Raw genomic sequence first — 55,083 nt, 5'->3', positions numbered from 1 at the left:
GCCAGTCACCCGATGCATATCTGACCCCCCGCATTCGCGAGCAAGCCCGCTCCCACACTGACTGCAATACTGCCCAAAGACCGCGCCGCATCCTGAATCGAGGCATCCAATGACCTGGCAACCCCACATCACCGTCGCCACTATCGTCGAAGACAACGGCCGCTTCCTGATGGTCGAGGAACTCAAGGGCGGCCGCGCCGTGCTCAATCAGCCGGCCGGCCATCTGGACCCGCATGAAACCCTCACCGAAGCCGCCGTGCGCGAAACCCTGGAAGAAACCGGCTGGGACGTCGAAGCCACCGGCATTGTCGGCATCTACCTGTACACCGCACCCAGCAATGGCGTGACGTACCAACGGGTCTGCTTTACCGCCAAGGCGCTGAAACACCACCCGGACTACCAGCTCGATGAAGGCATCGTCCGCGCCCGCTGGCTGACCCGTGAGGAGCTGATGGCCTTGCGCGACGACTGGCGCAGCGAGTTGATCATCCGTTGTATTGATGATTATCTGGCCGGCCAGCGCCATAGCCTCGAATTGATCCGCCCTTCTCTTTAGCCTTGCGGGCGTGAGCCTGTTAGAATCGCGTCCTTTTTCAAGACACCCGTTGAAACCCTATGCGTGATCCAGCCCCTTCTGACACACAAAAGAAGCGCGTCATCGTCGGCATGTCCGGCGGCGTGGATTCTTCCGTTTCCGCCGTTCTGCTCATGGAGCAGGGTTATGAGGTGGAAGGCCTGTTCATGAAGAACTGGGAAGAAGACGATGGAACGGAATATTGCACCGCCATGGACGACCTGGCCGACGCCCAGGCCGTGTGTGACAAGATCGGCATCAAGCTGCACACCGCCAATTTCGCCGCCGAGTACTGGGACAATGTGTTCGAGCACTTCCTGGCCGAATACAAGGCCGGCCGCACGCCGAACCCGGACATCCTGTGTAACCGCGAAATCAAGTTCAAGGCGTTCCTCGACTACGCCATGATCCTCGGCGCCGACCTGATTGCCACTGGCCACTATGTGCGCCGTCGCGATATCGAAGGCCGCACCGAACTACTCAAGGGCCTGGACCCGAACAAGGACCAGAGCTACTTCCTGCACGCCGTGGGCGGCGAACAGATCGCCAAGACCCTGTTCCCGGTCGGCGAGCTGGAAAAACCCGAAGTGCGCAAGATCGCCGAAAAACACGGCCTGGCCACTGCCAAGAAGAAGGACTCCACCGGGATCTGCTTTATCGGCGAGCGCCGCTTCAGCGACTTCCTCAAGCAATACCTGCCGGCACAACCGGGCGAGATCAAAACCACCGACGGTGAAGTGATCGGCCGTCACCATGGCTTGATGTACCACACCATTGGCCAGCGTCAGGGCTTGGGCATCGGCGGCCTTAAAGACGCTGGCGAAGAGCCGTGGTATGTGCTGGTCAAGGACCTGGAAAACAATGTGCTGGTCGTCGGCCAGGGCAACGAACACCCGCTGCTGTTCTCGGGCGCGTTGCTGGCTTCGGAGATCTATTGGGTCAACCCGATCGACCTGAGCACGCCACGCCGCCTGACCGCCAAAGTGCGCTATCGCCAGAGCGACCAGCCCTGCACCCTGGAAAAAACCGCTACCGGCTACCGCGCCACCTTCGATGACCCGCAACGCGCGGTCACACCTGGCCAATCGGTGGTGTTCTATGACGGCGAAATTTGCCTGGGCGGCGGCGTGATTGAAGTCGCCGAAGCCTGGAGCAACCCGGCATGAGCCCGACCCAGGAGCAAGTAACGGCACTCGGCGGGGTTTTCCTCGCCGCCGTGCTGGTCGACAAGATCGCCAAGACCGGCCAGGTGACCGAGGCAGGCCTGACCTGCATGCTCGGCAGCCTGCTGATCCGCGACCCCAAGGACACCCTGGAAGTGTACGGCGGCGACGACCTGGCGCTGCGTGAAGGCTACCGCGCGCTGATCGGCGCCCTGGAACGCGACCCGAGCACCTTGCAACGCGAGCCGTTGCGCTATGCCCTGTCGATGCTCGGCCTTGAGCGGCAACTGGCCAAGCGCGACGACCTGCTCGAAACCATCGGCAAACGCCTGCCGCAGATTCAGTCCCAGGTGGAACACTTCGGCCCGGCCCACGAAAACGTGATTGCCGCCTGTGGTGCGCTGTACCAGGACACCTTGAGCACCTTGCGCCAGCGCATCCAGGTGCACGGCGACATGCGCAACCTGCAGCAACCGAACAACGCCTCGAAAATCCGCGCCCTGCTGCTGGCCGGTATTCGTTCGGCGCGGTTGTGGCGCCAGTTGGGCGGCCATCGCTGGCAGTTGGTAATCAGCCGACGCAAATTGCTCAAAGAGCTTTACCCGTTGATGCGCAACGAATAAGTCGCAGCAACCCGCTTTTTTATAGCCCCACGCGTAATACGCCGGTCAGTTGGCGACGGACCGGCGGAATTTTTCATGTATGATACGCGCCCCATTTCGTTGCCCGACTGTCCGAGAACACCCCATGCAGCTCTCTTCGCTCACTGCGGTTTCCCCTGTTGACGGCCGCTACGCCGGCAAAACCCAGGCCCTGCGCCCTATTTTCAGCGAATACGGCCTGATCCGTGCTCGTGTTCTGGTTGAAGTGCGCTGGCTCCAGCGCCTGGCCGCTCACCCTGCCATCAGCGAAGTGCCGGCGTTTTCCGCCGAAGCCAACGCTGTATTGAATACCCTGGCGGAAAACTTCTCCCTGGAGCACGCCGAGCGTGTGAAAGAGATCGAGCGCACCACCAACCACGACGTCAAAGCCATCGAATACCTGCTCAAAGAGCAAGCGGCCAAGCTGCCGGAACTGGCCCAGGTCAGCGAGTTCATCCACTTTGCCTGCACCAGCGAGGACATCAACAACCTGTCCCACGCCCTGATGCTGCGCGAAGGCCGTGATGATGTGATGCTGCCGCTGATGCGCCAGACCGCCAACGCCATCCGCGAACTGGCGATCCGTTTCGCCGACGTGCCGATGCTGTCGCGCACCCACGGCCAACCGGCCTCGCCGACCACGCTGGGCAAAGAACTGGCCAACGTGGTGTATCGCCTGGAGCGCCAGATCGCTCAAGTCGCGGCCGTACCACTGCTGGGCAAGATCAACGGCGCCGTGGGCAACTACAACGCCCACCTGTCGGCCTACCCGGAAATCGACTGGGAAGAAAACGCCCGCGCCTTCATCGAAGACGAGCTGGGCCTGGGGTTCAATCCCTACACCACGCAGATCGAACCGCACGACTACATCGCCGAGCTGTTCGACGCGATTGCGCGCTTCAACACCATCCTGATCGACTTTGATCGCGATATCTGGGGCTACATTTCCCTGGGCTACTTCAAGCAGCGCACCATCGCCGGTGAAATCGGTTCGTCGACCATGCCGCACAAGGTCAACCCGATCGACTTCGAAAACTCCGAAGGCAACCTCGGTATCGCCAACGCCCTGTTCCAGCACCTGGCCAGCAAGTTGCCGATCTCGCGCTGGCAGCGTGACCTGACCGACTCCACCGTACTGCGCAACCTCGGCGTGGGTTTTGCGCACAGCGTGATCGCGTACGAAGCCAGCCTCAAAGGCATCAGCAAGCTTGAGCTCAACGCGCAAAAAATCGCCGCTGACCTGGATGCCTGCTGGGAAGTGCTGGCTGAGCCGATCCAGACCGTGATGCGTCGCTACAACATCGAAAACCCGTACGAGAAGCTGAAAGAGTTGACGCGCGGCAAGGGCATCAGCCCTGAGGCGCTGCAAACTTTCATCGATGGCCTGGACATGCCAGCCGCTGCCAAGGCCGAGTTGAAACTGCTCACCCCGGCCAACTACATCGGCAACGCGGTAGAGCAAGCCAAGCGCATCTGATCAACGCGCGACCCTTTGAGACGCCCGGCCGCGCCGGGCGTTTTTATTCCTGTCTTAAAAGTGCTTTCTTTCAATAGGTTACACATGAATCCTGATATTCCTCTTCAACTTCTGGGCGGCATCACGGCACGGGAATTCCTGCGCGACTACTGGCAGAAAAAACCGCTGCTGATCCGCCAGGCCATTCCTGATTTCGAAAGCCCGATCGACGCCGACGAACTGGCCGGCCTGGCCCTGGAAGAAGAAGTTGAATCGCGCCTGGTAATCGAGCACGGCGAGCGCCCATGGGAACTGCGCCGCGGCCCGTTTGCCGAAGACGCGTTCAGCACGCTGCCGGAGCGTGAGTGGACCCTGCTGGTGCAGGCCGTCGACCAATTCGTACCCGAAGTCGCCGAATTGCTCGGGCACTTCCGCTTTCTGCCGAGCTGGCGCATCGACGACGTGATGATCAGCTTCGCCGCACCCGGCGGCAGTGTTGGCCCGCACTTCGACAACTACGACGTGTTCCTGCTGCAGGCCCAAGGCAAGCGCAACTGGAAAATCGGCCAGATGTGCAATTCCGAAAGCCCGCTGCTGCAACACGCCGACCTGCGCATCCTGGCGGAATTCGAACAGAGCGAAGAATGGGTGCTGGAACCGGGCGACATGCTTTACCTGCCGCCGCGCCTGGCGCACTTCGGCATTGCCGAAGACGACTGCATGACCTATTCGGTGGGCTTCCGCGCACCAAGCGCTGCCGAAGTGCTGACCCACTTCACTGACTTCCTCAGCCAGTACCTGACCGATGAAGAGCGTTACACCGACGCCGACGCCCAACCGGTCAGCGACCCGCACCAGATTCAAGCGGATGCACTTGACCGCCTCAAAGGCCTGCTGGCCGAGCACATGAGCGACGAGCGCATGCTGCTGACCTGGTTCGGCCAGTTCATGACCGAGCCGCGCTACCCGGAACTGGTCGCCGGCGAAGAATTGGGTGAAGAAGACTTTATCAGTAGCCTGGAAAACGGCGCGATTCTGGTGCGCAACCCGAGCGCGCGCATGGCGTGGTCGGAAGTGGACGACGATGTGCTGCTATTCGCCAGCGGCCAGAGCCGTTACCTGCCAGGCAAACTGCGCGAACTGCTGAAGCTGGTGTGCTCGGCCGACGCCCTGCACAGCGAAAACCTCGGCACCTGGCTGGCCGACGAAGACGGTCGTGACCTGCTGTGCGAACTGGTCAAGCAAGGAAGCCTGGGATTTGCCGATGAATAAGATTCACGTAAGTGTCGCGGACTGGCAAAAGGATATCGCCGAGATACGGCGCATTCGTGAGGCGGTGTTTATCGCTGAACAATCGGTTCCACCAGAGCTGGAGTGGGATGCGGATGACGCCAACGCAATGCATTTTCTTGCATTCGAAGGTGATTTTCCGATTGGCACCGCTCGCCTGCTGCCCAGCGGCGAGATTGGTCGCGTGTCGGTACTCAAGGACTGGCGCGGGCTGAAGGTTGGCGACAAGCTGATGGAAGCCGTGATCGGCGAGGCCGAGAAACGTGGCCAGACCAGGCAGTTCCTGAGTGCGCAGGTGTATGCGGCGCGATTTTATGAGCGACTGGGTTTCAAGATCGTCAGTGACGAGTTCCTGGAGGTCGGGATTCCGCACGTTGATATGGTGCGCGAGGGCTGAGCCGAGACCGAGTCGCTCCCTTCGCGAGCAAGCCCGCTCCCACACTTGACCGAGTAGACCCTTTGGAGCGCGGTCGAATGTGGGAGCGGGCTTGCTCGCGAAGGCAATTTCAGCAACACCCAAAAATGCCCTGCCATGCCAGGGCATTTTGCCGTCTACGATTCAACTTGCGACCTGCCAGGCCGACAAACTGGCACTATCACGCCTAATTGACTCGCAGAGATAACGGACATGTCCCTACGCACCCTGCTCACCGCCCTCCTCTTCACTGCCAGCGCCTGCGCCATGGCCGACACCGAAGTCGTCAACTTGAGCAACCGTACCAGCGCCGACCTGCTGCCCGTCGCGCAAAACTTTATCGGCAAGGACGGCACCGTCAGCGCCTACGGCAACCAACTTATCGTGAACGCCGACCCCGGCAAGATCCAGGACCTGCGTGCGTTGCTGTCGCAACTGGACACACCTGCCAAACGCCTGTTGATCACCGTCGACAGCAACGAAAACAACCAGCAGAACACTGGCGACAGCCAAACCCGCATCATCAGCTACGGCACCGCCAGCCGCGACGGGGGCATCCAGCAGATCCAGGCCAGTGAAGGCGTGCCCGCGCTGATCCAGGTCGGCCAAAGCGTGCCATTGACCACCACGCAGCCTGACGCCTACGGCCGCCCGCAGAACCAGACCCAGTATCGCAACGTCACCCAGGGGTTTTACGTGACTGCCAGCGTCACGGGCGAGACCGTACACCTGGCCATCAGTACTAACCGTGACCGTATGAGCCAGGAACGTCCCGATGTAGTGAATGTGCAAAGTACCGACACAACTGTCAGCGGGCGCCTGGGCGAATGGATCCCACTGGCGGGCATCAATCGCGAAACCCAGGCCGATAAATCCTCTACAACCCGCAGCTACTCTACTCAGGGCCGCGATGACCTGACTTTGCGGGTCAAGGTCGACACCCTGAACTAAAGCACCAAAATCTGACTGGCGAGTCGCATTAGACTAAAGATGTAGTGCTTTAAAAAAAGCACTACAAAACATTTGACGAGCCAAAAAAGCCTGTGCATGATGGCCTCGCTCCCGCTAATCAGGGGCCCTGGCAAGGGCCTTCGGATCGCCGCTCCAAGCTACCCACCTGAGCCGATTCGTGTCTGTACCGCCCACAAGGTGTGTTTGACTTTGGTTGCGACTGGAACGAAGTTGTCCCGAGGGACGGAAGCTAACCAGGTAACCCGGCTACACACTGATGGATCGTACCAAGGCCCACGATGCCCGAAGACCGTTCGCAGTTTGCCCCTACCTGCTCCACTCCTCCTCTCGCAACGCGTTCATCCCGTCGCCTTCCCCGTCGAACCTGACTTGGCCGCCTAAGCTTCTGGTCAGCGAGCAGCCACAACCACGCAGTTAATACGTGGCTGGCAAATGGAATTCTCCACCTAGACCTATGCGACGAGGTTTTTCCCCATGGCACTGACACGCGAACAGCAAATTGCAGCCCTTGAAAAAGACTGGGCTGAAAACCCACGCTGGAAAGGCGTGACCCGCGCTTATTCCGCTGCTGACGTCGTCCGCCTGCGTGGCTCGGTTCAACCTGAGCACACCTTTGCAAAACTCGGCGCCGAGAAGCTGTGGAAGCTGGTCACCCAGGGTGCCAAGCCGTCCTTCCGTCCCGAAAAAGATTTTGTCAACTGCATGGGCGCCCTCACTGGCGGCCAGGCAGTTCAACAGGTAAAAGCCGGCATCCAGGCGATCTACCTGTCCGGCTGGCAAGTGGCTGCGGACAACAACTCTGCAGAATCCATGTACCCCGACCAATCGCTGTACCCGGTGGACTCCGTGCCAACCGTGGTCAAGCGCATCAACAACTCGTTCCGCCGCGCCGACCAGATCCAGTGGAAAGCCGGTAAAGGCCCGGGCGACGAAGGCTACATCGACTACTTCGCACCCATCGTGGCTGACGCCGAAGCGGGTTTCGGCGGCGTACTCAACGCCTACGAACTGATGAAGAGCATGATCGAGGCAGGCGCTGCCGGCGTGCACTTCGAAGACCAGCTTGCGTCAGTGAAAAAATGCGGCCACATGGGCGGCAAGGTACTGGTTCCAACCCAGGAAGCCGTACAAAAGCTGACCGCAGCACGCTTGGCCGCTGACGTTGCCGGCACGCCGACCATCATCCTGGCGCGTACCGATGCCAACGCGGCGGACTTGCTGACCTCGGATTGCGACCCGTACGACCAGCCGTTCGTGACTGGCGAACGTACCCAGGAAGGTTTCTATAAAGTGCGCGCCGGTCTCGACCAGGCGATCGCCCGTGGCCTGGCCTACGCGCCGTACGCTGACCTGATCTGGTGCGAAACCGCCAAGCCGGACCTGGACGAAGCGCGCCGCTTTGCTGAGGCGATCAAGAAGGAATACCCGGACCAACTGCTGTCCTACAACTGCTCGCCTTCTTTCAACTGGAAGAAGAACCTGGACGACGCGACCATCGCCAAGTTCCAGCGCGAACTGTCGGCCATGGGCTACAAGCACCAGTTCATCACCCTGGCCGGCATTCACAACATGTGGCACAGCATGTTCAACCTGGCGCACGACTACGCCCGCAACGACATGACCGCCTACGTGAAACTGCAGGAGCAAGAGTTCGCTGACGCCGCCAAGGGTTACACCTTTGTGGCGCACCAGCAGGAAGTGGGCACCGGCTACTTCGACGACATGACCACCGTGATCCAGGGCGGCACCTCGTCCGTGACCGCACTGACCGGCTCGACCGAAGAAGAGCAGTTTCACTAAGTAGCGAGTACACGGCCAGTGCGGCCCCACGGAAGACCTAACCGCACTGCCGCTTGATCTGACGCCCCGACTGGTTCGGGGCGTTTTTTTGCCCGAAAGAAAATCTCCCTGACACAAAGGAGATCAAAAATGTGGAATCGTCGCACCGCCGCTCCCACAGGGGAATGCATATAGCCTCAGCAGTTTTTTTGCGCAAAACATTGACCTGGAGCGGTATTTGCCGGAATCAAATCGGTTAAAAGATCCCCTCCAGCAACTAGCAGCAACCCAGCAAGTAACAACAACTTCCCGCGCCACACGAGAAACATTCGCTTAAACCCCGCGCAAACAATATTCATTATCATTTAGCCCATGAAAACTTCTTTACAGCTTAAACAAAACACATTTGATTAAATGCCCGCTAATGCCCGGCCCACAAGGGCTACAGCCCCAAGAAGGTGCACTATGTGCTTATTCCATCGAATAATTTCGCTATCGGAATTTTACTTGCCCGGTGTTTAGCCATAAAATCACCGCGATTGATTGCGCTGCGACATATCGTCACTGCATCGTTACTTTTTCGAGCTCAGAGACCTTTGCTCTCTGTTAAGGATTTCCAGCATGACCGAAGCGACAGGACTCATGGCCCACAACTGGGGCTTTGCCATTTTCCTCCTCGGTGTTGTCGGCCTTTGTGCCTTCATGCTCGGCGTCTCCAGCCTCCTCGGGTCAAAAGCCTGGGGCCGCAGCAAAAATGAACCGTTCGAGTCCGGCATGCTGCCTACAGGTGGCGCCCGCTTGCGGCTCTCAGCCAAATTCTATCTGGTCGCGATGCTGTTCGTGATCTTCGATATCGAAGCCCTCTTTCTCTTTGCCTGGTCTGTGTCCGTCCGCGAAAGCGGCTGGACCGGATTCGTCGAAGCCCTCGTTTTCATAGCAATTCTGTTGGCAGGCCTTGTCTACCTATTCCGAGTGGGCGCCCTTGACTGGGCTCCGGAAGCTCGTCGTAAGCGGCAAGCGAAGCTGAAACAATGAGGCTTTGGCGATGCAATACAATCTCACCAGGATCGACCCGGATGCTCCTAACGATCAGTACCCTATCGGCGAACGGGAAACCGTTTCCGATCCGTTAGAAGATCAAGTCCACAAAAACATCTACATGGGCAAACTCGAAGACGTGCTGAGTGGCGCGGTCAACTGGGGGCGTAAAAACTCCCTGTGGCCGTACAACTTCGGCCTTTCGTGCTGCTACGTGGAAATGACCACCGCCTTCACGGCGCCCCACGACATCGCGCGCTTTGGCGCCGAAGTTATCCGGGCATCACCACGCCAGGCGGATTTCATGGTTATCGCCGGCACCTGCTTTATCAAGATGGCGCCGATCATTCAGCGTCTCTACGAGCAAATGCTCGAGCCAAAGTGGGTTATCTCCATGGGTTCGTGCGCCAACTCCGGTGGCATGTACGACATCTACTCCGTCGTTCAAGGGGTGGACAAGTTCCTGCCCGTGGACGTCTACGTGCCTGGCTGCCCGCCCCGCCCTGAAGCTTTTCTGCAAGGCTTGATGCTGTTGCAGGAGTCGATTGGCAAGGAGCGTCGTCCGCTTTCCTGGGTTGTCGGTGATCAAGGCGTTTATCGCGCCGAGATGCCGTCACAAAAGGAACAGCGCCGCGAACAGCGAATTGCAGTCACCAACCTGCGCAGCCCCGACGAAGTCTGATCCAGCCCGCTTCTTTTATAGAACGAACACCTGGCTTCATTCTTTACGTTGACCGAAAGCGATAAAAAACCATGACTACAGGCAGTGCTCGACGCATCCCGCCTTATAAGGCAGACGACCAGGATGTGGTTGTCGAACTCAATAACCGTTTTGGCCCTGACGCCTTCACCGCCCAGGCCACACGCACCGGTATGCCGGTGCTGTGGGTGGCGCGCGCCAAGCTCGTCGAAGTCCTGAGCTTCCTGCGCAACCTGCCCAAGCCGTACGTCATGCTCTATGACCTGCATGGCGTGGACGAGCGTCTGCGCACCAAGCGTCAAGGCTTGCCGAGCGGTGCCGATTTCACCGTGTTCTACCACTTGATGTCGCTGGAACGTAACAGCGACGTGATGATCAAGGTCGCCCTCTCTGAAAGCGACCTGAGCGTCCCGACCGTTACCGGTATCTGGCCGAATGCCAGCTGGTACGAGCGTGAAGTCTGGGACATGTTCGGTATCGACTTCCCGGGCCACCCGCACCTGACGCGCATCATGATGCCGCCGACCTGGGAAGGTCACCCGCTGCGCAAGGACTTCCCGGCGCGCGCCACCGAATTCGACCCGTTCAGCCTCAACCTCGCCAAGCAACAGCTTGAAGAAGAGGCTGCACGCTTCCGTCCGGAAGACTGGGGCATGAAGCGCTCCGGCACCAACGAGGACTACATGTTCCTCAACCTGGGCCCGAACCACCCTTCGGCTCACGGTGCCTTCCGTATCATCCTGCAACTGGACGGCGAAGAAATCGTCGACTGCGTGCCGGACATCGGCTACCACCACCGTGGTGCCGAGAAGATGGCCGAGCGTCAGTCCTGGCACAGCTTCATCCCGTACACCGACCGTATCGACTACCTCGGCGGCGTGATGAACAACCTGCCGTACGTGCTCTCGGTCGAGAAGCTGGCCGGTATCAAGGTGCCGGACCGCGTCGACACCATCCGCATCATGATGGCCGAGTTCTTCCGGATCACCAGCCACCTGCTGTTCCTGGGTACTTATATCCAGGACGTTGGCGCCATGACCCCGGTGTTCTTCACCTTCACCGACCGTCAGCGCGCCTACAAGGTTATCGAAGCCATTACCGGTTTCCGTCTGCACCCGGCCTGGTATCGCATCGGCGGCGTGGCCCACGACCTGCCGAACGGCTGGGAGCGGCTGGTCAAGGAATTCATCGACTGGATGCCCAAGCGTCTGGACGAGTATCAAAAGGCTGCGCTGGACAACAGCATCCTCAAGGGCCGTACCATTGGCGTCGCCGCCTACAACACCAAAGAGGCCCTGGAATGGGGCGTCACCGGTGCCGGCCTGCGTTCGACCGGTTGCGATTTCGACCTGCGTAAAGCACGTCCGTATTCCGGCTACGAGAACTTCGAATTCGAGATTCCGACGGCCGCGAATGGCGATGCCTATGACCGCTGCATCGTGCGTGTCGAAGAAATGCGCCAGAGCCTGAAGATCATCGAGCAGTGCATGCGCAACATGCCGGCCGGCCCGTACAAGGCGGATCACCCGCTGACCACGCCGCCGCCTAAAGAGCGCACGCTGCAGCACATCGAAACCCTGATCACGCACTTCCTGCAAGTTTCGTGGGGCCCGGTGATGCCGGCCAACGAATCCTTCCAGATGATTGAAGCGACCAAGGGTATCAACAGTTATTACCTGACGAGCGATGGCGGCACCATGAGCTACCGCACCCGTATTCGCACCCCAAGCTTCCCGCACTTGCAGCAGATCCCTTCGGTGATCAAAGGCGAGATGGTCGCGGACTTGATTGCGTACCTGGGTAGTATCGATTTCGTTATGGCCGACGTGGACCGCTAAGCATGAACAGCACGCTTATCCAAACAGATCGTTTCACCTTGAGTGAAACCGAGCGCTCGGCCATCGAGCACGAGCTGCATCACTACGAAGACCCGCGCGCGGCGTCGATCGAAGCCTTGAAGATCGTCCAGAAGGAACGTGGCTGGGTGCCGGACGGCGCCCTCTACGCCATCGGCGAACTGCTCGGCATCCCCGCCAGCGACGTTGAAGGCGTGGCGACGTTCTACAGCCAGATCTTCCGTCAGCCGGTCGGCCGCCACATCATTCGCGTGTGCGACAGCATGGTCTGCTACATCGGTGGCCACGAGTCGGTGGTCAGCGAGATCCAGAACAAGCTGGGCATTGGCCTGGGCCAAACCACTGCGGACGGGCGCTTCACGCTGCTGCCGGTGTGCTGCCTGGGCAACTGCGACAAGGCGCCGGCGTTGATGATCGACGACGACACATTCGGTGACGTGCAGCCTGCTGGCGTCACCCAATTGCTTGAGGGCTACCCATGACCCTTACATCTTTCGGCCCGGCCAACCTGATCAAGCGTTCGCCTGAAACTCATCCACTGACCTGGCGTCTGCGTGACGATGGCGAGGCGGTATGGCTTGACGAGTACCAGGCCAAGAACGGTTACGCGGCGGCGCGCAAAGCCTTCGCCGACATGGCCCAGGACGATATCGTCCAGACCGTCAAAGACGCCGGCCTTAAAGGCCGCGGCGGCGCAGGCTTCCCCACCGGTGTTAAGTGGGGCCTGATGCCCAAAGACGAATCCATCAACATCCGTTACCTGCTGTGCAACGCGGACGAGATGGAGCCGAACACCTGGAAAGACCGCATGCTGATGGAGCAACTGCCCCATCTGCTGATCGAAGGCATGCTGATCAGCGCCCGTGCGCTGAAAACCTACCGGGGCTACATCTTCCTGCGTGGCGAATACACCACCGCCGCCAAGCACCTCAACCGTGCCGTGGAAGAAGCCAAGGCCGCAGGCCTGTTGGGCAAGAACATCCTCGGTTCGGGTTTTGACTTCGAACTGTTCGTACACACCGGCGCCGGGCGTTATATCTGCGGTGAAGAAACCGCACTGATCAACTCCCTCGAAGGCCGCCGTGCCAACCCACGCTCCAAGCCGCCCTTCCCTGCCGCCGTGGGCGTGTGGGGCAAGCCGACTTGCGTGAACAACGTTGAAACCCTGTGCAACGTGCCGGCGATCATCGCCGACGGCGTTGACTGGTACAAATCGTTGGCCCGTGAAGGCAGTGAAGACATGGGCACCAAGCTCATGGGCTTCTCCGGCAAGGTCAAGAACCCTGGCCTGTGGGAGCTGCCGTTCGGCGTCACCGCACGCGAGCTGTTCGAGGATTACGCCGGCGGCATGCGCGACGGCTACACCTTGAAAGCCTGGCAGCCAGGCGGTGCCGGTACCGGCTTCCTGCTCCCTGAGCACCTCGACGCACAAATGTATGCCGGCGGCATCGGCAAAGTCGGCACCCGTATGGGCACTGGCCTGGCGATGGCGGTCGACAACACGGTGAACATGGTCTCGCTGCTGCGCAACATGGAGCAGTTCTTCTCCCGCGAATCCTGCGGTTTCTGTACCCCGTGCCGTGATGGTTTGCCATGGAGCGTCAAGCTCTTGATGGCGATCGAGAAAGGTGAAGGCCAGCCAGGCGACATCGAGACCCTGCTGGGTCTGGTCGGTTTCCTCGGCCCAGGCAAGACCTTCTGTGCTCACGCACCGGGCGCCGTGGAGCCATTGGGCAGCGCCATCAAATACTTCCGTTCGGAGTTCGAAGCCGGCATCGCGCCTACCAGCGCCGCCGTCCCGCCTCTGGCAAGGCCGATCGTAGTCGGCGCATAACGCTTTAAAGGGCGAAGGGTCCGTGCCCTTCGCCTTCTCATGGGCTGACGCCGTAAAGGCTGTGTTGATGCCCATGAATAACAAGATTCCATTAGCCACGCCCGCTGACAACGGGCCAACGAAGAACTTTGAACCATGGCCACTATCCACGTAGACGGCAAAGCGCTCGAAGTCGATGGGGCAGACAACCTGTTACAGGCATGTCTCTCACTAGGCCTCGACATCCCGTATTTCTGCTGGCACCCCGCGCTCGGTAGCGTCGGTGCCTGTCGCCAGTGTGCGGTCAAGCAGTACACCGACGAGAACGACACCCGTGGTCGTATCGTCATGTCCTGCATGACCCCAGCCACCGACAACACCTGGATTTCCATCGAAGATGAAGAATCCAAGGCGTTCCGCGCCAGTGTGGTCGAATGGCTGATGACCAACCACCCGCACGACTGCCCGGTCTGTGAGGAAGGCGGTCACTGCCACCTGCAAGACATGACGGTGATGACCGGCCACAACGAGCGCCGTTATCGCTTCACCAAACGTACCCACCAGAATCAGGACCTCGGCCCGTTCATTTCCCACGAAATGAACCGCTGCATCGCCTGCTACCGTTGCGTGCGTTTCTATAAAGACTACGCCGGCGGCACCGACCTGGGCGTCTTCGGCGCCCACGACAACGTGTACTTCGGTCGCGTTGAAGACGGCGTGCTCGAAAGCGAGTTCTCCGGCAACCTCACCGAGGTCTGTCCGACCGGTGTGTTCACCGACAAGACCCACTCCGAGCGCTACAACCGTAAGTGGGACATGCAGTTCTCGCCGAGCATCTGCCATGGCTGCTCCAGCGGTTGCAACATCTCCCCGGGCGAGCGCTACGGTGAGCTGCGTCGGATCGAAAACCGCTTCAACGGTTCGGTCAACCAGTACTTCCTGTGCGACCGTGGCCGTTTCGGCTACGGCTACGTCAACCGCGAAGACCGCCCACGCCAGCCGCTGTTGGCCGGTGGCGCCAAGCTGAGCCTGGACGACGCGCTGGATAAAGCCGCCGACCTGCTGCGCGGCCGCAACATCGTCGGTATCGGTTCGCCGCGTGCCAGCCTCGAAAGCAACTACGCGTTGCGCGAACTGGTGGGTGCCGAGCACTTCTACTCCGGTATCGAAGCCGGTGAATTGGAGCGCATCCGCCTGGTCCTGCAAGTGCTGAACGACAGCCCGCTGCCAGTTCCGAACATGCGCGACATCGAAGACCACGACGCGATCTTCGTCCTCGGTGAAGACCTGACCCAGACCGCCGCGCGTATTGCGCTGTCGTTGCGCCAGTCGGTCAAAGGCAAGGCTGAAGACATGGCCGACGCCATGCGCGTTCAGCCTTGGCTCGACGCCGCGGTAAAAAACATCGGCCAGCACGCGCTGAACCCGCTGTTTATCGCGAGCCTGGCTGAAACCAAGCTCGACGATATTGCCGAAGAATGCGTTCACGCAGCGCCGGATGATCTGGCCCGCATCGGATTCGCCGTAGCCCACGCCCTCGACGCCAGCGCGCCTGCCGTCGAAGGCCTGGACGCTGAAGCCGTTGAACTGGCCCAGCGCATCGCCGACGCCCTGCTCGCGGCCAAGCGCCCATTGATCATTGCCGGCACCTCGTTGGGTTCCAAGGCACTGATTGAGGCTGCTGCGAATATCGCGAAGGCCTTGAAGCTGCGCGACAAGAACGGTTCCATCAGCCTGGTCGTGCCGGAAGCCAACAGCCTCGGCCTGGCCATGCTCGGTGGCGAGTCTCTGGACGCTGCCCTGCAAGCCGTGATCGACGGCAATGCTGACGCCATCGTGGTACTGGAAAACGACCTGTACACCCGCACCGATGCTGCCAAGGTTGACGCAGCATTGGACGCTGCCAAGGTCCTGATCGTGGCCGACCACCAGAAGACCGCCACCAGCGAGCGTGCGAACCTGGTATTGCCAGCCGCCACCTTCGCCGAAGGCGACGGTACCCTGGTCAGCCAGGAAGGCCGCGCCCAGCGCTTCTTCCAGGTGTTCGATCCGAAGTACATGGACGCCAGCATCCTGGTTCACGAAGGCTGGCGCTGGCTGCATGCCCTGCGCGCGACCTTGCTGAACCAGCCGATCGACTGGACCCAGCTCGACCACGTAACGGCTGCCGCCGCCGCAAGCGCGCCGCAATTGGCCCGTATCGTCGACGCTGCACCGTCCGCCTCGTTCCGCATCAAGGGCATGAAGCTGGCCCGTGAACCGCTGCGTTACTCCGGCCGTACGGCCATGCGCGCCGACATCAGCGTGCACGAGCCGCGTACCCCACAAGACCCGGATACCGCGTTTGCCTTCTCCATGGAAGGTTACTCGGGCTCGGTCGAGCCACGTCAGCAGGTGCCATTTGCCTGGTCGCCGGGCTGGAACTCGCCGCAAGCCTGGAACAAATTCCAGGACGAAGTCGGTGGTCACATCCGCGCTGGCGACCCAGGCACCCGCCTGATCGAAAGCACCGGTGACGCGCTGAACTGGTTCGCTGCCGTACCGCGTCCATTCAACCCGGCTCAGGGTACCTGGCAGGTTGTGCCGTTCTTCCACCTGTTCGGCAGCGAAGAGACCTCTTCCAAAGCCGCGCCGGTGCAAAGTCGCATTCCTGAAGCCTACGTGTCGGTAGCCAAGTCCGAAGCCGACCGCCTGGGCGTCAACGACGGTGCCCTGCTCAGCCTGAACGTGGCCGGCAAGACCCTGCGTCTGCCGCTGCGTATCAACGATGAGTTGGGTGCCGGCCTGGTTGCACTGCCTAAAGGCCTTGCCGGTATTCCACCTGCGATCTTTGGCAAAACCGTTGACGGTCTGCAGGAGGCAGCGCAATGACTTGGTTCACGCCGGAAGTAATTGACGTGATCATTTCGGTGGTCAAGGCCATCGTGATCCTGTTGGCCGTGGTCGTGGCGGGCGCCCTGCTCAGCTTCGTCGAACGTCGCCTGCTGGGCTGGTGGCAGGACCGTTACGGTCCGAACCGCGTTGGCCCATTCGGCATGTTCCAGATCGCCGCCGACATGCTGAAAATGTTCTTCAAGGAAGACTGGACCCCGCCGTTTGCCGACAAGGTGATCTTCACCCTGGCACCGGTCGTGGCCATGAGCGCCTTGCTGATCGCTTTCGCGATCATCCCGATCACCCCGACCTGGGGCGTGGCGGACCTGAACATCGGCTTGCTGTTCTTCTTCGCCATGGCCGGCTTGTCGGTTTACGCGGTGCTGTTCGCCGGTTGGTCGAGTAACAACAAGTTCGCCCTGTTGGGCAGCTTGCGGGCCTCGGCCCAGACCGTATCCTACGAAGTGTTCATGGGCCTCGCGCTGATGGGCATCGTGGTGCAGGTCGGCTCATTCAACATGCGCGACATCGTCGAGTACCAGGCGCAGAACCTGTGGTTCATCATTCCGCAGTTCTTCGGCTTCTGCACCTTCTTCATTGCTGGCGTCGCCGTGACTCACCGTCACCCGTTCGACCAGCCGGAAGCGGAACAGGAACTGGCTGACGGTTACCACATTGAATACGCCGGCATGAAATGGGGCATGTTCTTCGTTGGTGAGTACATCGGCATCATCTTGATCTCGGCCCTGCTGGTCACGCTGTTCTTCGGCGGCTGGCACGGTCCGTTCGGCATCCTGCCGCAGTTGGCGTTCTTCTGGTTCTTCCTGAAGACCGCGTTCTTCATCATGTTGTTTATCCTGCTGCGCGCTTCCATTCCGCGTCCACGATACGACCAGGTGATGGATTTCAGCTGGCGCTTCTGCCTGCCGCTGACCCTGATCAATTTGCTGGTGACGGCTGCCGTTGTGTTGTTGAACACGCCAGCCGGCGCGGTTCAGTGAGGATTTGACCCATGTTCAAATATATTGGCGACATCGTTAAGGGTACCGGTACCCAGTTGCGAAGCCTGGTGATGGTGTTCGGTCACGGCTTTCGCAAACGCGACACCCTGCAATACCCGGAAGAAGCGGTGTACCTGCCGCCGCGCTATCGCGGCCGTATCGTACTGACCCGCGACCCCGATGGCGAAGAGCGTTGCGTAGCCTGCAACCTGTGCGCCGTGGCGTGCCCGGTAGGTTGCATCTCCCTGCAGAAAGCTGAAACCGAAGACGGTCGCTGGTACCCGGACTTCTTCCGCATCAACTTCTCGCGCTGCATTTTCTGTGGCCTCTGCGAGGAAGCTTGCCCGACCACCGCGATCCAGCTGACACCGGATTTCGAGATGGCCGAGTTCAAACGTCAGGACCTGGTGTACGAGAAAGAAGATCTGCTGATCGCAGGTACCGGTAAAAACCCTGATTACAACTTCTATCGTGTTGCAGGTATGGCCGTTGCCGGTAAGCCCAAGGGCGCCGCACAAAACGAAGCCGAGCCGATCAACGTGAAGAGCTTGCTGCCTTAAGGAAGAAAGATGGAATTCGCTTTCTATTTCGCGTCCGGTATTGCAGTGGTGTCCACGCTTCGCGTGATCACCAACACCAATCCTGTGCACGCCCTGCTCTACCTGATCATTTCGTTGATCGCCGTGGCCATGACCTTTTTCAGCCTCGGCGCACCGTTCGCCGGTGTGCTGGAAGTGATCGCCTACGCCGGCGCCATCATGGTGCTGTTCGTGTTTGTGGTGATGATGCTCAACCTCGGGCCGGCCTCGGTCGCCCAGGAACGCGTCTGGCTCAAGCCCGGCATCTGGCTCGGCCCGGTCATCCTGGCAGCCCTGCTGCTGGGTGAACTGCTGTATGTGCTGTTCGCTCACCAGAGCGGCCAGGCCATCGGCCATACCACCGTAGACGCGAAAGCCGTGGGCGTCAGCCTGTTTGGCCCGTACCTGTTGGTGGTCGAACTGGCTTCGATGCTGCTGCTCGCGGCAGCCATCACCGCCTTCCACTTGGGCCGCAACGAAGCCAAGGAGCAATGACGATGCCTGCTATCCCTTTGGAGCATGGTCTGGCGGTCGCCGGCATCCTGTTCTGCCTTGGCCTGGTCGGCCTGATGGTTCGCCGTAACATTCTGTTCGTGTTGATGAGCCTGGAAATCATGATGAACGCCGCCGCACTGGCGTTCGTTGTTGCAGGTAGCCGATGGGCGCAGCCGGATGGGCAAGTCATGTTCATCCTGGTGATCAGCCTGGCAGCCGCCGAGGCCAGTATTGGCCTGGCGATCCTGCTGCAACTGTATCGTCGCTTCCACACGCTTGATATCGACGCTGCCAGTGAGATGCGCGGATGAACATGATCTTTCTGACTTTCGTATTTCCCCTGATCGGTTTCCTGCTGCTGTCGTTCTCCCGTGGACGCTGGTCGGAAAACCTGTCTGCCCTGATCGGCGTGGGTTCCATTGGCTTGTCGGCGATCGTGGCTGCCTACGTCATCTGGCAATTCAACGTGGCGCCGCCGGAAGGCGGCCACTACACCCTGGTGCTGTGGCAGTGGATGTCGGTGGACGGCTTCAAGCCCAACTTCGCCCTCTATGTCGACGGCCTGTCGATCACCATGCTCGGCGTGGTGGTGGGTGTAGGCTTCCTGATCCACCTGTTCGCGTCCTGGTACATGCGCGGTGAGGCCGGTTACTCGCGCTTCTTCGCCTACACCAACCTGTTTATCGCCAGCATGCTGTTTCTGGTACTCGGCGATAACCTGTTGTTCCTGTACTTCGGCTGGGAAGGCGTGGGCCTGTGCTCGTACCTGTTGATCGGTTTCTACTACAGCAACCGCAACAACGGTAACGCGGCACTCAAGGCGTTTATCGTTACCCGCATCGGCGACGTGTTCATGGCCATCGGCCTGTTCATCCTGTTCCAACAAGTGGGCACGCTGAACATCCAGGAACTGCTGGTGCTGGCACCGCAGAAATTCCAGGTTGGTGACTTCTGGATCACCCTGGCGACCCTGATGCTGCTGGGTGGCGCTGTGGGTAAATCCGCACAACTGCCGCTGCAAACCTGGCTGGCGGACGCGATGGCCGGCCCTACGCCGGTGTCGGCGCTGATCCACGCGGCAACCATGGTAACTGCGGGTGTCTACCTGATCGCGCGTACCCACGGCCTGTTCACCCTGGCGCCGGAAATCCTGCATCTTGTAGGGCTGGTCGGTGGTGTGACCCTGGTTCTGGCGGGTTTTGCCGCGCTGGTTCAGACCGACATCAAGCGTATCCTCGCCTACTCGACCATGAGCCAGATCGGCTATATGTTCCTGGCCCTGGGCGTAGGTGCCTGGGACGGCGCGATCTTCCACCTGATGACCCACGCCTTCTTCAAGGCCCTGCTGTTCCTCGCTTCCGGTGCGGTGATCGTTGCCTGCCACCACGAGCAGAACATCTTCAAGATGGGCGGCCTGTGGAAGAAACTGCCGTTGGCCTACGCCAGCTTCATCGTCGGCGGCGCGGCCTTGTCGGCCCTGCCACTGGTGACCGCAGGTTTCTACTCCAAGGACGAAATCCTCTGGGAAGCCTTTGCCAGCGGTAACCACGGTTTGCTGTATGCAGGCCTGGTCGGTGCGTTCATGACCTCGCTATACACCTTCCGCCTGATCTTCATCACCTTCCACGGTGAAGCCAAGACCGAAGCGCACGCAGGCCATGGCATTTCCCACTGGCTGCCGCTGTCGGTGCTGATCATCCTGTCGACTTTCATCGGCGCCATGATCACCCCGCCTCTGGCCGGAGTACTGCCGGAAAGCGCCGGGCATGCCGGTGGCGCCGCCAAGCACAGCCTGGAAATCGCCTCGGGCGCCATCGCCATCGCCGGTATCCTGCTGGCCGCGCTGCTGTTCCTCGGCAAGCGCCGCTTCGTCACCGCCATCGCCAACAGTGGCATTGGCCGTTTCCTTTCGGCCTGGTGGTTCGCCGCGTGGGGCTTCGACTGGATCTACGACAAACTGTTCGTCAAGCCTTACCTGGCCATCAGCCACGTACTGCGCAAAGACCCGCTCGACCAGACCATTGGTTTGATCCCGCGCGCCGCCAAGGCCGGTCACACCGCCCTGAGCCGCAGCGAGACCGGTCAACTGCGTTGGTATGCAGCCTCCATGGCCATCGGTGCCGTGCTGGTGATCGGCGCCATCGTTGTGGTAGCGGTCTGACTATGAACCTTTTGAACTTTGCGAACCTGCGAAAGGAAACGAGCCTGTCATGATTCTGCCCTGGCTAATCCTGATCCCCTTTATCGGCGGCCTGCTCTGCTGGATGGGTGAACGCTTCGGCGCCACCCTCCCCCGCTGGATTGCGTTGCTGACCATGTCCCTGGAACTCGCGCTCGGCCTCTGGCTGTGGGCCCACGGTGACTATTCATTCGCTCCGGCACCGGGTGTCGATCCAACCTTCGCGCTTGAATTCAAGCACGTGTGGATCCAGCGCTTCGGCATCAACGTGCACCTGGCCCTCGACGGCCTGTCGCTGTTGATGATTTTGCTGACCGGCTTGCTGGGTATCCTCTCGGTACTCTGCTCCTGGAAAGAAATTCAGCGTCACGTGGGCTTCTTCCACCTGAACCTGATGTGGATTTTGGGCGGCGTTGTCGGCGTGTTCCTGGCGCTGGACCTGTTCATGTTCTTCTTCTTCTGGGAAATGATGCTGGTGCCGATGTACTTCCTCATCGCGCTCTGGGGTCACAGTTCTTCGGACGGCAAGAAAACCCGGATCTACGCGGCGACCAAGTTCTTTATCTTCACCCAGGCTTCCGGCCTGATCATGTTGGTGGCGATCCTGGGTCTGGTACTGGTCAACTTCAACAACACTGGCGTGATTACCTTCAACTACGCCGACCTGTTGAAAACCAAGATGTCGCTGACCACCGAGTACATTCTGATGCTGGGCTTCTTCATCGCCTTCGCGGTGAAGCTGCCGGTGGTGCCGTTCCACTCCTGGTTGCCTGACGCTCACGCCCAGGCACCGACCGCAGGTTCCGTCGACCTCGCCGGTATCCTGCTTAAGACTGCTGCTTATGGTCTGCTGCGTTTCGCCCTGCCGCTGTTCCCGAATGCCTCGGCCGAGTTCGCGCCGATCGCCATGACCCTGGGTCTGATCGGGATCTTCTACGGTGCGTTCCTGGCTTTTGCGCAAACCGACATCAAGCGTCTGATTGCCTTCTCGTCCGTTTCCCACATGGGTTTCGTACTGATCGGCATCTACTCCGGCAGCCAACTGGCGCTGCAAGGCGCGGTGATCCAGATGTTGGCCCACGGTGTCTCGGCCGCCGCACTGTTTATCCTCAGTGGTCAGCTGTACGAGCGCTTGCACACCCGTGACATGCGTGAAATGGGTGGCGTGTGGTCGCGCATCGCGTACCTGCCGGCCATCAGCCTGTTCTTCGCCGCCGCATCCCTGGGCTTGCCGGGCACCGGTAACTTCATCGGCGAGTTCCTGATCCTGATGGGTTCGTTCGTACACACGCCGTGGATCAGCGCTATTGCTACCTCGGGCCTGGTGTTTGGTTCGGTTTACTCGCTGATCATGATCCACCGCGCCTACTTCGGCCCGGCCAAGTCCGACACCGTCCTGCAAGGGATGGATGCTCGCGAACTGATCATGGTGCTCGGCCTTGCGGTGCTGCTGATCTACATCGGTGTGTACCCGCAACCGTTCCTGGACACTTCTGCCGCGACGATGCATGGCGTGCAGCAGTGGATCGGCACCGCCTTCTCTCAACTCGCTTCGGCCCGGTAAGAGCGCTATGGAATTCACGATCCAACACTTTATCGCGCTTGCGCCGCTGCTGATTACCAGCCTCACCGTTGTGGCGGTGATGCTGGCAATCGCCTGGCGCCGCAATCACTCGCAAACGTTCCTGCTGTCGTGTGCCGGTCTTAACCTGGCCCTGCTGTCGATCATCCCGGCACTCAAGGTTGCGCCATTGGCCGTGACCCCGCTGATGATGGTCGATGACTTCGCGCTGCTGTACATCGCGTTGATCCTCGTTGCCACCCTGGCCTGCGTCACCCTTGCCCACGCCTACCTCGGCGAAGGCGGCACCGGCTACCCAGGCAACAAGGAAGAGCTGTACCTGCTGATTCTGCTGGCTGCGGCCGGTGGCATCGTGCTGGTCAGCGCTCAGCACCTGGCCGGCTTGTTCATCGGCCTGGAACTGCTGTCGATCCCGACCTACGGCCTGGTGGCTTATGCCTTCTTCAACAAGCGCTCGCTGGAAGCCGGCATCAAGTACATGGTGCTGTCGGCGGCCGGTTCCGCGTTCCTGTTGTTCGGTATGGCGCTGCTCTACGCAGAGGCCGGCAACCTGAGCTTCACCGGTATCGGTCACGCCCTGGCGGCCACCAACATGCCTGCGCCGATTGCCCAACTGGGCCTGGCGATGATGCTGATCGGCCTGGCGTTCAAGCTGTCCCTGGTGCCGTTCCACTTGTGGACCCCGGACGTGTACGAAGGCGCCCCGGCGCCGGTGGCCGCGTTTTTGGCCACGGCGTCGAAGGTTGCCGTGTTTGCGGTGATGGTGCGTCTGTTCCAGATCTCGCCTGCGGCCAACACCGGCGTGCTGAGCACCGTGCTGACCGTGATCGCCATTGCGTCGATCCTGTTCGGTAACCTGCTGGCCCTGACCCAGAACAACCTCAAGCGTCTGCTCGGTTATTCTTCCATCGCGCACTTCGGCTACCTGCTGATCGCCCTGGTGGCGAGCAAAGGCCTGGCCGTGGAAGCCATGGGCGTGTACCTGGTCACCTACGTGATCACCAGCCTGGGTGCATTCGGCGTAATCACGCTGATGTCCTCGCCGTTCAAAGGCCGTGACGCCGACGCCCTGTACGAATACCGCGGCCTGTTCTGGCGCCGTCCGTACCTGACCGCCGTGCTCACCGTGATGATGCTGTCCCTGGCCGGTATCCCGCTGACCGCAGGCTTTATCGGCAAGTTCTACATCGTGGCTACCGGTGTTGAAGCCCACGAATGGTGGCTGGTTGCCTCGTTGGTACTGGGCAGCGCCATCGGCGTGTTCTACTACCTGCGCGTGATGGTCACTCTGTACCTGATCGAGCCAAACCTGCGCCGCGTAGACGCCGAGCTGCACTGGGAACAGAAGGCAGGTGGCGTGATGCTGCTGGCCATCGCCCTGCTTGCGTTCTTCCTGGGCGTGTACCCACAACCGTTGCTCACCCTGGTGCAGCACGCGGTACTGGGCGTTTGATCGCTTAGCTTGATGCAGTAAACGAAACGGCGCCTTCGGGCGCCGTTTTGCGTTTCTGAGGGTCAGTTCTTTTACCTGCTCTTACTGTAGAAATTTCCTTCCTCCTCTACCTATTCGTCTGGCATCTACTCGCTGAAGGCGGCCTTATGGTGGTTGCGTTTTAGGAAAGTTCCCACAGCCCGGTCACTTGACCCAAGGCGCGTGGGCCACCACACTATACGCAGGCTACGTACAGAACATGGATGCTCTATTTATCGAGTTGCCGGCCTTTGAACGGCATCGCAGGGACTATCTGAGTGACGAGCTATTCCAGGGCTTTCAACAGGAGTTGATGAAGCACCCGCAAGCGGGCGACGTGATCGAGGGCACCGGCGGGTTGCGCAAGGTCCGTTTCGTCGATGAGCGACGCAACAAAGGCAAACGCGGGGGCTTGCGGGTCATTTACTACTGGTGGTCGGGCGGCACGCAGTTCTGGTTGTTCACCCTGTACGGCAAACACGAACAGGACGACCTTACGCCCAACCACAAGAAAGCCCTAAAACACATGCTGGACAGGGAAATCAAAGCGAGAACACATGATGAAACGTGAAATCTTTTCCGAACTGGTCGAAGGCTTCGACGCCCTGGCCGAAGAACGCCAAGGCAAAGTCACCCTGCGGACCCACAAGGTCCATCTCAACAACCTGGCCCCCCTGAGCGCCGAAGAAGTGGTCGCCGTGCGCCAACAGCTCAACCTCTCGCGCTCGGTGTTCGCCATGTACCTGCGCACCAACGTACGCACCCTGGAAAACTGGGAACAAGGCCGGGCCAAGCCCAACGCCCAGGCCACCACCTTGATTCGGCTGGTGGCACGCTTTCCGGAAACCGTGGCGCAGCTCGCGGCGCTAGGCTGAAGATTCACCTTATGGCGAGCGGGCTTTTTGTGGCTTGCCCGCTCGCCACAACAAGCCCACTCACCACATGAAACCCGCTCACCACAAAAAAGCGTTACCGTCCAAAAACTTACTGCACACCAAATCCACCGAGCATATCGGCAAACGTGTCGCTGTCTGGCAACCCCTCGCCCACCCAAAGTGACGGCGCTACGCGTGGCGAGCCCTCGGTCCAGAACAGCGAATGGCGCGCCAGTGGTTCGATCCGGGCACTAAGTTGCGGCATGCCGTCGCCGATACGCTCAGGGTCGGGCAAAGCAAACCATCGCGCCGGCGGTGCCACGCTGTTGGCGTAGCTCGCCGGCGACCAGCGTTCTGGTAGTGGCATCCCCAGCAGCGCCTCGTCGAAAGCCTCCAGGGAAAAGCCTTCTTTCAATGCCGACAATGCCAGGCACTCCAACTGGCCATACCAAAAAGCGTCGCCTTCCAGCCGAGCAAGCAGCGGCACATCCTCCCCGGCGCAGGCCAGGGTCAACGGAAAATAACGCCCCACCCGATCCACACTGGGAATCATCACGCCCGCCCATCCCTGCTCACCACAGACACCCGCCGCCAAGGCAAAGCGCCAGATCGGGCTGCACAGGTAAACCTGGAGCCACTGTGACCCCAGCCGCTCGCGACTGCGCTGCAAACCGCCCTGTAGCCATGCATCCCAAGGCTGCAAAAACGTTGAGGACAAGCGGCGACTGACAAAGTCCCCATGGCTTGCGACCTTGCCGAAAAATCCATGCATGAATGATCCTTAAAAGCTCGAAGGGCAATGGAATTGCTCGGCGCCATCACGGCGAAACGGATTGATCACACTGCTGGCTCGCAACAGGTACGTGACTCGATGGCCTTCCAGGTTGAAGGTCAGTTGCAGTTGTTCGCCCTGGGCGCTGACCGCGGCCTTGTCCATCATCCGCAACCAACCCCAAGGGCCATCGCTGCGCAACGGGCTGACCAATGCCGGCGTGGCGTCCAGGCGCACCAGGCCGCCGGACTTGCCGCTCGGCAGCGACAGGCTGGTGAAATCCGCCACGCTGCCCGCGTCGTACACCACCGGCTGGCCATCGATATCCAGTGTGACCCTGGTCAACGCCGGGTCGGCACTCAGGGTTTTCAGGTCAAAACGCATTGATGGCTGACGCGCACCGGCGACGAAAAACATATCCCGCAGCCTGGCGCCGCGTTGGAACTGGTTGAGCACATCCTGGGAGATATTCAGCGCGGTCAGCCCGCTGGCGCGCCAGCGCCATTGACTGCCGCTCATGTCGACATAAGCGGCGAGATTCTTGCTGAAAAAATCGTCCATCAAGCCGCCAGGGCCGAAGAACTTGCCGAAGTCATCGGCGGTGGCATCGCGCCCGGAACTGCGCACCAACGGATAGCGCCCGTCGATGGCCGCCCGGCAGAAGGGTGCGCCGGTGGCTTCCCACAGCGCATTCAAGCGCGCCTTTTCATTGCCCAAGGTCAGCGCGGAGCCAGCGGATTCCACATCCCGTAACACGCCCGACAATGGCGCAGGCTGGGTCTCGCCGGAACGTTTCAAACGCCCCAGGACTTCATTGGAGGGGGCCGGCGCGGCGCTGCGACGGGCCGCGTCAGCACTGTCGAAAAACTGCCCGGCGTCCTTCAGCGCAACCAATACGTCGTCCAGCGGTTGCGGCCCAGTGCCACTGCCGACCAAACGGTGCAGCGCGGCAAAATGCTGGTCCACCGGGTTGGCCGAAGCATCCGCCACTGGCGCCGGGTTATCGGCACCCAGCGCCGCTTGCAGCTTCTGGGTGGCCGCGGCGATCTTGTCGCGCACACGTTGATCGGTGTCTTTGCTAACCGCCGTGGTCAGGGCGCCATCCAGGGTGGTTTCCTTGGCCACTGCTTGCAGCAACGCCCGCAGCGGCGAATCAGTGGCGGCCAAGGCGTTGGTTACCAGGGACGCCTGGCCCAGGCTGGTGAGCGGCGTCACATGCACATCCGCCAGAAAGGTGTCCCATAGCCGGATGTAGTCGGCGTAATACAACTGCAGCACCGCCGCCTGCATGGCCGGGTTGCCGCCGGCAATCGGCGCCGACTCCTGGCGGTCGAGCACCCAACTGTCCTTGGCCATGTCGGTCACGGCTTGCGGGGTCAAATCGGTCAACTGGCGGTAACCGGCAATGCGATACACGCCACTGACCCCACGGGACAACGGCTCGCCACTGGCGCGGGTAAACAGTGACGATACGTCCCGCCCCACCGCGCTATTGACGCTCAACTCCGGCAAGTGCTGCTGCTCTACCAGGCGCTTGACCCGATTGTAGATGCGCTGGGACGCCGGCATACCGGCCAGCGCCAGGCGTACCTTGGCGATCAATGCGCTGTCCAGTTGCACCGGTTCCGCTTCATCGTCGGCTTCCAGCAAGGCCGCCACGTGATCGGACAATTGCTGCAACTGCGCTGGAGTGGCCTGAGGCAACTCGCGGCGCCAGTCAACATCGACCCAGGCCTGCACCGAGGCGGCATCAAAGAACTGCCGCTCGCCCAGCATCAGATAGGCACGCAGGGTTTCATACAGAAACTCCTGGTTGCTCGCATCGCCACGGCGCATAGCGTTCTCCATATTGGCGACAATGTGCGGCAGCAGTGTGCTGCGCAGCAGGCGCCGATACAGCGTCACCGCACCCGCGCCGAGCTTGTTGCCCTGATACAGCCCCATTCTGCTGAGCAGCGGCACGCTGTTGTCGCCATCGCTGTAACCACTGGGCAAGGCACGCGCGGCGTTAAGCAGTGGCAACGTCACCAGCACATCGCCTTCGGCTGGCAACGCCTGAGCCAACTGGGCGACCTGGGTAGCGGCGCTCGACGCATCGGCGATCAACTGCAGGTTGCGGTTGTAGCTGATGGTCATCGCCGCCAGCAACAGTACAAACACCGCCGCCGCCGTCATCCGCCCGACGCGGCCAAGCAAACGCCGGCGACGCTGTTCCTGATGATTGACCCCGGCCAGCCCGGCTTCTTTGAAAATCACCTCGCGCAGCAACCGCGTGATGAAGTAACTGCGCCCGCTGGCCACATTGGGCGCGAGCACTTTGCGGCCCAAGCCGAACGACGCCGCCAGCGAGGTCAGCACCCGATCAATCGGGCTGCCTTCCTGGGTGCCGCTGGTGAAATACACGCCACGCAACAACGCCGGTTCCTGATAACGATTGGCTTCGAACACCGTATTGAGAAAACGCGTGAGGCCATCGCCGAGGCTGGCGAACTGCTGCGGGAAGCTATAGAGCAAAGCGCGGCGCGACAGATCTCGTTCCTGCTGCAAACGTTCGAGCACGCGGCGTTGCAGCTGGCGCTCAAGGGCATCGAACTCGCCCGGGAAGGAAGCCAGCCCCATGTCCGGCTGCGGCGGTTGTGGCAACGGGAACGTCACACCCCAGACCTGCGCGCGTTCATCACGGCCAAAGGTCTCGAAAAACTCCGAGAACCCGGCGAGCAAGTCGCACTTGGTGATGATCACATACACCGGAAAGCGCAGGCCCAGGCGCTCGTAAAGCTCATTGATACGCGCGCGAATCGCCAGCGCCTGGGCCTGGCGCTGGGCCTCGGTCTGTTGCAGCAGGTCGCTGACGCTCAAGGCCACGATCACGCCGTTGACCGGGCGCTGGCGGCGGTACTTTTTGAGCAAATCGAGAAACCCGCCCCAGGCGGCTTTGTCGACTTCGGTGTAGCTGTCCTGGGTGGTGTAGCGCCCGGCGGTGTCGAGCAGCACGGCTTCATCGGTAAACCACCAGTCACAGTGCCGCGTGCCGCCCACGCCGCCGATAGCGCCGGAACCCATGGCTTCGCGCAGCGGAAACTGCAGGCCGGAATGGGTCAGCGCCGTGGTCTTGCCGCTGCCCGGCGCCCCCACAAACATGTACCACGGCAGTTGATACAGGTACTGCCCGCTCATCTTCCAGCCAGGGTTGGCCTTGCGCAGCACCCCCATGGCCGAGCGCATGCGTTCGCCCAACTCAGCCACTTCGGCCTGGCTTTCACGCACACCCGGCGCCACCACTGGCGCCTCGGCCACACCCGCCATCAAGCCACGGTTGGCACGCCAGGCGCGCCACAGGCGCCAGGCAAAGTAGCCGGCCCATACCAGCACAAACACTGCGATCAAGCCCCAACGACGTGCCTCCGGCGCCAGCGGCTCGCTGCCGTTGAACGCCAGCAGCGGGCCTTCGTACCACACCAGCAGCGACAACAAGGCCACGCCGATCAACGCCAGCAACCACGGCTTGAGCAGCCACAGGACAAAGCGCTCCACCGGGGACCATAACAACGAAAAAAACGAAGAGAAGTTCATGGCTATTGCGCCTGGGAAGGGATCAACACGGTGATATCGACGCGTCGGTTGCGCGCGCGATCAGCCGCCGAATCGTTGGGAACCAGCGGCTCGGTTTCACCCCGGCCTTCGCTGCGATAACGCTCGGCCGGCCCGGCACGCTGGGCGAGCAAGCGCGCCACGGTCTTGGCCCGCGCCTGGGACAAGTCAAAGTTGGAGCCCAGCCGTGAGGTCGCCGAGGGCCGCACGTTGTCGGTATGCCCGACCACCACTACATCGCCCGGCACTGTCGCCAGGGCATCGCCGATACGCGCCAGCAAGCCATCGAAGTTGCTCGACACCTCGGCGCTGCCGGAGGCAAATACGCCGTCGCCACGCAGGGTGATCACTGAGCGGTCGGCGCTGTCTTTGACCGCCACCAGCCCTTGAGCCACTTCCGGTGCGAGGAACCCGGCCAGGCGCACCGGCGCCGCAGTGGCGGGCACAGCGACTTTGAGCGGCGAAGCCACGCGAATCGAACCCAACTGGGCAAACACCGGGTCGGAGGCACGGTTGAGCAGCCAGCTGTAGGTCAGTTGCACGCTCAGCAACACCACCGCCGCCACCGAGGCCATGACCCACAACGGCACCCGCCGCAGCATCGACGCCTGGGGGGCTTCGGCGCCGCGCCAGCGGGGTGAGAGTTCCTGTTCCTGATTGCCGCGCTGCTGGTGGATCAATTGCAGCAGCCGTTCACGCAGCAACCCCAACTGATCCAGGCCGCGATCCAGCACGCGATAGCGGCCTTCCAGCCCCAGGGCCATGCACAGGTACATCAACTCCAGCACATCGATATGGGTGCGCAGATCCTGGCTCAAGCGCTGCAGGATCATGAAGAACTTTTCGCCGCCCCAGGCTTCGTTATGGAAGGTCACCAACAGGCTGCGGCTGCCCCACACGCCAGCACCCCATGGGGTGCTGGCGATGGTTTCGTCGACCAGCGTACACAGTGCATAACGCGCCGCGGCGACGGTTTCCACATCCACTTGGCTGGCCCGCGCCTGGGCCTCGAAGGCTTGCACCGCCTGGATCAGACGCTGGCGCAGGCTCTCCAGGTCGGGCACGCTCGTCAGGGTGCGCAATGGCACCACCAGGTCGAGCAATGGGTTGGCCGCACGCACCAGCGGGTTGAGCCCCTGGCCATGAAACACCAGCGCGGCTCTTTGCACATCGCCAGCAACATGGGTCGGCGCCGCAGTCCGGCGGCCACCAGGCGTTGGGATCAGCAAAGTGCGGTCCGGGTCCTGGCCGCCATCAAAAGTGTCGTTCACGTAGGTCACCTTGCCTTAGTTGCGGATCGCCCAGAACTGCATCTCCAGCCCCGGAAACACGCCGGCGATGTGCATGGCAAAGCCGGCCGACTGGCTCAGCAGTTGCCAATATTCGCTGCTGCGATCGAGTTCGAAATAGGTAAAGCCGGCATGGAACGGCAACTGCCGTGGCGCCACTGGCAGCGGGCGCAAACCGATGCCCGGCAGTTGCAGGTTGACCAGGTCGCGGATCTTCTCCACCGAGCCGATCTTGACCTGCGGCGGGAAGCCGCTGCGCACGCTTTCGGCGGACATCTGCGCCTGCACCGCCAGGATGAAGGTGGCCGAGCGCAGCAACTCCTGGTCCGGCAGCACGGCCACGCGAATGCCGTATTGGCGTTCTTCCAGCGGTATTGCAATGGCGCGTACATCCATCACCGCCGACAGGGCGCGGCGCAGGTCGAGCATCACCGGGGCGAAGGTCTGCGCCAGCGCTGCGTGGCGGTATACCGGGTATGCCGCTGCGCGCTTGTCGTCACGGGTAAAGGTCGCCAGTTCACCCGCCAGGGCGGCAAGATCACGGTACAGTTGCTCAGGGTGCAAACCGCTCATCGCCGACAAATGCCGCACAAGCGGCAGGCTGCGGTTAAGCAATTGCAACAGCAAAAAGTCCGCGATTTCCGCCGCTCCGCTGCCATCCGGGCGCGTTAACCGTGAAGCCAGCGCCTCGACTCGCTGCTGCACCAGCCCCAACAGCTCATCGACAAACGCACGCAAGCGCTCGGCCGCCCGAATGTCCAGGCACGGCGGGCAGAATTCGCGATCGAGCACCACGCTCTTGTCCGCGCGTTTTTCCACCACATGGGCGACGCCAAGCACGCTGTAGGCGTCAGCCACATCGCCTTCAAAGGCCAGGCGCAGGCGTAACTTGCCGATGCTCATCAACGCACTGCTGTCCAGGCCATTGCTGTCCCAGGCTTCGTATTCACTGCTGCGATGGCGGGCGAAACTTTCAAACCCAGGGTTATCGTCGACCTCCGCCACACCGGGACGCAGGCTCGGCAAGGCCAGCACCACTTTTAAGTCGCGGGCGTCATCCGGGATCTCCAGCGGCAGCGGCATTTCGTCGTCAAACGGCAGGCCCACGGGCGTGCCGTCCGGCAATACACCGCTGTATGCGAGCAGCGACAGCTTGCCCATGGCTAATTGCTGCGGGTCGATTTCCAATTTGGAAAAGCCCCAGCCATAAGCACGCAAGGACGCCACACGGGCTTGCAGCTGGGTCTGCAGAAAACGGTCGTGTTGTTGCAGGTGCTGAGGCTGCAAGAGCATGCCTTCGGACCAGACTACTTTGTTATTCCAGGACATAAATTCTTCTCTCAACATGGGCCGGCTGTGGTGGCGAGGGAGCTTGCTCCCGCTGGGCTGCGTAGCGGCCCCTTACTGCCTCATCCGCGCCACCTGTTCTTCATAAGCCTTGGAAAACAGCTCCCCGAACAACCGCTGCAAATCCTCATCGGCGTCCCGCGCCAGGTCTTCGTAACGCTCCACCAGGCGGTCCCACAGACGCGCCTTGCGCCGCGCCGGCATCCACTTGTCGAGCGCGCCGTGGGTGGTGCGGCGTTGTTCTACCCGCGCCGGGTCGAAACGCTGTACCACCGCACCGAGCGCTGCGCGCATACCGGCGATCACCGCCAGTTCATGGGCCTTGAGGTCTTCGAACGATGCATTCATGGCTTTGACCGGGCGCATGTAGGCCGGTGAGTCGCCATTGAGCATCTGCGTCAGGGCGCTGTCGGCGTCGGGGAAGAATTTGAGCGGGTTGTTGGAATAGGCACCGATCATGGTCATGTCGATATGGCTTTCGCGTTTGGTCAACGCGCGCGCCATAAGTACATCCATGGTGCCGCCGGTGGCGGCGCGGAGCATTTCGCCAACCAGTTGGGCAAGTTCGGTGGGGGTGCGGGAGGTGTGCAGGTCGGGCAGGCCGAGGCCGGATAGCAGGGCTTGAAGCACCGCGCTGTCACGGGTGGACGCGGTCAATGTGGGAGCGGCGGTGCGACGATTCGACTTGCTCGCGAAGGTCTCTGAGGAGACGGGTTCTTTCTGGATGACCGCGTTATCGTTCTTCGCGAGCAAGCCCGCTCCCACATTTGGACCGCGACCAACCGCTGAATCGGTGGAAATCCCCAATAGTGGGTCATAGTCATCCGGAATGACCTGCGGCTCCGACTGCCACAAAGGCGGGTTGAAGGCCTGCATCTGCGGTGCTACATGGTCGCTTTCGGTGCCGCGAAAAACCGGGGTCAGCGCCGGGTTCAAGCCCAGCGGATCGGACAGCGGCATCGCCCCATCAAACAGCGAGTCGCCCTCCAGAATGCGCGCACCAGCCAAGTCGTCGTGCAGCAGCACCGGCACCACCACCTCCGGGTCGCGCAGCAACGGTTGCGGTACTTCCAGTGGCGGCAACGGTACGGCCACCGGCGGTGGTGGCGGCACAAACAGCGGCGGCAGGATGCGTGTGGCCAGGGCGTCGTCTTCAGCCGCCGGCGCCTGTGGCTGCTCCAGGCGCACTTGCAACGCGTAATCGCCGATCACCAGGCGATCGCCTTCCTCCAGTACACGTTCGCGGCCCTTGCCCAGCGGGCGTTCGTTGACCAGGCTGGGGTTGCTGCCGGTGTCGGTGAGGTAGAACTGCTCGCCGCGCAGCTCGATGCGCGCATGGACCCGTGAGATATATTTGCCGGGATCATCGAGCGTCAGGTCATTGTCCGGCCCACGGCCAATGGAACCACCGGCCTCGGTAAAGCGGCAGATCACCTCGCCGGGCATCGGTTGGTCGCGGTAGCTGTTAACCAGCAGGATCAGGTTCATAGCGGGCTCCAGAAAGGGTTACTGGCCATCGTCGGCCTCCTTGGGCGGCAGCGGCACGCCAGCCGGTCCAGTGGCGGCCGTCAGGGCCAGGGCGGTGGCGGCCGACGCAGCCTCGGGCAGCGGCAGCGGGATGATCGAAGCGACGATCATTGCCGGGGTCAGGGTCAGGAACGTCGAGCCGACTTTGAGGGTGATGGTCGCGCCCGCTTCGATCACCACGTTGGCACCGCCCTTGATGTACATGTCCAGGCCGGCGGTCACACCGGTCTTCAGGCCGCCGTTAATGATCATGTTGGCGCCGGCGGCCATCGACACATCGCCGGTGGCCTTTTCATTGCGATGGCCGCCGACCGCCGAGTGCCGATCACCGCCGACTTTTTCGCGCAGGTCCTTGTCGACCTTGGAATGGCGGTCGCCGCCGACCCAGTCGAGGGAGTCCTTGAGCACGCGCTGGTCGAGGTTCTTTTGCGCGTGCAGGAACACCTGCTCCGCGCCTTTTTTATCTTCGAAACGCAGCTCGTTGTAACCTCCGCCGCCCTTGGACGAATTGCTCTTGAGCGTCGAGCGCGTGGCGTTCTCCGGCAGCGCATACGGCGGCATGGTGTCGGCGTTATAGACACTGCCGGTCACCAGCGGCTGGTCGGGGTCACCTTCCAGAAAGCTCACCACCACTTCCTGGCCGATGCGCGGCGTATACAGCGCGCCCCAGCGCTTGCCCGCCCAGCCCTGGGCCACACGAATCCAGCACGAACTGTTCTCGTCGCGCTTGCCCTCACGGTCCCAATGGAACTGCACCTTGATGCGCCCGTACTTGTCGGTCCAGATTTCCTCGCCCTGCTTGCCGACCACGATCGCGGTCTGCGGGCCGTGCATCAGCGGCTTGCGCGCCACACAGGGCGGGCGAAATTGCTGCTGGCGCGACAACGCCACGAACGCGCAGCTCAGCACCGGCGCAGGCTCGGCCGGTGGCGTCGGCTCGTAGGTGTCGGAGGACAATGTGCAGCGCGCCTCCACCAGCAAAAACTGCGCGTTCTGCTCGCTGCGCGGGTGCTCGGTCAAGGTCATTAAGGCACCGGGAAACAACCCGCGTGCGCGGGTGGCACCGGTGACGCGCTGGCTGCCAGTGTGCAGCGACTCAATCAAGGTGCGCGCGTAGGTTTCGCCGCTTTTACGCTCGGTGTATTTGCCTGGGTAGTCGTAGCGCTCATGCCGCGATTGCGGGTAGCTGCCGGCCAGCGTCGACTTGGCCAGCAAATTGGCCGTGGGCTTTTCGAAGTCGAAGTCCTGCAGGGTATAGCCGCCCGGCTCCACATCGCCGCCCATGCGCCAGTCGTAGATCACCTCGCTTTCGCGCATGGCGTGGTCTTCGGCGGGCATGAAACGCACCTGGGCATAGCCCGGCGCCGGCGAGTGCGCACCGTAGGAATCGGCCAGTACCAAGGTGTGACGCCCGGCGGCGCTCTTGAAGTAGTAGTAGATACCCTCCTGCTCCATCAGGCGGCTGACGAAGTTGAAGTCGCTTTCACGGTACTGCACGCAGTAAGTCAGCGTCTTGTAGCTGGCACTCAGGCCCGAGGTGTCGACATCGGCAATGCTGTAGGGCGCGAACACCTGCTTGAGGATGTCCGGCACGCTCAGTTCCTGGAAGATCCGGCAATCGCTGGCCAGGGTCAGGAACCACAGCCACGGGCGCAATACCGCCTTGTAGGTGCAGTACCGGCCCTGGCGCGTACTGAACGAAAAGTGGCTGACATGCCCGCTGAAGTAACGGCTGCCGCCTTTGGGCAGGTCGACCGACACCGTCATCTGGGTCGCCAGCACGTCGTCGATATTCAGGTCAGCGCGCTCGCTGTACAGCTCCAGCTGATAGTCACTGAGCTGCGACAGCCCTTCCGACGCCTGCATGCGCCGAAACAACAGCACATCGGCGCCGAGCACGCTGGTAACCTGGATCTCGCGATGAACTTGGGTCGTGGCCATAACGGTTTACCTCACGGCCTCGCCAAACGCATAAGCGAACTCGCCGTTTTCCACGCTGACCTGCACCTGCGTCGCGGGCGTGCCCAGCAGCAGGCGGTTGAGGAATTCAGTACTGATCGCCGGCAGCATCGAGTTGGTGAGGATCGCGTCAATCATTCGCCCGCCGCTTTCCAGCTCGGTGCAGCGGCTGGCAATCAACTGCACCACCTCCTCGCTGAAGGTAAACGGAATCTTGTGGTTGACGGCGATACGCTGTTGGATGCGCGCCAATTGCAGGCGGATGATGCTGCCGAGCATGGCGTCGCTCAGCGGGTAATACGGGATGACCACCAAGCGCCCGAGCAAGGCTGGCGGGAACACTTCCAGCAACGGCTCGCGCAGCGCCTTGGCGATCACCTCCGGCCCCGGCATGGTCTGCGGATGCCGGCACAGGCGACTGATCAGCGGCGTACCGGCATTGGTGGTGAGCAGGATCAGGGTGTTCTTGAAATCGATGATCCGGCCTTCGCCGTCTTCCATCCAGCCCTTGTCGAACACCTGGAAAAACACCTCGTGTACATCCGGGTGAGCCTTTTCCACCTCGTCCAGCAACACCACGCTGTATGGCTTGCGCCGCACCGCTTCGGTGAGCACACCGCCTTCGCCATAACCCACATAACCCGGCGGCGCGCCCTTGAGCGTAGAGACGGTGTGCGCCTCCTGGTACTCGCTCATGTTGATGGTGATCACGTTCTGCTCGCCGCCATACAGCGACTCGGCCAGGGCCAGCGCGGTCTCGGTCTTGCCCACCCCGGAGGTGCCCGCCAGCATGAATACGCCCACCGGTTTGCCGGGGTTGTCGAGGCCGGCGCGGGAGGTCTGGATACGCCGTGCGATCATTTCCAACGCGTGGTCCTGGCCAATGATGCGTTGGCCGAGGCGCTCGGCCAGGCGCAGCACGTTGTCGATTTCGTTCTTGACCATGCGCCCCACCGGGATGCCGGTCCAGTCCTGCACCACCGAGGCCACGGCCTGTTCGTCGACACTGATCAGCACCAGCGGATGTTCACCCTGCTGAGCCGCCAGTTCATCCTGCAATTGGCGCAGTTCGACCAACCCGGCTTCACGATCAGATGAGTCCGCCAACTGGCTGCGCAGACGCTGGATCTGCTCCACCAGTGCCAGCTCGTTGCCCCAACGCCCTTGCACTGCATCCAGGCGCGCACGCTCGGCAACCAGCAACGCCTCGACCGACACGCGGCGGCTGGCAGTGTCCACACCGATGGCGGTCTCACGCTCAATAATCGCAAGCTCGGTGTCCAGCGACTCGATGCGCCGACGGCTGTCGTCTACTTCGGCCGGGGTGGCATGCAGACTGATAGCCACGCGGGCGCAGGCGGTATCGATCAGGCTGACGGCCTTGTCCGGCAACTGACGCGCCGGAATGTAACGGTTGGACAGGCGCACCGCCGCCTCCAGCGCCGCATCGAGGATATGCACCTGGTGGTGGTTCTGCATGGTTTCGGCAATGCCGCGCAGCATCAGCAAGGCGCGGGCCTCGTCGGGTTCGTCGACCTGCACGGTCTGGAAACGCCGGGTCAGCGCCGGGTCTTTTTCGATGTGCTTTTTGTACTCGGCAAAGGTGGTCGCGCCGACGGTGCGCAAGGTGCCACGGGCCAGCGCCGGCTTGAGCAGGTTGGCGGCATCGCCGGTGCCCGCAGCACCACCGGCGCCGACCAGGGTGTGGGTTTCGTCGATAAACAGCACCACCGGCTTGACGCTGGCCTGCACCTCGTCGATCACCGAGCGCAGGCGCTGTTCGAATTCGCCTTTCATACTCGCGCCGGCTTGCAGCAAACCCACATCCAAGGCCAACAACTGCACATCTCGAAGGCTTGGCGGCACGTCGCCACGGGCGATGCGCTGGGCAAAACCTTCGACCACGGCGGTTTTGCCGACGCCGGCCTCACCCACCAGGATCGGGTTGTTCTGGCGGCGGCGCATCAGGATGTCGATGACCTGGCGAATCTCTTCATCACGGCCGACGATGGGGTCCATCTTGCTGCTGCGCGCCTGCTCGGTGAGGTCGACAGTAAACCGCTGCAAGGCTTCCTGCCTGGCAGGTGCCACGGCGCCGATCTCTTCACCGGGTGCCTGATAGCCATCGCTGGCGCGCATCAGCGCCTCGGGCGAGTCCTTGAGCAAGGCACCGAACTGTTCGCTCAAGTCGTCGATACCAACCTTGTTGAACTCGCGGGACACGCCATACAAGCCATTGCGCAGGCTTGGGGTTTTGAGCAGCGCCAGCAGCAAGTGACCGGAGCGCACCTGGGATTCGCCGAGCATCAAGGTGGCGTAGACCCAGGCGCGTTCGACGGCCTCTTCAACCTGACTCGACAGGTCGGTGACCGAGGTGGAGCCGCGCGGCAAACGATCCAGCGCGGCGGTCAGGTCACGGGCCAATACGGCCGGGTCGATGCCGTAATGGCGGATCAGGCGCAACAGGTCCGAATCGTTGAGTTGCAGGATCTGCTGCAACCAGTGCACCAGTTCCACATAGGGATTGCCGCGCAGCTTGCAGAACACCGTGCTGCTTTCAATCGCCCGGTAGCACAGGCTGTTGAGTTTGCCGAAAAGCGCGACGCGACTGATATCAGCCATGGGCAGGTCCTTGAGAAGAGAGACGAGGGTTGATCAGCAACTGCCGATCATCGTGTTCGGGGGCTTGGCTGCTCAGCCAACTGGTCCAGCCCAATGGCGCCGAACCCAGGCGCAGGCCGGGTAGTTGCTCTTTCTTGACGATCAGGTTGACGTCCCAATCCAGCGCCAGGCCGACGTATTGGCGCACCCAGTCCTGCACGCGTTGCAGGCTGTCGCCGCCAGGCAACAGGCGCCGGGTCTGCGCCAGGTCCAATGGGCCGATCAGCAGGCGGAACTTGTGTTGGGTGTTCCAGACTTTCTTGCCCATGACCGTGGTCTGGCCGAGTACCGCAGCTTCCGGGCCGCTGCGCAGGGCGCACAGGCCATCGCTGGGCAGGCTCATCCAGTGGCCGACAAACTGTTCGACCTTGACGGGCACGCCGAGGTAGTCGCTGAGCAGCGCGGCCAGCCCTTCGGCATTGCGCGTCTGCGGCCCCAGGCGTCCGGCAAAGTGCAGCTTGGCCACGTCGGGCACGGCGTTGCGGTCAAGCAGCGACGCCTGGCCGATACCGATCAGCGAACCGAGGTACTGGGCAAAGCGATCCGCGCCCGGCCGGTCCAGGCTCACAGCCGGTTGGGCGCTGGCCCAGGCGCGGTAGAACAGGCTGATCATGCGGTGATGGAACACGTCGCAGAACGCCGCCAATGTCGGGTCATTGAGGTTACGCTGGCGGTCGCGAATGTACTCGGTGAGGTGAATCGGCAACGGACCATTGGCGCCCATCAGGCCGAAGAAATTCAACAGCAGCTTGGGTGTTACACCGGGCTTGAGCGCGGCGATCATCGCCGGTTCAAACGCCAGCGACGGTTGCTGACCGAAACGCACCGCCTCATCGGCCGGGCGCGCAGCCTGGCCGATGCGTGGCAACTGCGCGAAGGCGCATTCCAGTTGGCGCAGCGCGCCATAGAAGTCAAAGCGCCCTGGGTGCGCTTCAAGGTCAGCCAGCAGCGTCAGAGGATCTCGCATCTGCCCACCCGCGCCGGCCACTGCATGATCACACCGCGCGCCGTGCTTTTGATCACGGTTTCGGTGAACGAATTAAGCGACACGTACTTGGCGAAAAACTGCTCCAGCACCGAGCCCAGCACAAACACACCGGCGCCTTCGAAAGCTGATTCATCCAGAGTCACGCACACCTGCAAACCACGGCCATAGGTGATTGGCCCCGGCAACGGCAGGCGCCGCACAATGCTGTCGGCGGTGACTGAACGCAGACCTTCGATCTGTTTGTGCGCGGCTTCGTCGTCGATGCGGCAATACAGGCGCAGCAAGTCGCGCAAGGCGGTGGCGCCCTGCTCCTTGTCCTGATCCAGCAACGACAGGTAATTGAGGGACAAGTGGCTGACCAACCGCCACGCCGTTTCGCCTTCAGCGAACGACGGCGCGGGCACCGTCGGCCCCGCCACGCAGCGCACCGACTGCACGGGCGCGCCCGACTCGACGTTGAAATCCGTGCGGCCGCTGCCCACCGGCATGCTCAGCACCAGGTCACGGTTGCTGCACAAGGTGTCGATGCCCAACTGACGCAGGTCGCTGCGGTGCGGGGCTTCCTGGGCGTCCACCAGCGACAGGAATAATTCGCTGCCGGTATAGCTGGAGCGCGGGCCCTGGCGCCGCTGTTGTTCGGACAGCACCCGCGCATCGCGGCGCACCTGATAAAACGCCTTGGGTGGCGTGCGCGCGTGCAGGTCATTGGCGCGGTAAAACGATTCGAAGGTCTGGCTGGCTTCGGCACCGCTGCCGTAGCCGGTGACGGTTTCAATCTGATAGATCTCGTAGTCCATCGGCCGCGTGCGGTCGGGGATCACGTGGTATTCCGATTGTTGATCGGACAGATGCACACGCTCGGTGCGCATCGGGAACAGGTTGATGACCGGGGTGCAATACAGCCCGAAGTTGGCGGCGCTGAGGCTTTGCTCCAACACCGGGTCGAGTTTCCTGAACAGCACGATCACGTCCAGTTGCTCGGCGCTGCAGCGGCTCACGCAGTTGGCCAGCCCGGTCACTTCGGCAAACATGAACCGCTGGGGCATGGCGAAGTATTCCTGCAACAGCCGATAGCCCTGGAACGAACGCGGGCCGCTGGGCAGCAAGGCTTCGCTGTCGCTGTAGCCCTGGCTGCGAATAGCGCTTTTGGGCAGGAACTGGTGCCAGTCCACATGCTCCTGCACCGGCATCACCAGCACACCGGCGGCCTGGGCCAATAGTTGTTCGAGGATGCGCGAGGGCATGGCTTCGCCGCCGCGAATATGCAGGGGCAGGCCATCCAGGCTCAGGTCGCTGAAGGCCAGGCCGGCACCGACACGCAAGCGCAAACGCAGCGCCGCCTTGACCCCGCCGAGGCGTGACAGGTCGACGCCGGCGACTTGGGCGCCACAGGCAAAGTAGCGTGCCTCGACCAACTCTACCGGCCACAAAGTCACCTCATGGGCGCTGCGAAACTCGCAGGCGGTCTGGTCGCCCTTGCCCAACTGGCTGTGCAAGGCGGTGCCGCGTGGCACCTTGAAACCGGCGGCGAGGCTGCCCTCGGTCATGTCCGGCTGCAGCTGCACCACGGCCATCGACGGCGTGGGCGCCAGGTACTGCGGGTAAACCAGCTCGAGCAGGTGGTTGGTAAAACGCGGAAATTCGGCGTCGATTTTCAGCTGCACCCGCGCCGCCAGAAAGCTGAAACCCTCCAGCAGCCGCTCCACATACGGGTCGGCACAGGCGTAGGTTTCCAGCCCCAGGCGCCCGGCGACCTTGGGGTAGTCGCGGGCAAACTCACCGCCGACTTCGCGCAGGTGCGCCAGTTCACGTTCGTAGTAGCGCAGCAGTTTGGCGTTCACCGCACGTCCCTTGTCTCGATATCGAAGACCCTTGCTTCACCTGCTTCCAGGTCGAGCTCGGTCTTCAGGTACAGGCGCTCGGGCAACGGTTGGCCCCACAGCTCGCCATGAATTTCAAAGGCCATCTGGTTAGGGCTGGCCGTCGCCCCCGAGGGCGTTACCGGCACCACTCGCACGCTGTCACGTAAAATCCGTGGTTCGAAATCCCAGATCGCCTGGCGGATGCGCCGCCCCAGCGCTTCTCGGTCCAAACCGGCGGCGGTCTTGCCGGCCAGGTCCGGCAAACCAAAATTGATCACCGACTGCCCCGCCAACGGGTGGGCACTCAGGTCACGAAAACTGCCCAGGCTGGTGCTGTTGAGCAGCCACCCCAAGTCGCGTAAGACCGCCTTGCGCAGGCCGCGCATGGACAACACGCGTTTGTCGCGGGGTTCCACGGCGTGTTCGGTGTCGTCATCGCTCAGACGATCGAGCAAGGACGGCTGCAGGCGTTCGCGGCTGGTGAGTTCAGCCATGTTTGAGGCCAGGAATCTGAGTCATAACGTTCTCCACTGTGGCGAGGGAGCTTGCTCCCTCGCCACAAAAACCGGGGCCAGGGTCAGATCTTCTGGTTCTTTTCCAGGTCCCACTTCTTCGGCGTGCCGGTGATCACGGTGTCGCCGGTGAAGGAGTCGTACTCGTAGCTGATGGTGGTGAAGTTGATCGAGAAGGTTTCGCTCGGGCGCTCGCCGTTACTGCTGGCGGAGTAGGAGCTGATGATGGCTTCGCCGAGAATCAGCTTGAGGAACACCTGTTGCTTCTTGTCCGGGCCACCGGTCTGGATGAAGTGAATCTCGGCATCACCCAGGCTCTTGCCGCACACGGCCTGCATGAACAGGTCGGCCGACGCCAGGTCGGTGGCCTTGGTCATGGAAATTTCCGAGAACGACGGGTTGCTGGTGTCACGGTCGGTGCCGCCGCCACTGATGGAGATTGCGCGGCCCACGCCCATTTGAATCGCGTCGATGGTGATCCAGTCTTTGTGCGCATCAACAGTGGACGTGCCTTTGATTTGGGTGCCTTTGAAGTTCAGCAGAATCATGGTGGATACCTTTCAGGTTGATCAGTTGGATTTGGTCGACGGCAGCTTGGAAACCAGGCGCAGCGACACGGTCAGGCCTTCAAGCTGGTAGTGCGGACGCAGGAAGAACTTGGCGCCGTAGTAGCCGGGGTTGCCTTCGATTTCTTCCACCACCACTTCGGCGCCAGCCAGGGGTTTGCGGGCTTTGTCGGCGTCGGTGGCAGTGGCCGGGTTGTGCTCCACGTAGCGGCCGATCCAGTTGTTGAGCCACACCTGCATGTCATCGCGCTCTTTGAACGAGCCGATCTTGTCGCGCACGATGCACTTCAAGTAGTGGGCGAAACGGCACGTGGCGAACAGGTACGGCAGGCGCGCGGCCAGGTTGGCGTTGGCGGTGGCGTCCGGGTCGTCGTACTCGGCGGGTTTATGCATCGATTGCGCGCCGATGAACGCGGCCAGGTCACTGTTCTTTTTGTGTACCAGCGGCATAAAGCCGTTCTTGGCCAGTTCCGCCTCGCGGCGGTCGCTGATGGCGATTTCGGTCGGGCAGGTCATGTCGACGCCGCCGTCATCGGTCGGGAAGGTATGCACCGGCAGCCCTTCCACCACGCCACCGGATTCGATGCCGCGAATCTGCGAGCACCAGCCGTAGTGTTTGAACGAGCGGTTGATGTTCACTGCCATCGCATAGGCAGCGTTGGCCCAGGTGAAATCCTTGGCACCGGCGGCGTCGGTGGTTTCTTCGAAATCGAAGGCTTCCACCGGGTTGGTCTTCGCACCGTATGGCGCACGGGACAGGAAGCGCGGCATGGCCAGGCCGACATAACGCGAGTCTTCGCTGGCGCGAAAGCTGCGCCAGGCGGCGTGTTCCGGGGTCTGGAAAATCTTGGTCAGGTCGCGCGGGTTGGCCAGTTCCTGCCACGACTCCATCAGCATCACGCTGGGGTCGGCGGCAGTGATCAACGGGCAGTGCGCGGCGGCGCTGACGCGGGCCATCTGGGTCAGCAGTTCCACATCCGGCGCGCTGTTGTTGAAGTAGTAATCGGCCACGAACGCGCCGTAGGGCTCGCCGCCGAACTGGCCGTATTCCTCTTCATAGAGCTTCTTGAAGATCGGGCTCTGGTCCCAGGCCACCCCTTTGAACTTGCGCAGGGTCTTGTGCACTTCGTTCTTGGAGATGTTCATCACCCGGATCTTCAGGGTCTCGTCAGTCTCAGTGTTGTTGACCAGGTAATGCAGGCCGCGCCAGGCGCTTTCGACGCCCTGGAATTCTTCGTGGTGCAGGATATGGTTGACCTGCTCGGTGAGCTTCTGGTCAAGGGCGGCGATCAGGCCTTCGATGGTGCCCAGCACGTCGTTGGGCATCAGTTGCGTGCCTTGCAGCGCTTGCTCGGCCAAGGTGCGCACAGCCGTTTCGACTGCCTCCTTGGCCTTGTCGGTCTTGGGCTTGAACTCTTTTTGCAGCAGGCTGGCGAAGTCGCCGGCGTCGAATTCCGTGACCTGGGCGAGTTGCCCCGGCTGTTCCGATTGAGTCGTGGACATGACGGTATCCTCAAATTTTGGGCAAAGCGTCCCCGTACCGGGGCAAACGAGGCACCGGCGCAGGCAGCGGTTATTCAGTTATTCAGTTGTTCGGGCTGCTTGGGCGCACTGCTCAAGGCTTGCATCACCGCAGGGTCGCTGAGCAGCTTGGCCAGCAACTCCTCGGCACCGACCTTGCCGTCCATGTAGGTCAGCAGGTTCGACAATTGGCTGCGCGCGATCAGCAGCTGGTTCAGGCTTGGCACCTTGCTGGCGATGGCGGCCGGGGTGAAGTCGTCCATCGATTCAAAGGTGATTTCCACCGGCAGGTTGCCTTCGCCGGTCAGGGTGTTGGGCACCTGGAACGCTACGCGCGGCTTCATGGATTTGAGGCGGTCGTCAAAGTTGTCGATGTCGACTTCCAGGAATTTGCGCTCGGCCACCGGCGGCAACGGCTCGGCCGGTTTGCCCGAGAGGTCCGAAAACACGCCCATGACAAACGGCAACTGCACGGTTTTTTCCGCCCCGTAGATCTCCACGTCGTATTCGATCTGAACGCGCGGCGCACGGTTGCGGGCGATGAACTTCTGACTGCTTTCTTTGGCCACAGGAAAAGCTCCGGTGTGTGGGGTTGAGACTAAAAGGGTCAGGTGTCGCTGCTGCGAACACCGCTGACCAGCGCCAGTTGCGCGAGACCATCGGGGGCGAGGTCTTGCAGCAATTCCATGAAATTCTTGTCGATCAGCTTCTTCGCCCGCTGCAGCAAAATCGGCACCGGGCTTGCGGGTTCAAAGGTCTGGAAATAGGTGCACAGACGGTCAATGGTCTGGCGCGCGTCTTCGCGGCTATTGATCTCGCCGCGTGGCGCTTGAGGGGCCGCGACGGCTGGCGTGGTCGCAGTCACCGGCTCAACGTCAGCCGGCGCAGCACTCGGCAAACGACGCTGGATCACCTCACCGGCGCGGCGCAGCAGCGAGGCCAGGCTGCTCAGGTCGATGGCCCGGCCAACGCCGACCTTTTCGGTGAGCAATTGCTCGATCTGCACGCTTAGCGCCAGCGCCTTTGCCAATGCGGCTTCAGTAGCGCTCAGCGCGGCGGGATCGGCTTCGGCGAATGCGCCCTCAATAATCGTCAGGCTGACGTTATCGCCCTCCTCACCCGTTGCCAGGTCAACCTGGCGCAAGCTCACTGCGCCCATGCTACGGGTGCTGACCAGTGGCGCATCCAGCACGTCGCGCAGCAAGCCGGCAGGCTCACAGAGGAAGGCGAGGGTATTGATGCGCAGCAGCGGGTCGTTGTCGTCGTCCGGGTCGAGCTGCGGGTGCAGGCTGTCCCAGCAGTTTTCCAGCAGCGCCTGCACCAGCTCAAGGCCAGCGGTCAGGCCTGGAATGCCGTTGACGTTGAGCTGGGCACGGGTCAGCCAGATCGCCAGACGCAGGTCGCGGCTTTGTTCCAGCAGCGGCAAAACCAGCAACGTCACACGTTTCCAGTTCGGCTCGATGGCTTGGGTGATGGTTTCGCCGTACTGCACTTCGGGCTTGCCGAGTGCCTCTTCTTCCAGCTCCAGGAATCGAGGGTCGTATTCGAAGTTGAGGCCACAGCCGTCGACCTCGGCCAAAGGCCGGGCCAGTGCGGTGAAATCCAGTGGTTGAGCTTCGCTGGGCAGGCCCATCGTACTTCCCTCGTTCAAGTTGTTCTGGGGATAGAACAGGCGAGGGAAATGATTTATTCCGTGGGCTGAAGAAATTTCTTAATGCGCGCGTTCTTCCTCAACACGGCGCCGGTGGGATTCGGCGTACGCCGCTTGGCGGGCGAGCAATAAAGGGTCGTCCGAAGGCGAGATGCCGGCCGGCAATTGCAGCGGGTTGAAGTCGATATCACGGCACGCGCCATCCACCTGCGACTGCTGGGCATCAATCACCAGCACGCCCGCGTCGATCTGGCGCCGCGCTTGTGGCCAGCGCACCGTGGCATCGGTGGTGACGTCACCGGGTTCGGCCAGGCTGATCATCAAATGCCAGCGCGCCGGGCCGTGTTGCAGTAGCTTGGCAAAACCGAAAGCGAGGAAGTCCGGGTCGCGTGATTGCGCGGCTGTCATCGGTTGGTAAGACGCCTCAGGCACCATGCGCCAGCGCACCAGGTGTACCGCGCCGTGGGCGTCGGTCATGCGAAAGGCATTGACGCTGTAAAACGTAGTGTTATCAAACCCTGAAGACCCGGGGTGGCTCGCCAGCCACGCCTCGAACGGACGCATTTCAGGGTGGGCGTTTTTGAACGCCTGCATTTTCTGTGGGTCAGGCCCGCTGCCGCCATAAGCCGGCATTGAGGCGCGCAGCTGCTCGTACAAGCCTTCGGGGGTGTTCACCGGGAACACCGGCACGGAGTTCATCGCCATGTACCAGGCGTCGCCGTCATCCGCGGCCAAGCGCAGGGCCATGCTGCGGATCATGCCGTGCACATCGGCCTGGGAAGGGTCGCCACCGGCGGCGGACAACCGGCCGATCAGCGGCACACTGCCACGCTGTAACAAGGACGCGCTGGAAATCTCTACTGCATTACCGGTGCTTTCAAAGCGGCCGCTGATGCATTGGCCCTTGGCATGGTTACGCCGGAAGCCTGGATGAGCGCCACCGGCGACGGCTTCCATCTCATCGACGATTTGCGTAGCCATGGGTGATGGGGCGCACCAGGCGTGCAGCGCCCAGGCAGCCAGACCTGCGAGCACCGCGATAGCCGCAACGACAAGAGGTAAACGATGGGTTTTATGCAACAGGGCAGGTTTTGTCATCTAGCTATCTGGGATCGCAGCATCAGGAACCAATGCCCGACCCCAGCAGGGTCATTTCTGGATGGCGGCGATCCACAGAGGGGCAGGCACATCAGCAAACAGCTGGGCCGCACTGCGATCGGCGACAAGTCGGGCAACGGCGTTCAAGTCCACACCTTGTTCAAGCTCGCCGATAAGCGCGTAGCCCAACTCGGATTGGCGCCAGGTTACTACGTTCATCTGCGCCACGCTCTGTTGGGCGATGGATTGATCGGGCTTGGGTTCTTTCATTACACACAATGCGACCGGCGCGCCATTGGCCGGCAGGTACACCAACTGCACCAGCGCCTTGTTATTGAAGCGCAGCCGCTGCACACGCTGGAAGGTCAGACCGGCAGCACTCAGGTCCGGCACACGCAGGGCCAGGCCGTCTACCTCACGGATATCAGCGAGTGTCTTGGTCACCACGTCGGTCGGCTGGACCGCGTAGGCAACCGTTTCGCGGGTGTACAGATGCTGGTAGGCAGCCGCCTGTTGAACCCAGGGAGAGGTCTGAGCCACGGCCGGCGCGGTTGCATCAAAACCGGGCTTGAAGGCAGCGTTGAATGCACCAACCTGAAGCACCAGGGCATAGCAAGCCGCACCCGCAACGAACGTCAGGGCCGGCCATGCAAATTTAGGTTGGAGGAGCGCGAACAGACGCGCAAAACCGCGGTCTGCTTTCTCGGCAGCGCAAGGAGTGTCAGCCGTTTTCGCCTGGCCAGGCGCCGAATGTTGAGCAGCCAGGGCAGCAATACTGAGCTTGAGGCTTTCGGGCACCGGCGGCACGTTCTGGCGAGCAAACGCTTGCTCATAAGGCAGGCAGGAAGCCATCAACCGAGAGACTCGCTGAGCCAGGTCCGGCGACGCGTCCATCAGCCGCTCCAGCTCCTGGTTCTGTTGCGGCGACAGTTCGCCGTCAACATAGGCCATTAGCAAGGCATCGTCCGCTACCATGGGATTATCTCTCCGTTTGTATTGATCAATTTCTGCTGTGAGATTCTCGACCTTGTGGGCCGAAGCGGCGAGTCAGCGGGTAGCGACAAGCCATCATATTGACATCATCGTTGCCGTAGCAACAGGGCAAAAGAACGTTTAAGCAACCGCAAAACACTCGGCAACAGGTAGAACAACATTAAGAAAACACCCTGGGATTGAAAATATTCCCAGGGCTGAATAAATCTTATATGTTTCACTATGTGTCCGGGTATTTTTCCTGACACGATTGTCAGACTGATTGGCCTGCTCCCTGCATAAGCTGTCAATAATCTTTCAGTCACTATCCAAACAGATGCATTTTGTTAGCATCTTGATACAATTCATCGTCACCCCAAGGACCCTCAGCACCGCAAAAAGGACGCCGCAACCCAGGCATCCGCTACGGTATCGACCTCGTAGCCTGACCGCACCATTTTAGGCATCAAGAAATAAAAAGAGGAAATATGTCGATCACCGGTGCTGACTTACCCGCACTGCTGCCAGAACTGCTGCCGCGCCTATGGGCATTCGCGCTGCGCATTTCCGGTGACAAGCACGACGCCGAAGACTTGGTGCAGCTGGCCTGCGTGCGTGCGCTGGAACGCGCCCATCAGTTGCAGCCCGATACCTCGGTGCTGAGCTGGATGTTCTCGATTGTGCATTCCACCTGGATCAACGAGCTGCGTTCACGCAAAGTGCGCAGCCGTTCACGCATGGACTGGAACGACGAATTTCTGGAAACCGTCAGCGACCCCGAGGCGCCCAACCCGGAATCCGACATGATGCACCGGCAGATTATCGAAGCGGTAGAAAAACTCCCCGAAGGCCAGCGCGAAGTTATGCTGCTGGTGGGCGTGGAGCGCTTCAGCTACAAGGAAGCCGCCGAAATGCTCGACCTGCCGATCGGCACGATCATGAGCCGGTTGTCGCGTGCGCGTCAGGCGATCGGCGCGCTTTTTGATTCGCCGAAAAGCAAACCTTTGCGCGCCCGCCCGGAAAGTTCATCGGCGTCATAAAACCGCTCTAGACCTTCGTCCACACGGGACCACCCGACGGACTACACAAGCCCTCCTCCCTCGCCGCGAAAGGCACTGGGGCTCACCCCGGTCCAGCGCTTGAACGCGCGCCGAAAACTGCGCACATCGCTGTAACCGACCGCCTCGGTAATGCGCTCTATCGATAACCCCGGATTGCCCAACAGGCCCATAGTGCGGGCGCGTCTAACCTGTTCCAGCAAGGCTTCGAAGGTCAGCCCGTGCTCGGTCAAGCGTCTGCGCAGGGTGCGCCCACTCATGTTCAAGTCGCCGGCGACCTTCTCCAACTGGCTGCCCTGCAGATCCCGCGAAATAGCGCGCTCAACGGCCTGGATCAGGTCCATCTTCTGGTGCAACTGGGCGCTTTCCAACTCCAGCAACTCCAAGGCCTGGCGCAACGCCAGGGCGTGGTGATTAGGCAGGCGTTTATCCAGCCAATGCGGGGCCAGCACCATGCGATTGTGCAGGCAGCCAAAGCGCACATCCGCGCCAAACAGGCGTTGGTATTCAGCCTTGTAAGGCGGCGCAGCGTGCACGAACTCCATGCGCAGGGGCATAAACGCCTCCCCCACCAACGCGCGGCCATACACCATCAGGCTGGCGAAGAACTCTTCGGCCGCAAACACCTGCACCTCGGCAAACGGCAGCAGGCATTCAACGTCAACGTGGACTTCTTCCAGGGTCTCATGGGTACGCGTGGTGGCGATGCCGCCGGAGGTGTGTTGATGGCGCTCGCCAATGGCAAATGCATCGCGCAGGGTCTTGCACAGGGAGATCACATGGCCGAGCAGGCCGAGGGTGCCCAGCACATTCTGATGCCCCACCCACAGGCCCAGCCCCTGATCGGGCAGCACCTTGAGCGCGCGCTGGATCATTGCCACGGCCTGGCGATAGGAAATGCGCTGGGCCGGGTCATCCAGGTCGGCCAGGGTAAACCCCAGGCCCCGGCATAAGGCTTGGGCATCCGCGCCCTTCTGCGCTACCACGTGCCCAAGGGTTTGCAACAGGAATGGCGACACCAGCGCCAATTCAAATTGCGGGTCAACGGCTTTCCTTTGCATGGCTCACGAGTTCCTGACTGAGTACTTCAGTTCTTGTTTTAGAAACATCCTGTTAATCATAGGCGCTTGCAAGAGCCGCTGCACCCTGAGTGAAACCTGTCCGGCAAAGTCCCCCTATCTGGCCGCCAAAACCCTGCCCCGTCGGGCGCTGAGGGCTTATTTCTAACGTCAGCGGTGCCCTAACAATAATAAAGAGGCCAGACATGAACCCCACCCGAGCACTTCCCCCCCTGCAACTGGCGTTGTTGAGCCTGCTCAGCCTGCCGGCGCTGGCCACCGAAGGCGGCGTCGACAACATCGGCCCCGGCACCGATGGTTTCTACATCCTGCCGCTGGACGTGAACAACCTGCCGGACCATATGTTCGCCTTCAACCTGTATTACAACCACTACCAGGCACGCAAACTGGACATCAGCTCCCTCGGCGGCAAGGTCTCGCAAGTGCGGATCAAGTCCGACGCGATCATCCCGCGCCTGGATTACCTGAGCCCCGTGCGTGTGTTCGGCGGGCGCCTGGGCGGCTACATCGCCCAGCCGTATATCAAGCAACAGGTGTCGCTGTTCGGTATGTCCGACACCCGCGAAAGCATGGGCGACACCACTGTGGCGCCGATCATTCTGTGGGACATGGGCAAAAACCTGACCCTGGCCGCCGCCGTGGAAATCACCCTGCCCACCGGCGAATACGACGCCACCCGCCTGGCCAACACCAGCAACAACTTCTACACCTACAAGCCGCTGGTCTCTGCGACCTGGATGCCCAACGCGCGTACCGAACTGTCGATCAAGACCACCTACAGCTTCAACCAAGAAAACCACGACACCGACTACCGCTCCGGCCAGATCTTCCACTTCGACTACTCGGCCAGCTACAAGGTGACCGACAACCTGAGCCTGGGGATTAACGGCTATTACCTGAAACAGACCACCGACGATAAGCAGTACGGGCGCACGGTGGTGAATATCTATGGTGATGCAGTGAATGACGGCGTGAAGGGGCAAGTGTTTGCGATTGGCCCGGCGGTGTATTTCACCTTCTTGAAATACGCCAGCGCCGAGGTGCGCTGGGCCAAGGAGTTTGATGTGAAGAACCGGCCGGAAGGCGATATGTTGTGGGCCAAGCTCACCATTCCCTTTGCCCTGTAAGCCCGATTTGAAGTAGGAGCAGCACTGGCTTATGTGGGATCTGGCTCCCACATAAGCCCCCGGTTTTTTCAGGAATAAACCGGCCAGGTCTCGACGATTTTGCCACCGCGCACCGCCAGCAAATCCCCAAACTGCAACAACACAAACTCACTCTGGGTCGGGCGCAAAAACACCTGATCATCAATGTTCAGCTGCACCGCTGGCGAGCCGTTGACCATCTCCTGGTTAGAACTGCGCCCAAACAGCTCATTGCTCTGCAGCCCCTGCGGCGACTCGAATTGCGCCATCCAGTTACCGCCATAAATAAAGAACGTCTCGCGCTGGTTCGCATCCCACCACGAAAACACCCGCGACTTGCTATCCAGCGCCGGAATCTCTACCGGTCCGGTGCGCTTCAATACCGGCGTAGCAATAAACGCAGCGGGCACATGCTCACTCAACGACGGCAAATCGTAATGCGTCGGTTTGAGCAACGCGGTGCCCACCGACACCTCCGTACTCAACTGTTCCTGCTCATGAATACGGTAACTGGGGCTGCCCGCCGTATTGAGCGTCAGCCCCTCACGCCATAACCCGGCAAACTGCTGGCGGGTGAAATCAACATGGCCGTTGTAGCGTTGCATCACTTGCTCAAACAGCGCCTGAGGTGTACCGAGAATACCCGGCACGCCCATGCCCACAAACGGGTCGTAGCCCATAAACCCGGCAAACTCCAAGTGCTGCGGGTTGGCACTGATCAATGTGAGCATTCGCCCCAGCACCGCGTTATCGCTGATACCGCCGCGATGCAGCCCCACGTCCAGCTCGATATTTACCCGCAACCGCGTACCCAAGCCTTGCGCCAACGCCAGGTAGTGCTGCAACCGTTCAGGCGTGTCCAGCAGCCACTGCAATTGCCTGGCCGGGTCGAACGGGCCTTTATGGGTTTGATAAAACAGCTCGGCCGAGCGCACCGGCAACGGCTTACCCATCAGGATATCGGCCTCGGGAAACACCTGCGCATCGTGATTCAAAAACGGCTGATGAAACGACATCAGCCGCGCAGTGCCCGCGCGCTTGGCGATATACGCCAGCAACCCCGGCGACGGCAGCGACTTCTCCACCAGGCGCAGATGTTTGCCGCCACGCTGCACCGACTGCATCACCACGTCGATATTGTGATCCAGGCAGTCCAGGTCGATCAGCATCACCGGGCGCATCGGCCCATGAGCTTTGAGTTCATGATTAAGGCTGCGGAAATACTCGCTGTACGGGCCGCCGCGATCACGTGGCCGCAGCCACCAGCCACCCGCCACTGCCGCAACGGCGGCGCCCAGCACAAAATGTCGGCGTTTCATCAGGCCACTCCCAGAATCGATGACAGGTGCGCATTGAGGAACTTGCCACTCGGGTCCAGCTCGCGGCGCACGCGGGTGAATTCGTCCCAGCGCGGGTACAGCGGCTGCAAGGTGCGCGCGTTGAGGGTGTGCAACTTGCCCCAGTGCGGGCGGCCGGCGTACTTCCAGAAAATCGGCTCCACGGCGGCAAAGAAGTTGTGATGGTCCATGGCGTAATGCTGATGGACCGAAATCGAACAGCTGTCGCGGCCCTCGAACATGCTCAAGGGAATGTCATCGGCCTTGACGTAGCGGTACTCGATGGGAAACCAGGTGCGCAGGTCCTTGTCGGTGATCAGCTTGAGAATTTCTCGCAGGCATGCAGGGCCGTACTCGGCGGGCACCGAGTATTCCATCTCGTTGAAACGCACGTTGCGCACATTGGCATAGACCTGGAACGACTCGGCCACGCGATCTTCAAAACTGGCGAAAAAGCGCAGGCTGTTGAGCAAGGTGCGGCGAGTGCCCGGGAAATCACTGCCATATTTGTCGAGCTTTTCGATGATCGACACAAACTCATTGCCGCCCGCCTCCGCCGGGTCGACGGGAGGTGTTTCGGGGGCATCGGTTTCGTTGAGGGCGATGGACAGCGCGTAGTCGGAATGGGTGACCACGAGCATTTCCCAGTGCTGGTTTTCGCGGGTGTTCTTGTCTACGTCCTCCAACAGTTCCTCTGTCTTGGCGATCCACTGACGCTCGCGCAGCCGGTACGGTGCGCGGTTCTGCGAGCGGATCCGGGTGGCCACGCCCAACGCACCGAGGGACACGCGCGCGGCGCTGAACACCTCGGGATGGCGTTGGGCGTCGCAGTCCAGTACGTCGCCTTGTGCGGTGACCAGTTGCAGCCCGGTGACGCAACCGGAATACGAGGTAAAGCCCACGCCGGTGCCATGGGTGGAGGTGGCAATCGCCCCGGCCAGGGTCTGGTAATCGATGTCCGCCATGCTCGGCAGCGCCTGGCCGACGGCCTTGAGCGCCGGCCCCATGCGTGACATCGGTGTGCCGGCGGCGAAGGTCGCTTGCAAGGTTGCGGCGTCATGTTCCAACAGCCCATTGAAGTAGCTCAGCGACAATAAGGTTCCGTCGGTGGGCACCAGGGCGCTGAAGGAATGCGCCGAGCCTACGGGCCGAATAGTGCTCGGCGCCTGGCGAATCACCTGCACCAATTCATCCAGGTCTTTGGGCGCCAGCCGCGTCAGCGGCAGGCAGGTCTGCGCGCCCGACCAGTTGCGCCACGGGATCAGCCGTGGTGCACGGGCCAGTTGAGCCAACACCGGGTTACTCGACAGGGCCAGGAATGCCCCGGCCACTGCCGAGCGTTGCAACAGTTGCCGCCGTGAAAGCGCCATCCACCACCTCTTTTTATTATGGGAGTTGAACACCGGCCATAAAGCTGATCAGCGCCAGGAACTGCTCTTCGGAACACTGCATGCACAGCCCCATCGGCGGCATGCCGTTGTAGCCGTTGATGCTGTGGTCCAGCAGCGTGTCGGCGCCTTGAGCGACACGTGGGCTCCAGGCGGCCTTGTCGCCCGCCAGCGGTGCGCCGGCGGCCGGGTTGGCGTGGCATAGCTTGCAGCTGGTGTCGTAGACCTGCGCCAGCGCCGGGTCGGTGGGCATGGCCGTGGTTGCGCTGGCACGTTCGGGGGCAGGTTTGGGCGGATTGTCACAGGCCGTCAGCAGGCCCAGCACAGCCAACGATAATACGACGCGGCGCATGGACACCCTCTCTTCTTAGTATGGAAAGTGGATTCCACACTAAGGCAGCCACGGCTCTGCGTTGAGGGTTTTGGCGGACACAAAGGGGGCTTGGGCGGACAGTTAAGCCTTCACCAGCCGTTCCAGCGTGTCGTGCAACTGTGGATGCGCGGGCAGGCGGACGCCGAAGATTTCGCGCAGCAGTGCCTGCAACTCATCGGCACTCTCGATCTTACGTTTTTCGCTGGGCCGGTCCAGGTGATGGACCGCGTAGTGGGCGTTGGCCAGGGTAAGGCGTTTACCCGGCGCCAACAGCGCCGCCTTCAGTTGGCCGACAAACACAGAGGCCGGGTGTGTCGACACGTACCAATTGCCGATGGTGTAGTCGATATCGGCCTGCACTTGCAGGTCGAACACATACAAGCCACGCCACTCCTCGCCCACCTGCGCCCACAAGGTGTAATCGGCGCCGTTGAAGGTCAGGCGATAAGGCTCATGGTCGGTGGCCTGGGGCGCCTCGGTGTCCAGCTGCAACGGGCTGCTGGGCACCATGCCGCCGAAACCGACGTCGGTGACATAACGCACGCCCTCCAGGGTCACCAGGCTCAGGCGATGGGTGCGCCCGGTGCGCGCATCCACAGGGCCGCCCATCACTACCCAGCCGGTAAGCCCGCGGGCGTCGAAGCCCAGCTCCTGCAACAGCGCCAGGAACAGGTAGTTAAGCTCGAAGCAGTAACCACCACGCCCGTCCAGAAGGACCTTTTGCTCGATGCTGGGCAGGTCGATCGGCACCGGAGCATGCAGCAAGGTCGACAGGCTCTCGAAAGCGAAGGTGCAGACGTGCCGCAGCTGCAGGTCCTGCAAGGTTTTGAGCGTGGGCGGCGGGGGTGAGTCGTAGCCCAGACGCTGCAGGTAGAGCTGGCTGTGAGTCAATCGGGACATGGCGCGATCCTTGGGCGCGTGGCGAGTGCGTCACTATGCCGCGCCGGTGTGCGACTTGTCATTTTGAGTGAACCTTTTTGAACGCCCGCCTATCCATCTATAACAAGACAGGGAGGCAACATGAGTACCGCAAAAATCTACACCATTCACTATCAACTGCACGGTCAACCGAAGTCCTTTGTGGTACGCGCCGAAGTGATGAATAACGCTGAAGCGTGGCACTGGGCGGCGGTCGATGCTGACATTGCGCATGTCAGCCGCATCGGGCGCGTGGGTCATGAGCAGGTCAAGAAAACCACCCGGCCCTGGGCGGAGAAGTTTGGGATAACCGAGGTTACCTGGGTGCCGCCCAAGTAGGTTTCGTCTGGATGTGATCAAGCCCCGCTATTGCGGGGTTTGGTTTGTGGGGGTATTGGTGGTGGTGTGCATATCCGTTATTTAGGTAACGGCGGCCTATGGTTCCGCCCTGACGGCGGGTCACTTTTGTAAAGACACAAAAGTAACCAAAAGGTCTTCGCCCCAACACTCGGTGCCTCGCTATGGCTCGGCATGCCCGCAATCCGACAGTGATTTGGGGGGCCGCCGCGATGGGCCATCCTTGGCCCAGCGCGGCTAAACCGGCATCCCTGCCGGTTTACCCCCCAAATCACTGTCAGATTCCGGCCATCGTGTTTGACGGGGCGATTTCAGATCAGGATCAAGATCAAAAGCGCAGATCAAAAGACCGCTGACTTC

At 61.4% G+C, this 55,083-nt stretch carries 47 protein-coding genes; 26 read left to right on the top strand and 21 right to left on the bottom strand.

Going from position 1 to position 55,083, the window contains the following annotated elements; all coding sequences use genetic code 11:
- Positions 1 to 109 precede the first annotated feature (109 nt).
- From ACTD9P_RS14180 to ACTD9P_RS14070, 23 genes are all read left to right on the top strand, one after another.
- Entirely contained in the window at positions 110 to 556 is a 447-nt protein-coding gene (locus ACTD9P_RS14180) for an NUDIX hydrolase (RefSeq protein ID WP_438868147.1), read from the top strand.
- 59 nt (positions 557 to 615) lie between these two features.
- Positions 616 to 1,740 (top strand): tRNA 2-thiouridine(34) synthase MnmA, encoded by a 1,125-nt coding sequence (gene mnmA / locus ACTD9P_RS14175; protein WP_438868146.1) that lies wholly within the window; start codon positions 616 to 618, stop codon positions 1,738 to 1,740.
- The gene (gene hflD / locus ACTD9P_RS14170; protein WP_438868145.1) at positions 1,737 to 2,360 is read left to right on the top strand and encodes a high frequency lysogenization protein HflD; all 624 of its coding nucleotides are present in this window, start codon (positions 1,737 to 1,739) and stop codon (positions 2,358 to 2,360) included. Before mnmA ends, hflD begins: the two co-directional genes overlap by 4 nt.
- Before the next feature lie 124 nt (positions 2,361 to 2,484).
- Complete coding sequence (gene purB, locus ACTD9P_RS14165) at positions 2,485 to 3,855, top strand: adenylosuccinate lyase (protein ID WP_017737156.1); 1,371 nt, start codon at positions 2,485 to 2,487, stop codon at positions 3,853 to 3,855.
- Positions 3,856 to 3,939: 84 nt separating this feature from the next.
- Positions 3,940 to 5,106, top strand: coding sequence for a ribosomal protein uL16 3-hydroxylase (locus tag ACTD9P_RS14160; RefSeq protein WP_017137512.1), 1,167 nt, complete (start codon positions 3,940 to 3,942; stop codon positions 5,104 to 5,106).
- Positions 5,099 to 5,521, top strand: coding sequence for a GNAT family N-acetyltransferase (locus ACTD9P_RS14155; protein WP_438868144.1), 423 nt, complete (start codon positions 5,099 to 5,101; stop codon positions 5,519 to 5,521). Before ACTD9P_RS14160 ends, ACTD9P_RS14155 begins: the two co-directional genes overlap by 8 nt.
- Positions 5,522 to 5,752: 231 nt before the next feature.
- Entirely contained in the window at positions 5,753 to 6,490 is a 738-nt protein-coding gene (locus ACTD9P_RS14150) for a secretin N-terminal domain-containing protein (protein ID WP_200431835.1), read from the top strand.
- 495 nt (positions 6,491 to 6,985) lie between these two features.
- Positions 6,986 to 8,311, top strand: coding sequence for an isocitrate lyase (gene aceA / locus ACTD9P_RS14145; protein WP_003219577.1), 1,326 nt, complete (start codon positions 6,986 to 6,988; stop codon positions 8,309 to 8,311).
- 600 nt (positions 8,312 to 8,911) lie between these two features.
- On the top strand, positions 8,912 to 9,325 hold the full coding sequence (locus tag ACTD9P_RS14140) for an NADH-quinone oxidoreductase subunit A (protein ID WP_003219575.1): 414 nt from the start codon (positions 8,912 to 8,914) through the stop codon (positions 9,323 to 9,325).
- A gap of 10 nt (positions 9,326 to 9,335) precedes the next feature.
- Positions 9,336 to 10,010 (top strand): NuoB/complex I 20 kDa subunit family protein, encoded by a 675-nt coding sequence (locus ACTD9P_RS14135; RefSeq protein ID WP_012724951.1) that lies wholly within the window; start codon positions 9,336 to 9,338, stop codon positions 10,008 to 10,010.
- Between the two features lie 71 nt (positions 10,011 to 10,081).
- Positions 10,082 to 11,866, top strand: a complete 1,785-nt coding sequence (gene nuoC, locus ACTD9P_RS14130) for an NADH-quinone oxidoreductase subunit C/D (protein WP_438868143.1) — start codon at positions 10,082 to 10,084, stop codon at positions 11,864 to 11,866.
- A 2-nt stretch (positions 11,867 to 11,868) separates the two neighbouring features.
- Positions 11,869 to 12,366: an NADH-quinone oxidoreductase subunit NuoE gene (gene nuoE / locus ACTD9P_RS14125; protein WP_138814944.1), complete on the top strand. Its 498-nt coding sequence runs from the start codon at positions 11,869 to 11,871 to the stop codon at positions 12,364 to 12,366.
- Positions 12,363 to 13,718 (top strand): NADH-quinone oxidoreductase subunit NuoF, encoded by a 1,356-nt coding sequence (nuoF, locus tag ACTD9P_RS14120; protein WP_438868141.1) that lies wholly within the window; start codon positions 12,363 to 12,365, stop codon positions 13,716 to 13,718. The genes nuoE and nuoF overlap by 4 nt, the downstream gene beginning before the upstream one ends.
- A 135-nt stretch (positions 13,719 to 13,853) precedes the next feature.
- Positions 13,854 to 16,568, top strand: a complete 2,715-nt coding sequence (gene nuoG / locus ACTD9P_RS14115; protein ID WP_438868140.1) for an NADH-quinone oxidoreductase subunit NuoG — start codon at positions 13,854 to 13,856, stop codon at positions 16,566 to 16,568.
- Positions 16,565 to 17,572, top strand: coding sequence for an NADH-quinone oxidoreductase subunit NuoH (gene nuoH / locus ACTD9P_RS14110; RefSeq protein ID WP_017137518.1), 1,008 nt, complete (start codon positions 16,565 to 16,567; stop codon positions 17,570 to 17,572). Before nuoG ends, nuoH begins: the two co-directional genes overlap by 4 nt.
- 11 nt (positions 17,573 to 17,583) lie before the next feature.
- Positions 17,584 to 18,132, top strand: a complete 549-nt coding sequence (gene nuoI, locus ACTD9P_RS14105; RefSeq protein WP_014718911.1) for an NADH-quinone oxidoreductase subunit NuoI — start codon at positions 17,584 to 17,586, stop codon at positions 18,130 to 18,132.
- A gap of 9 nt (positions 18,133 to 18,141) precedes the next feature.
- A complete protein-coding gene (gene nuoJ, locus ACTD9P_RS14100) occupies positions 18,142 to 18,645 on the top strand; it encodes an NADH-quinone oxidoreductase subunit J (RefSeq protein WP_017137519.1) in 504 nt (167 codons plus the stop codon).
- A 2-nt stretch (positions 18,646 to 18,647) separates the two neighbouring features.
- Positions 18,648 to 18,956, top strand: a complete 309-nt coding sequence (nuoK, locus tag ACTD9P_RS14095) for an NADH-quinone oxidoreductase subunit NuoK (protein WP_017137520.1) — start codon at positions 18,648 to 18,650, stop codon at positions 18,954 to 18,956.
- Positions 18,953 to 20,806 (top strand): NADH-quinone oxidoreductase subunit L, encoded by a 1,854-nt coding sequence (nuoL, locus tag ACTD9P_RS14090; RefSeq protein WP_438868139.1) that lies wholly within the window; start codon positions 18,953 to 18,955, stop codon positions 20,804 to 20,806. Before nuoK ends, nuoL begins: the two co-directional genes overlap by 4 nt.
- A gap of 49 nt (positions 20,807 to 20,855) precedes the next feature.
- Positions 20,856 to 22,388, top strand: a complete 1,533-nt coding sequence (gene nuoM, locus ACTD9P_RS14085; RefSeq protein WP_017137522.1) for an NADH-quinone oxidoreductase subunit M — start codon at positions 20,856 to 20,858, stop codon at positions 22,386 to 22,388.
- Positions 22,389 to 22,395: 7 nt separating this feature from the next.
- On the top strand, positions 22,396 to 23,859 hold the full coding sequence (nuoN, locus tag ACTD9P_RS14080; RefSeq protein ID WP_017137523.1) for an NADH-quinone oxidoreductase subunit NuoN: 1,464 nt from the start codon (positions 22,396 to 22,398) through the stop codon (positions 23,857 to 23,859).
- 238 nt (positions 23,860 to 24,097) lie between these two features.
- Entirely contained in the window at positions 24,098 to 24,448 is a 351-nt protein-coding gene (locus ACTD9P_RS14075) for a type II toxin-antitoxin system RelE/ParE family toxin (RefSeq protein ID WP_200431841.1), read from the top strand.
- A complete protein-coding gene (locus ACTD9P_RS14070; protein WP_017137525.1) occupies positions 24,438 to 24,752 on the top strand; it encodes a helix-turn-helix domain-containing protein in 315 nt (104 codons plus the stop codon). Before ACTD9P_RS14075 ends, ACTD9P_RS14070 begins: the two co-directional genes overlap by 11 nt.
- A gap of 109 nt (positions 24,753 to 24,861) precedes the next feature.
- Here the strand turns inward: ACTD9P_RS14070 and tagF are convergent, their stop codons facing one another.
- From tagF to ACTD9P_RS13990, 16 genes are all read right to left on the bottom strand, one after another.
- Positions 24,862 to 25,524, bottom strand: a complete 663-nt coding sequence (gene tagF / locus ACTD9P_RS14065; RefSeq protein WP_438868138.1) for a type VI secretion system-associated protein TagF — start codon at positions 25,522 to 25,524, stop codon at positions 24,862 to 24,864.
- A 9-nt stretch (positions 25,525 to 25,533) separates the two neighbouring features.
- Complete coding sequence (gene tssM / locus ACTD9P_RS14060; RefSeq protein ID WP_438868137.1) at positions 25,534 to 29,097, bottom strand: type VI secretion system membrane subunit TssM; 3,564 nt, start codon at positions 29,095 to 29,097, stop codon at positions 25,534 to 25,536.
- Between the two features lie 2 nt (positions 29,098 to 29,099).
- A complete protein-coding gene (icmH, locus tag ACTD9P_RS14055) occupies positions 29,100 to 30,386 on the bottom strand; it encodes a type IVB secretion system protein IcmH/DotU (RefSeq protein ID WP_438868136.1) in 1,287 nt (428 codons plus the stop codon).
- A gap of 15 nt (positions 30,387 to 30,401) precedes the next feature.
- Positions 30,402 to 31,733 (bottom strand): type VI secretion system baseplate subunit TssK, encoded by a 1,332-nt coding sequence (gene tssK, locus ACTD9P_RS14050; protein WP_438868135.1) that lies wholly within the window; start codon positions 31,731 to 31,733, stop codon positions 30,402 to 30,404.
- 72 nt (positions 31,734 to 31,805) lie between these two features.
- Complete coding sequence (tagH, locus tag ACTD9P_RS14045; RefSeq protein WP_438868134.1) at positions 31,806 to 33,239, bottom strand: type VI secretion system-associated FHA domain protein TagH; 1,434 nt, start codon at positions 33,237 to 33,239, stop codon at positions 31,806 to 31,808.
- Positions 33,240 to 33,257: 18 nt separating this feature from the next.
- Entirely contained in the window at positions 33,258 to 35,219 is a 1,962-nt protein-coding gene (locus ACTD9P_RS14040; protein ID WP_438868133.1) for a type VI secretion system Vgr family protein, read from the bottom strand.
- Positions 35,220 to 35,225: 6 nt separating this feature from the next.
- Positions 35,226 to 37,859: a type VI secretion system ATPase TssH gene (gene tssH, locus ACTD9P_RS14035; protein WP_438868132.1), complete on the bottom strand. Its 2,634-nt coding sequence runs from the start codon at positions 37,857 to 37,859 to the stop codon at positions 35,226 to 35,228.
- Entirely contained in the window at positions 37,852 to 38,865 is a 1,014-nt protein-coding gene (tssG, locus tag ACTD9P_RS14030) for a type VI secretion system baseplate subunit TssG (RefSeq protein WP_438868131.1), read from the bottom strand. The genes tssH and tssG overlap by 8 nt, the downstream gene beginning before the upstream one ends.
- Positions 38,850 to 40,727: a type VI secretion system baseplate subunit TssF gene (tssF, locus tag ACTD9P_RS14025; RefSeq protein ID WP_438868130.1), complete on the bottom strand. Its 1,878-nt coding sequence runs from the start codon at positions 40,725 to 40,727 to the stop codon at positions 38,850 to 38,852. The genes tssG and tssF overlap by 16 nt, the downstream gene beginning before the upstream one ends.
- Positions 40,724 to 41,242: a type VI secretion system baseplate subunit TssE gene (tssE, locus tag ACTD9P_RS14020; protein WP_438868129.1), complete on the bottom strand. Its 519-nt coding sequence runs from the start codon at positions 41,240 to 41,242 to the stop codon at positions 40,724 to 40,726. The genes tssF and tssE overlap by 4 nt, the downstream gene beginning before the upstream one ends.
- A gap of 83 nt (positions 41,243 to 41,325) precedes the next feature.
- Positions 41,326 to 41,808, bottom strand: a complete 483-nt coding sequence (locus ACTD9P_RS14015) for an Hcp family type VI secretion system effector (protein ID WP_078743332.1) — start codon at positions 41,806 to 41,808, stop codon at positions 41,326 to 41,328.
- Between the two features lie 21 nt (positions 41,809 to 41,829).
- A complete protein-coding gene (gene tssC, locus ACTD9P_RS14010) occupies positions 41,830 to 43,329 on the bottom strand; it encodes a type VI secretion system contractile sheath large subunit (protein WP_200431852.1) in 1,500 nt (499 codons plus the stop codon).
- A gap of 74 nt (positions 43,330 to 43,403) precedes the next feature.
- On the bottom strand, positions 43,404 to 43,916 hold the full coding sequence (gene tssB, locus ACTD9P_RS14005; protein ID WP_200431853.1) for a type VI secretion system contractile sheath small subunit: 513 nt from the start codon (positions 43,914 to 43,916) through the stop codon (positions 43,404 to 43,406).
- A gap of 38 nt (positions 43,917 to 43,954) precedes the next feature.
- Complete coding sequence (gene tssA, locus ACTD9P_RS14000) at positions 43,955 to 44,980, bottom strand: type VI secretion system protein TssA (RefSeq protein WP_438868128.1); 1,026 nt, start codon at positions 44,978 to 44,980, stop codon at positions 43,955 to 43,957.
- Positions 44,981 to 45,058: 78 nt separating this feature from the next.
- Complete coding sequence (locus ACTD9P_RS13995; protein WP_438868127.1) at positions 45,059 to 46,096, bottom strand: catalase family peroxidase; 1,038 nt, start codon at positions 46,094 to 46,096, stop codon at positions 45,059 to 45,061.
- A 51-nt stretch (positions 46,097 to 46,147) separates the two neighbouring features.
- On the bottom strand, positions 46,148 to 47,071 hold the full coding sequence (locus tag ACTD9P_RS13990; RefSeq protein WP_438868126.1) for an anti-sigma factor family protein: 924 nt from the start codon (positions 47,069 to 47,071) through the stop codon (positions 46,148 to 46,150).
- A 485-nt stretch (positions 47,072 to 47,556) separates the two neighbouring features.
- Here ACTD9P_RS13990 and ACTD9P_RS13985 point away from each other — a divergent pair, with 485 nt between their 5' ends.
- Positions 47,557 to 48,108: an RNA polymerase sigma factor gene (locus tag ACTD9P_RS13985; RefSeq protein ID WP_219267561.1), complete on the top strand. Its 552-nt coding sequence runs from the start codon at positions 47,557 to 47,559 to the stop codon at positions 48,106 to 48,108.
- A gap of 41 nt (positions 48,109 to 48,149) precedes the next feature.
- Here the strand turns inward: ACTD9P_RS13985 and ACTD9P_RS13980 are convergent, their stop codons facing one another.
- Positions 48,150 to 49,187, bottom strand: a complete 1,038-nt coding sequence (locus tag ACTD9P_RS13980; RefSeq protein WP_438868125.1) for an AraC family transcriptional regulator — start codon at positions 49,185 to 49,187, stop codon at positions 48,150 to 48,152.
- Positions 49,188 to 49,390: 203 nt separating this feature from the next.
- Here ACTD9P_RS13980 and ACTD9P_RS13975 point away from each other — a divergent pair, with 203 nt between their 5' ends.
- Entirely contained in the window at positions 49,391 to 50,332 is a 942-nt protein-coding gene (locus ACTD9P_RS13975) for a SphA family protein (protein ID WP_438868124.1), read from the top strand.
- Between the two features lie 68 nt (positions 50,333 to 50,400).
- Here the strand turns inward: ACTD9P_RS13975 and ACTD9P_RS13970 are convergent, their stop codons facing one another.
- The 4 genes from ACTD9P_RS13970 to ACTD9P_RS13955 form a co-directional block, all read right to left on the bottom strand.
- Positions 50,401 to 51,609, bottom strand: coding sequence for a DSD1 family PLP-dependent enzyme (locus tag ACTD9P_RS13970; RefSeq protein ID WP_438868149.1), 1,209 nt, complete (start codon positions 51,607 to 51,609; stop codon positions 50,401 to 50,403).
- A gap of 59 nt (positions 51,610 to 51,668) precedes the next feature.
- Positions 51,669 to 52,997 carry a D-arabinono-1,4-lactone oxidase gene (locus ACTD9P_RS13965; RefSeq protein ID WP_438868148.1) on the bottom strand — a complete coding sequence of 443 codons (1,329 nt, stop codon included), beginning with the start codon at positions 52,995 to 52,997 and terminating at the stop codon, positions 51,669 to 51,671.
- 76 nt (positions 52,998 to 53,073) lie between these two features.
- Positions 53,074 to 53,427 carry a c-type cytochrome gene (locus tag ACTD9P_RS13960; protein WP_438868123.1) on the bottom strand — a complete coding sequence of 118 codons (354 nt, stop codon included), beginning with the start codon at positions 53,425 to 53,427 and terminating at the stop codon, positions 53,074 to 53,076.
- A 102-nt stretch (positions 53,428 to 53,529) separates the two neighbouring features.
- Positions 53,530 to 54,348, bottom strand: a complete 819-nt coding sequence (locus ACTD9P_RS13955; protein WP_438868122.1) for an arylamine N-acetyltransferase family protein — start codon at positions 54,346 to 54,348, stop codon at positions 53,530 to 53,532.
- A 120-nt stretch (positions 54,349 to 54,468) separates the two neighbouring features.
- Here ACTD9P_RS13955 and ACTD9P_RS13950 point away from each other — a divergent pair, with 120 nt between their 5' ends.
- Positions 54,469 to 54,705 carry a DUF6555 family protein gene (locus tag ACTD9P_RS13950; RefSeq protein WP_200431862.1) on the top strand — a complete coding sequence of 79 codons (237 nt, stop codon included), beginning with the start codon at positions 54,469 to 54,471 and terminating at the stop codon, positions 54,703 to 54,705.
- Positions 54,706 to 55,083 lie beyond the last annotated feature (378 nt).

The organism is Pseudomonas onubensis (assembly GCF_965653655.1).
Classification (GTDB): Bacteria; Pseudomonadota; Gammaproteobacteria; order Pseudomonadales; family Pseudomonadaceae; genus Aquipseudomonas.
This window is presented reverse-complemented; position numbering and strand designations above follow the sequence as displayed.

What these genes read in the sequence shown, in the direction of transcription:
- ACTD9P_RS13980 (WP_438868125.1), bottom strand. Translation starts at nt 49,187, where the DNA reads ATGCAAAGGAAAGCCGTTGACCCGCAATTTGAATTGGCGCTGGTGTCG.
- ACTD9P_RS13990 (WP_438868126.1), bottom strand. Translation starts at nt 47,071, where the DNA reads ATGGTAGCGGACGATGCCTTGCTAATGGCCTATGTTGACGGCGAACTG.
- ACTD9P_RS14155 (WP_438868144.1), top strand. Translation starts at nt 5,099, where the DNA reads ATGAATAAGATTCACGTAAGTGTCGCGGACTGGCAAAAGGATATCGCC.
- ACTD9P_RS14150 (WP_200431835.1), top strand. Translation starts at nt 5,753, where the DNA reads ATGTCCCTACGCACCCTGCTCACCGCCCTCCTCTTCACTGCCAGCGCC.
- tssC (WP_200431852.1), bottom strand. Translation starts at nt 43,329, where the DNA reads ATGTCCACGACTCAATCGGAACAGCCGGGGCAACTCGCCCAGGTCACG.
- ACTD9P_RS14040 (WP_438868133.1), bottom strand. Translation starts at nt 35,219, where the DNA reads ATGGCCACGACCCAAGTTCATCGCGAGATCCAGGTTACCAGCGTGCTC.
- ACTD9P_RS14160 (WP_017137512.1), top strand. Translation starts at nt 3,940, where the DNA reads ATGAATCCTGATATTCCTCTTCAACTTCTGGGCGGCATCACGGCACGG.
- tssH (WP_438868132.1), bottom strand. Translation starts at nt 37,859, where the DNA reads ATGGCTGATATCAGTCGCGTCGCGCTTTTCGGCAAACTCAACAGCCTG.
- ACTD9P_RS13950 (WP_200431862.1), top strand. Translation starts at nt 54,469, where the DNA reads ATGAGTACCGCAAAAATCTACACCATTCACTATCAACTGCACGGTCAA.
- ACTD9P_RS14015 (WP_078743332.1), bottom strand. Translation starts at nt 41,808, where the DNA reads ATGATTCTGCTGAACTTCAAAGGCACCCAAATCAAAGGCACGTCCACT.
- ACTD9P_RS14070 (WP_017137525.1), top strand. Translation starts at nt 24,438, where the DNA reads ATGAAACGTGAAATCTTTTCCGAACTGGTCGAAGGCTTCGACGCCCTG.
- aceA (WP_003219577.1), top strand. Translation starts at nt 6,986, where the DNA reads ATGGCACTGACACGCGAACAGCAAATTGCAGCCCTTGAAAAAGACTGG.
- ACTD9P_RS14140 (WP_003219575.1), top strand. Translation starts at nt 8,912, where the DNA reads ATGACCGAAGCGACAGGACTCATGGCCCACAACTGGGGCTTTGCCATT.
- ACTD9P_RS14075 (WP_200431841.1), top strand. Translation starts at nt 24,098, where the DNA reads ATGGATGCTCTATTTATCGAGTTGCCGGCCTTTGAACGGCATCGCAGG.
- ACTD9P_RS13995 (WP_438868127.1), bottom strand. Translation starts at nt 46,096, where the DNA reads ATGACAAAACCTGCCCTGTTGCATAAAACCCATCGTTTACCTCTTGTC.
- nuoC (WP_438868143.1), top strand. Translation starts at nt 10,082, where the DNA reads ATGACTACAGGCAGTGCTCGACGCATCCCGCCTTATAAGGCAGACGAC.
- ACTD9P_RS14180 (WP_438868147.1), top strand. Translation starts at nt 110, where the DNA reads ATGACCTGGCAACCCCACATCACCGTCGCCACTATCGTCGAAGACAAC.
- tssG (WP_438868131.1), bottom strand. Translation starts at nt 38,865, where the DNA reads ATGCGAGATCCTCTGACGCTGCTGGCTGACCTTGAAGCGCACCCAGGG.
- tssM (WP_438868137.1), bottom strand. Translation starts at nt 29,097, where the DNA reads ATGAACTTCTCTTCGTTTTTTTCGTTGTTATGGTCCCCGGTGGAGCGC.
- ACTD9P_RS13960 (WP_438868123.1), bottom strand. Translation starts at nt 53,427, where the DNA reads ATGCGCCGCGTCGTATTATCGTTGGCTGTGCTGGGCCTGCTGACGGCC.
- nuoL (WP_438868139.1), top strand. Translation starts at nt 18,953, where the DNA reads ATGAACATGATCTTTCTGACTTTCGTATTTCCCCTGATCGGTTTCCTG.
- tssA (WP_438868128.1), bottom strand. Translation starts at nt 44,980, where the DNA reads ATGGGCCTGCCCAGCGAAGCTCAACCACTGGATTTCACCGCACTGGCC.
- nuoH (WP_017137518.1), top strand. Translation starts at nt 16,565, where the DNA reads ATGACTTGGTTCACGCCGGAAGTAATTGACGTGATCATTTCGGTGGTC.
- nuoM (WP_017137522.1), top strand. Translation starts at nt 20,856, where the DNA reads ATGATTCTGCCCTGGCTAATCCTGATCCCCTTTATCGGCGGCCTGCTC.
- tssK (WP_438868135.1), bottom strand. Translation starts at nt 31,733, where the DNA reads ATGTCCTGGAATAACAAAGTAGTCTGGTCCGAAGGCATGCTCTTGCAG.
- hflD (WP_438868145.1), top strand. Translation starts at nt 1,737, where the DNA reads ATGAGCCCGACCCAGGAGCAAGTAACGGCACTCGGCGGGGTTTTCCTC.
- ACTD9P_RS13975 (WP_438868124.1), top strand. Translation starts at nt 49,391, where the DNA reads ATGAACCCCACCCGAGCACTTCCCCCCCTGCAACTGGCGTTGTTGAGC.
- nuoG (WP_438868140.1), top strand. Translation starts at nt 13,854, where the DNA reads ATGGCCACTATCCACGTAGACGGCAAAGCGCTCGAAGTCGATGGGGCA.
- ACTD9P_RS14135 (WP_012724951.1), top strand. Translation starts at nt 9,336, where the DNA reads ATGCAATACAATCTCACCAGGATCGACCCGGATGCTCCTAACGATCAG.
- tagF (WP_438868138.1), bottom strand. Translation starts at nt 25,524, where the DNA reads ATGCATGGATTTTTCGGCAAGGTCGCAAGCCATGGGGACTTTGTCAGT.
- nuoK (WP_017137520.1), top strand. Translation starts at nt 18,648, where the DNA reads ATGCCTGCTATCCCTTTGGAGCATGGTCTGGCGGTCGCCGGCATCCTG.
- nuoI (WP_014718911.1), top strand. Translation starts at nt 17,584, where the DNA reads ATGTTCAAATATATTGGCGACATCGTTAAGGGTACCGGTACCCAGTTG.
- mnmA (WP_438868146.1), top strand. Translation starts at nt 616, where the DNA reads ATGCGTGATCCAGCCCCTTCTGACACACAAAAGAAGCGCGTCATCGTC.
- nuoF (WP_438868141.1), top strand. Translation starts at nt 12,363, where the DNA reads ATGACCCTTACATCTTTCGGCCCGGCCAACCTGATCAAGCGTTCGCCT.
- ACTD9P_RS13955 (WP_438868122.1), bottom strand. Translation starts at nt 54,348, where the DNA reads ATGTCCCGATTGACTCACAGCCAGCTCTACCTGCAGCGTCTGGGCTAC.
- purB (WP_017737156.1), top strand. Translation starts at nt 2,485, where the DNA reads ATGCAGCTCTCTTCGCTCACTGCGGTTTCCCCTGTTGACGGCCGCTAC.
- tssE (WP_438868129.1), bottom strand. Translation starts at nt 41,242, where the DNA reads ATGGCTGAACTCACCAGCCGCGAACGCCTGCAGCCGTCCTTGCTCGAT.
- tagH (WP_438868134.1), bottom strand. Translation starts at nt 33,239, where the DNA reads ATGAACCTGATCCTGCTGGTTAACAGCTACCGCGACCAACCGATGCCC.
- nuoE (WP_138814944.1), top strand. Translation starts at nt 11,869, where the DNA reads ATGAACAGCACGCTTATCCAAACAGATCGTTTCACCTTGAGTGAAACC.
- ACTD9P_RS13985 (WP_219267561.1), top strand. Translation starts at nt 47,557, where the DNA reads ATGTCGATCACCGGTGCTGACTTACCCGCACTGCTGCCAGAACTGCTG.
- nuoJ (WP_017137519.1), top strand. Translation starts at nt 18,142, where the DNA reads ATGGAATTCGCTTTCTATTTCGCGTCCGGTATTGCAGTGGTGTCCACG.
- nuoN (WP_017137523.1), top strand. Translation starts at nt 22,396, where the DNA reads ATGGAATTCACGATCCAACACTTTATCGCGCTTGCGCCGCTGCTGATT.